The sequence below is a fragment of the Polyangium jinanense genome, assembly GCF_028435365.1.
Genome location: NZ_JAGTJJ010000063.1, coordinates 1 through 57,671, shown reverse-complemented (window position 1 = coordinate 57,671; position 57,671 = coordinate 1). Strand labels below are relative to the sequence as shown.

The 57,671-nt window shown below is 68.0% G+C and carries 45 protein-coding genes (1 of these 45 running past the window's edge); 20 read left to right on the top strand and 25 right to left on the bottom strand.

From position 1 onward, the window contains the following. Both KEG57_RS46755 and KEG57_RS46750 read left to right on the top strand, forming a co-directional pair. Nucleotides 1-910 carry the 3' portion of a WGR domain-containing protein gene (locus KEG57_RS46755; protein ID WP_272425860.1) on the top strand. It extends 731 nt beyond the left edge of the window, so only the last 910 of its 1,641 coding nucleotides appear in the window; the start codon falls outside the window, past its left edge; the stop codon is at nt 908-910. A gap of 79 nt (nt 911-989) precedes the next feature. Further along, nucleotides 990-1,574: a hypothetical protein gene (locus KEG57_RS46750; protein ID WP_272425861.1), complete on the top strand. Its 585-nt coding sequence runs from the start codon at nt 990-992 to the stop codon at nt 1,572-1,574. Nucleotides 1,575-1,610: 36 nt separating this feature from the next. Here KEG57_RS46750 and eutB read toward each other — a convergent pair whose 3' ends face one another. Together eutB and KEG57_RS46740 are read right to left on the bottom strand one after the other, a co-directional pair. Beyond that, a complete protein-coding gene (eutB, locus tag KEG57_RS46745; protein ID WP_272425862.1) occupies nt 1,611-3,809 on the bottom strand; it encodes an ethanolamine ammonia-lyase subunit EutB in 2,199 nt (732 codons plus the stop codon). Nucleotides 3,810-3,823: 14 nt separating this feature from the next. Beyond that, complete coding sequence (locus KEG57_RS46740; protein WP_272425928.1) at nt 3,824-5,413, bottom strand: ethanolamine ammonia-lyase reactivating factor EutA; 1,590 nt, start codon at nt 5,411-5,413, stop codon at nt 3,824-3,826. A 146-nt stretch (nt 5,414-5,559) separates the two neighbouring features. Here KEG57_RS46740 and KEG57_RS46735 point away from each other — a divergent pair, with 146 nt between their 5' ends. Genes KEG57_RS46735 through KEG57_RS46725 form a run of 3 tightly spaced genes read left to right on the top strand, consistent with a single transcriptional unit; the run spans nt 5,560 to nt 9,659 of the window. Further along, a complete protein-coding gene (locus KEG57_RS46735; RefSeq protein ID WP_272425863.1) occupies nt 5,560-6,957 on the top strand; it encodes a ferritin-like domain-containing protein in 1,398 nt (465 codons plus the stop codon). Between the two features lie 52 nt (nt 6,958-7,009). Beyond that, nucleotides 7,010-8,488, top strand: coding sequence for a LodA/GoxA family CTQ-dependent oxidase (locus tag KEG57_RS46730; RefSeq protein WP_272425864.1), 1,479 nt, complete (start codon nt 7,010-7,012; stop codon nt 8,486-8,488). Nucleotides 8,489-8,516: 28 nt separating this feature from the next. Further along, nucleotides 8,517-9,659, top strand: a complete 1,143-nt coding sequence (locus tag KEG57_RS46725; protein WP_272425865.1) for an FAD-dependent oxidoreductase — start codon at nt 8,517-8,519, stop codon at nt 9,657-9,659. A gap of 7 nt (nt 9,660-9,666) precedes the next feature. Here the strand turns inward: KEG57_RS46725 and KEG57_RS46720 are convergent, their stop codons facing one another. Further along, nucleotides 9,667-10,902 (bottom strand): CehA/McbA family metallohydrolase domain-containing protein, encoded by a 1,236-nt coding sequence (locus KEG57_RS46720; RefSeq protein WP_272425866.1) that lies wholly within the window; start codon nt 10,900-10,902, stop codon nt 9,667-9,669. Between the two features lie 280 nt (nt 10,903-11,182). Here KEG57_RS46720 and KEG57_RS46715 point away from each other — a divergent pair, with 280 nt between their 5' ends. Continuing rightward, the gene (locus KEG57_RS46715) at nt 11,183-12,229 is read left to right on the top strand and encodes a hypothetical protein (protein WP_272425867.1); all 1,047 of its coding nucleotides are present in this window, start codon (nt 11,183-11,185) and stop codon (nt 12,227-12,229) included. 3 nt (nt 12,230-12,232) lie between these two features. Here the strand turns inward: KEG57_RS46715 and KEG57_RS46710 are convergent, their stop codons facing one another. The 5 genes from KEG57_RS46710 to KEG57_RS46690 all read right to left on the bottom strand — a co-directional run bounded on the left by KEG57_RS46710 (nt 12,233) and on the right by KEG57_RS46690 (nt 18,151). After that, nucleotides 12,233-13,774: a TolC family protein gene (locus tag KEG57_RS46710; RefSeq protein ID WP_272425868.1), complete on the bottom strand. Its 1,542-nt coding sequence runs from the start codon at nt 13,772-13,774 to the stop codon at nt 12,233-12,235. Then, nucleotides 13,767-14,972: an ABC transporter permease gene (locus tag KEG57_RS46705; protein ID WP_272425869.1), complete on the bottom strand. Its 1,206-nt coding sequence runs from the start codon at nt 14,970-14,972 to the stop codon at nt 13,767-13,769. Before KEG57_RS46705 ends, KEG57_RS46710 begins: the two co-directional genes overlap by 8 nt. Continuing rightward, nucleotides 14,972-15,745, bottom strand: a complete 774-nt coding sequence (locus KEG57_RS46700; protein ID WP_272425870.1) for an ABC transporter ATP-binding protein — start codon at nt 15,743-15,745, stop codon at nt 14,972-14,974. The genes KEG57_RS46705 and KEG57_RS46700 overlap by 1 nt, the downstream gene beginning before the upstream one ends. Next, complete coding sequence (locus KEG57_RS46695; protein ID WP_272425871.1) at nt 15,738-17,042, bottom strand: efflux RND transporter periplasmic adaptor subunit; 1,305 nt, start codon at nt 17,040-17,042, stop codon at nt 15,738-15,740. Before KEG57_RS46695 ends, KEG57_RS46700 begins: the two co-directional genes overlap by 8 nt. Before the next feature lie 95 nt (nt 17,043-17,137). After that, complete coding sequence (locus KEG57_RS46690; RefSeq protein WP_272425872.1) at nt 17,138-18,151, bottom strand: NADP-dependent oxidoreductase; 1,014 nt, start codon at nt 18,149-18,151, stop codon at nt 17,138-17,140. A 102-nt stretch (nt 18,152-18,253) separates the two neighbouring features. Between KEG57_RS46690 and KEG57_RS46685 the strand changes: the two genes are divergently transcribed. Next, nucleotides 18,254-19,618, top strand: coding sequence for a cytochrome P450 (locus KEG57_RS46685; RefSeq protein WP_272425873.1), 1,365 nt, complete (start codon nt 18,254-18,256; stop codon nt 19,616-19,618). Here KEG57_RS46685 and KEG57_RS46680 read toward each other — a convergent pair. The 3 genes from KEG57_RS46680 to KEG57_RS55965 are packed head-to-tail and all read right to left on the bottom strand — an operon-like array spanning nt 19,583 to nt 21,664. Next, nucleotides 19,583-20,263 (bottom strand): hypothetical protein, encoded by a 681-nt coding sequence (locus KEG57_RS46680; RefSeq protein WP_272425874.1) that lies wholly within the window; start codon nt 20,261-20,263, stop codon nt 19,583-19,585. The genes KEG57_RS46685 and KEG57_RS46680 overlap by 36 nt on opposite strands. Nucleotides 20,264-20,279: 16 nt before the next feature. Beyond that, nucleotides 20,280-20,831 (bottom strand): hypothetical protein, encoded by a 552-nt coding sequence (locus KEG57_RS46675; RefSeq protein ID WP_272425875.1) that lies wholly within the window; start codon nt 20,829-20,831, stop codon nt 20,280-20,282. Further along, nucleotides 20,828-21,664: a hypothetical protein gene (locus tag KEG57_RS55965; RefSeq protein WP_272459715.1), complete on the bottom strand. Its 837-nt coding sequence runs from the start codon at nt 21,662-21,664 to the stop codon at nt 20,828-20,830. Before KEG57_RS55965 ends, KEG57_RS46675 begins: the two co-directional genes overlap by 4 nt. Before the next feature lie 1,190 nt (nt 21,665-22,854). On the opposite strand from KEG57_RS55965, the gene KEG57_RS46665 reads away from it, so the two are divergent. Further along, nucleotides 22,855-23,742 (top strand): hypothetical protein, encoded by an 888-nt coding sequence (locus KEG57_RS46665; RefSeq protein WP_272425877.1) that lies wholly within the window; start codon nt 22,855-22,857, stop codon nt 23,740-23,742. A gap of 91 nt (nt 23,743-23,833) precedes the next feature. Further along, nucleotides 23,834-26,071 (top strand): DUF3160 domain-containing protein, encoded by a 2,238-nt coding sequence (locus KEG57_RS46660; RefSeq protein WP_272425879.1) that lies wholly within the window; start codon nt 23,834-23,836, stop codon nt 26,069-26,071. 72 nt (nt 26,072-26,143) lie between these two features. On the opposite strand, the gene KEG57_RS46655 is transcribed toward KEG57_RS46660, so the two are convergent. Continuing rightward, complete coding sequence (locus KEG57_RS46655; RefSeq protein ID WP_272425881.1) at nt 26,144-26,623, bottom strand: hypothetical protein; 480 nt, start codon at nt 26,621-26,623, stop codon at nt 26,144-26,146. A 513-nt stretch (nt 26,624-27,136) separates the two neighbouring features. Between KEG57_RS46655 and KEG57_RS46650 the strand changes: the two genes are divergently transcribed. The 4 genes from KEG57_RS46650 to KEG57_RS46635 are packed head-to-tail and all read left to right on the top strand — an operon-like array spanning nt 27,137 to nt 31,140. Next, nucleotides 27,137-28,114: a fumarylacetoacetate hydrolase family protein gene (locus KEG57_RS46650; RefSeq protein ID WP_272425883.1), complete on the top strand. Its 978-nt coding sequence runs from the start codon at nt 27,137-27,139 to the stop codon at nt 28,112-28,114. Next, entirely contained in the window at nt 28,111-28,770 is a 660-nt protein-coding gene (gene maiA, locus KEG57_RS46645; protein ID WP_272425885.1) for a maleylacetoacetate isomerase, read from the top strand. Before KEG57_RS46650 ends, maiA begins: the two co-directional genes overlap by 4 nt. Nucleotides 28,771-28,828: 58 nt before the next feature. After that, nucleotides 28,829-29,983 carry a 4-hydroxyphenylpyruvate dioxygenase family protein gene (locus tag KEG57_RS46640; RefSeq protein ID WP_272425887.1) on the top strand — a complete coding sequence of 385 codons (1,155 nt, stop codon included), beginning with the start codon at nt 28,829-28,831 and terminating at the stop codon, nt 29,981-29,983. Further along, complete coding sequence (locus KEG57_RS46635; protein ID WP_272425889.1) at nt 29,980-31,140, top strand: homogentisate 1,2-dioxygenase; 1,161 nt, start codon at nt 29,980-29,982, stop codon at nt 31,138-31,140. Before KEG57_RS46640 ends, KEG57_RS46635 begins: the two co-directional genes overlap by 4 nt. Here the strand turns inward: KEG57_RS46635 and KEG57_RS46630 are convergent. After that, nucleotides 31,116-31,748: a Uma2 family endonuclease gene (locus KEG57_RS46630; protein ID WP_272425891.1), complete on the bottom strand. Its 633-nt coding sequence runs from the start codon at nt 31,746-31,748 to the stop codon at nt 31,116-31,118. The two genes, KEG57_RS46635 and KEG57_RS46630, sit on opposite strands and share 25 nt — an antisense overlap. Nucleotides 31,749-31,889: 141 nt before the next feature. Here KEG57_RS46630 and msrB point away from each other — a divergent pair, with 141 nt between their 5' ends. Further along, a complete protein-coding gene (msrB, locus tag KEG57_RS46625) occupies nt 31,890-32,282 on the top strand; it encodes a peptide-methionine (R)-S-oxide reductase MsrB (protein WP_272425893.1) in 393 nt (130 codons plus the stop codon). 11 nt (nt 32,283-32,293) lie between these two features. Here the strand turns inward: msrB and KEG57_RS46620 are convergent, their stop codons facing one another. Next, nucleotides 32,294-33,364, bottom strand: coding sequence for a hypothetical protein (locus KEG57_RS46620; RefSeq protein WP_272425894.1), 1,071 nt, complete (start codon nt 33,362-33,364; stop codon nt 32,294-32,296). Nucleotides 33,365-33,521: 157 nt separating this feature from the next. Here KEG57_RS46620 and KEG57_RS46615 point away from each other — a divergent pair, with 157 nt between their 5' ends. The 3 genes from KEG57_RS46615 (at nt 33,522) to KEG57_RS46605 (ending at nt 36,833) form a co-directional block, all read left to right on the top strand. Next, nucleotides 33,522-34,175 (top strand): hypothetical protein, encoded by a 654-nt coding sequence (locus KEG57_RS46615; protein ID WP_272425895.1) that lies wholly within the window; start codon nt 33,522-33,524, stop codon nt 34,173-34,175. Nucleotides 34,176-34,243: 68 nt separating this feature from the next. After that, the gene (locus KEG57_RS46610) at nt 34,244-36,079 is read left to right on the top strand and encodes a hypothetical protein (protein ID WP_272425897.1); all 1,836 of its coding nucleotides are present in this window, start codon (nt 34,244-34,246) and stop codon (nt 36,077-36,079) included. 61 nt (nt 36,080-36,140) lie between these two features. Next, nucleotides 36,141-36,833, top strand: a complete 693-nt coding sequence (locus KEG57_RS46605) for a DNA-binding protein (RefSeq protein ID WP_272425899.1) — start codon at nt 36,141-36,143, stop codon at nt 36,831-36,833. A 361-nt stretch (nt 36,834-37,194) separates the two neighbouring features. Here KEG57_RS46605 and KEG57_RS46600 read toward each other — a convergent pair whose 3' ends face one another. Further along, on the bottom strand, nt 37,195-37,557 hold the full coding sequence (locus KEG57_RS46600; protein ID WP_272425901.1) for a cupin domain-containing protein: 363 nt from the start codon (nt 37,555-37,557) through the stop codon (nt 37,195-37,197). Between the two features lie 238 nt (nt 37,558-37,795). On the opposite strand from KEG57_RS46600, the gene KEG57_RS46595 reads away from it, so the two are divergent. Next, nucleotides 37,796-39,268: a flavin monoamine oxidase family protein gene (locus KEG57_RS46595; protein WP_272425903.1), complete on the top strand. Its 1,473-nt coding sequence runs from the start codon at nt 37,796-37,798 to the stop codon at nt 39,266-39,268. Nucleotides 39,269-39,345: 77 nt separating this feature from the next. On the opposite strand, the gene KEG57_RS46590 is transcribed toward KEG57_RS46595, so the two are convergent. Beyond that, nucleotides 39,346-39,690, bottom strand: coding sequence for a BPSL0067 family protein (locus tag KEG57_RS46590; protein WP_272425905.1), 345 nt, complete (start codon nt 39,688-39,690; stop codon nt 39,346-39,348). Between the two features lie 219 nt (nt 39,691-39,909). Between KEG57_RS46590 and KEG57_RS46585 the strand changes: the two genes are divergently transcribed. Beyond that, nucleotides 39,910-40,884 carry a hypothetical protein gene (locus KEG57_RS46585; protein ID WP_272425906.1) on the top strand — a complete coding sequence of 325 codons (975 nt, stop codon included), beginning with the start codon at nt 39,910-39,912 and terminating at the stop codon, nt 40,882-40,884. Next, on the top strand, nt 40,884-41,990 hold the full coding sequence (locus KEG57_RS46580) for an acyltransferase family protein (RefSeq protein ID WP_272425908.1): 1,107 nt from the start codon (nt 40,884-40,886) through the stop codon (nt 41,988-41,990). The genes KEG57_RS46585 and KEG57_RS46580 overlap by 1 nt, the downstream gene beginning before the upstream one ends. Here the strand turns inward: KEG57_RS46580 and KEG57_RS46575 are convergent. From KEG57_RS46575 to KEG57_RS46540, 9 genes are all read right to left on the bottom strand, one after another. Beyond that, complete coding sequence (locus KEG57_RS46575; RefSeq protein ID WP_272425910.1) at nt 41,923-42,576, bottom strand: ABC transporter ATP-binding protein; 654 nt, start codon at nt 42,574-42,576, stop codon at nt 41,923-41,925. The genes KEG57_RS46580 and KEG57_RS46575 overlap by 68 nt on opposite strands. Beyond that, nucleotides 42,576-43,796, bottom strand: a complete 1,221-nt coding sequence (locus tag KEG57_RS46570; protein WP_272459714.1) for an ABC transporter permease — start codon at nt 43,794-43,796, stop codon at nt 42,576-42,578. The genes KEG57_RS46575 and KEG57_RS46570 overlap by 1 nt, the downstream gene beginning before the upstream one ends. A gap of 5 nt (nt 43,797-43,801) precedes the next feature. Then, nucleotides 43,802-45,490, bottom strand: a complete 1,689-nt coding sequence (locus tag KEG57_RS46565) for an amidase (RefSeq protein ID WP_272459713.1) — start codon at nt 45,488-45,490, stop codon at nt 43,802-43,804. A gap of 82 nt (nt 45,491-45,572) precedes the next feature. Beyond that, the gene (locus KEG57_RS56330) at nt 45,573-45,875 is read right to left on the bottom strand and encodes an MYXO-CTERM sorting domain-containing protein (protein ID WP_372518225.1); all 303 of its coding nucleotides are present in this window, start codon (nt 45,873-45,875) and stop codon (nt 45,573-45,575) included. Further along, entirely contained in the window at nt 45,811-46,989 is a 1,179-nt protein-coding gene (locus tag KEG57_RS46560) for a hypothetical protein (protein ID WP_272425916.1), read from the bottom strand. Before KEG57_RS46560 ends, KEG57_RS56330 begins: the two co-directional genes overlap by 65 nt. Nucleotides 46,990-47,319: 330 nt before the next feature. Next, on the bottom strand, nt 47,320-49,242 hold the full coding sequence (locus KEG57_RS46555) for a hypothetical protein (protein ID WP_272459712.1): 1,923 nt from the start codon (nt 49,240-49,242) through the stop codon (nt 47,320-47,322). A 123-nt stretch (nt 49,243-49,365) separates the two neighbouring features. Further along, nucleotides 49,366-50,154 carry a hypothetical protein gene (locus tag KEG57_RS46550; RefSeq protein WP_272459711.1) on the bottom strand — a complete coding sequence of 263 codons (789 nt, stop codon included), beginning with the start codon at nt 50,152-50,154 and terminating at the stop codon, nt 49,366-49,368. Between the two features lie 452 nt (nt 50,155-50,606). Beyond that, nucleotides 50,607-54,455 carry a serine/threonine-protein kinase gene (locus tag KEG57_RS46545; protein ID WP_272459710.1) on the bottom strand — a complete coding sequence of 1,283 codons (3,849 nt, stop codon included), beginning with the start codon at nt 54,453-54,455 and terminating at the stop codon, nt 50,607-50,609. Between the two features lie 98 nt (nt 54,456-54,553). Next, the coding region (locus KEG57_RS46540) for an ATP-binding protein (protein ID WP_272459709.1) at nt 54,554-57,671 on the bottom strand (3,118 nt) is incomplete at its 5' end.

The window sequence follows — 57,671 nt, the reverse complement described above, 5'->3', positions numbered from 1 at the left end:
CCATGTCCCGCGCCTCGCGTACGAGGTCGAGGAGAACGTCGACATCTTCTGGCTCGACATCTACCGCGGCAAGCTCTGCGTCTCCGACGCCGACGGCAACATTGCGATCTTCGATCACGAAAACGAGACGAACTGGCGCAAGAAGAGCAAGGGTTCTAGCGGCTGGATGGTGCGCGCCGACGAGAAGGGCGTCTATCACGGCCATTCCGCGGGCGTGACGAAGTACGCCTGGAAGGACGGCAAGGCGGTCTGGGAGGCGAAGACGCGCGGCTCGGTGCTCTTCGGCTGGCAGGAGGCCTCGGACGTTTATGCCGGCACGATGGACGACAAGGTGTACGTCTTCTCGAAGGACGGCAAACCCGGCGTCGTCTGCGATTGCGACGACACGGTCTACTCCTGCGCGGCCTCGCCCGGCGGCAAGTACATCTTCGGCGGCGACTCGAGCTCCACCATTTATTGCTTCGACGCGGCCGGCAAGCGCCTGTGGAAGCTCGCGACGGGGTGCGGCTCGGCGTACTCGATGCAATACCGCGACGAGCGGCTCTACATCGTCACGACCGACGGCTCGCTCGCTTGCATCGACGCGAGCGAGGAGGCGATCCAGAAGGCGCAGGCGGGCGAGGTTCCGGTCGCGCGCGACATCAAGGCTCCGGCGAAGGTCGAGGAGATCCCCTCGACGCAGCTCGAGACCACGCGCGATACGACGAAGGGCGTGATCGTCGAATGCGTCAAGCAAGGCGGCAAGCTCCGCGTGCATGTCGTCTCGCCGGGCTTCAAGTCGTCGTACAACTGCCAGTTCCCGCGCAACATCCGCGTCGAGGGCGCGCGTTACGTCGTCGACGAGGTGCGGGAGGCCGCGGGCGGCGGGTTCTACCGCGTGCTCGGCGAGATTCGTCGCCTCGCGCAGTAAACGAAAAGCCCCTTCCCCTCCCGCGCAAGAGCAGTTTTGTGGCCTGGCGAGGTCCGCTCACGGCGGCTATCCTCGGCCCATGCGACCTTCTCTTGCGTTCTCTTCAGCATTCCTTGCAGCGACCCTCGCGCTTTCCGTGTTCCCTGCCTGCAGTGACGGTGGCGGCAGCGCCGGCAATGGCGGCGCGGGTGGCTCCGGCGGCTCCGGCGGCTCGGGTGGGACCGGCGGAACCGGCGGCTCGGGCGGCGGAAATCCCGATGCCTGCTCCGCCGCGGGCAAGTGGCAGATCACCTACGAGCAAGACGCGGACGGCTGCGTCCCCGCGGGCGATCTCTTGACGGTCACGCCAAACGCGTCCGACGTCTCGATCAGCGTCACCTTCGAGGGCGATGACACGGCGCCCATGCATAGCTGCAACCCTGAGCCTCCGATGCCCGCCTCGTATACGGCGACCGGATCGGTCTCGGCGGACGGATGTACACTCACCCTGAAGAGCGACACGTCGTATTGCTTCTCGGGCGAGGATCAATGCGAGAAGCGCGAGATCACGCTCGTGCTCGCGGGCGACGACGCGACGGGCACGCTCGTGTACTCGAAGTGCGGGTGCCCCACGCCTGGCGCCGGCCCGATCACGGCGAAGGCCACGGCGAAGCGCGTGCCCTGACGGGACGAACCCCCCCGCGAGCCCCTCTTTCCTGCCTCAAGACGAGAGCAACGCCTCCAGGCGATTGCCGGCCGCCCGGCGCTCCAGCACCTCGAACACCTTCTCGGCAATGACGCCGCCCGCTTCGAGCGGCGGCAGCCCACCGGCATAGATGTTCGAGAGCACCGTATACTCGAAACGTGCCTCGGGATTGCCGCTGAACGCAGCGGCTTTCCGCCTCGTTTCGTCGTCGCGCAGGCAATACACCAGGTAGGCCGAGAGGCTACGCGACGCGAGGGCGTCGCCGCCGGGGCGCTCGCCGATCAAGCAGATCACGAGATCACATTGCACGAGCTCCGCGACATCCTCGGAGAGCTTCACCCGCCCGTTCGGGGCCAGGATGGGTTTGCCCATGGTGATGCCGCGAGCATTCAAGCCGTCGAGGAGGACGGGGAGCAGCTCGCTGGCATTGTGGTGGACGGCCTCGGCGCTGAGCCCGTCGGAGACGAGGATCTGCACCTGGCGGCGCTCGGGAAGGAGCGCGGCGCGGTGGTTTGCGGCGACCCGCGCACCCAGGGAGGGTGAATGGAGGTGCGCTTCCTTGGAATGGGCGTCCGTGGCGACCACCCGGAAATCGACGACCTCTTGCAACGCATCGACGCAGAGCACGCTCTGCGTCGCCTCGCGGCCGACGGCCTGATGAAGCCGAACGCGGCGGCTGACCTCGTCGGCGGGCCGCGGACCGGCGGATTCGAATCCATGCAGGGCCGGCGTGGTCGCGAGCAGCCCCGAAAGCTCCGCGTCCGACGAAAGGAACCGGCGCAAATCTCCCCAGTGCGGGCCGCGGGCGAGGCTACCGTCCTCCTCTTTGCGGAAAATCCCCCGCTCGATCGCCCACGCCTCGTACTCGGGCGTCACCCGCTTCCCGTACAGCTCGCGCAAGGTCTGGTCGTCGTGGCCGCTGGTATCGAAATACGCGAGCATTCGATCCGTATTCAGCGCGACATCCATGTAGTAATTCGCGCCCGCCGCGGTCAGCATCTGCGTGGCCATCTGCTGGCCTTCGAGCGTGATGTGCGAGTGGAGCGTGAAGCACGGCGCCATGCCCATGGGCAAACCGAGCAGCTTGCCCATGAAGTGGTCCTGCAGGTTCGACACGATCATCTCGAAATTGTCGAGGTGCGTCTCCGGCCCGATGAAGCCCGTGACGTTGTTCACCATGAAGGGATCGTAGCGGCGGGCGAGGCCGTAACAGAGGGCCTCCGTCGTCGTCATGTCGATGCCGTGGTGCTTGCCGTAGGTGAATTCGCTCCCCTGACCGGTCTCGAAATACATGAATTGACGCGCGTCCGGCCCGAGCGCTCCCTTTTCGCGCATGGTCCGATAGCCCTGGTCGAGCAACTCGACGGTCACGTCGAACTCGGCCGTGAGCGTCTTCTCGGTGCCGGCCAGGCTCTGAAAGAGGATCTCGACCGGCGCACCTCGTTCGAGGCAAGCGAGCTGCGTTTTGATGTGCCCGAGGACGCAGATCTGCGTGGGCACGCCCGTCTGCCGGCGGACTTTGTCGAGGTGACGGAGAAGCCCGGAAATGTTCTCGACGGTATCGATGGCAGGATTGATGCCCAGCAGCGCATCCCCCGCGCCCATCGAGAGCCCCCAATACAAGAGCAGCGTGATCCCACGCAGATCATCGGTGGGATGGTTCGGCTGCAGGCGCGAAGACAAGGTCCCGGGCAAACCGAGGGTCGTCCGCGCTTTCGTGGGTCGCGGGATGCGTCGAGCGAGAAAGATGAGCTCGTGCACGTCGCAGATCTTGGCCAGCGCGGCCGCCATCACGCCAGTCAAGGCCTTGCCCACGCGCGCGCTCTCCGCGCCCGGCGAGCGCAGGAGATGGTTTTTCAGCCCGCCCACGGTCATCGATTCGATCTCGGCAAAGACGGCGTGATCGATCGTGTAATTGACCCGCATGACGGAATCGACGTTCCCGTCGTCGTCGGTGAGCGGATGGTCGTAGAGGTGCCGCAGCGTGAGCGATGACAGAATCGTCCGAGCGGCCTCGCGGTGCCGGGCGCTCTTTGCCGCGAGCCCCGCGTTTCGATCGCCCGCCTTGTTCTCGTCGGCAGCGCCGAGGAGCGCTTTCAGGCCGAGGAACGAGATCTCCTCGTCGAGGACGGTCGTCCGATAGAACTCAGGCGGCCGCGGCCGCGGGACGACGATGTCGGACAATGGCACGAGCGCCTCTGGAACCTGCTGCATCGTTTCCTCGTTTCTCAATCCAGCCCGTAATACCAGACAGGAACGACGTGATCCTTCATGCGCCCGATCTGCGCGAAGCGGGCGTCCTTGACGACGACCTCGTCGATGACGACGAGGCGGACCGGGCTTTGGCCCCAGTCGCTGACGTACTGGCCGAGGGTTTTGCCCACGTTTTCAGCCACGAACAAGACGAGCGCCTGGTCGGGCCCGAGGGGACGCGCCTTCAATTCGTCGCCGAGCAAAGCGCCGAGCCGGCGGATGGCCACGAGCGGAGGACCGTGCCATTCGACCCGCAAACAGCCGCCGGACGGGCTCTCGCGCACGAGGCGAAGCAGCGCGTGCACGCGCGCGGCATCCGCATCGCTTCCCAGGCGGCCGAGGATGGGCAAGTCGCGCAGGGGTAGGACGCCGGGCGACGAGAGAAAAACGGTCGCGCCGGAGATGTCCATACTGTGCCGCATCATTCCGAAGACCGTCGTGCGGCCGAAATGGTCGGGGATCCATGCCGCGAGGTCACGCGCGAGGACCTCGGACGCGAGGATACGCTGGGCGAGATCAATGCCGAGATCCCCGAAACACGTCGTCTGCGGCCACGGCGCGCCCTGTAGTTTGTCGTAGACGAGCGCGCCTACGCCACCCGAGAGCGTGACGACGCGGGGCACGTGCGGCGCGGGTGGTTCGAGCCCGAGGTCCGTGTGCAAATGCAGGCGCGCGACGGGCGTCGTGAACGGCTCAGCGCGCCCGGTGACCGCGGATTCGAGGAGCGCGACGTAAAACGAGAGCACCGCGTCGACGTCGCCGGGAGACAACGTATCCCCGGGCCCGCGTGCAATTCCCAGGTGATCGAAGAGCGCCCGGGCATACCTCGACATCGCGACGATCCGATGACTCCCAGGCTCGACCTGGAGATGCCTCGCCCCCACGAACAGACAGCCCGTGCGGCGGACCTCTCCGTCGATTCCGAGCGCGAGGTTCGTCGTCCCGCCGCCGATGTCGAGGTTCACGATCTCGACCTCGGGATGGTGTCGCGAGAGCCGCGCCGCGCTCCCGAGAAACGCCATCCAGGACTCGAGGTTCGCGTCGCCGGAGGCCACGAGGATGGCGTCACCGAGGCGCGCACGGAGCAGCGACGAGAGCGCCGCCGCATTGTCCCGCTGGGCCGAAAGCCCCGTGATGAGCGCGCCGCCGCCGAAGATCTCTTTCCCCTGCAAATCCCCTTCGGCGAGCCAACGATCGAGGAGCGCCACGACCGCGCCCTCATCGATACGTCCCTCACGGAGGGGCGTGAAGACCGGGACGGACCGATATTCCTCGGTGAGCCGGCGGAGCTCCACCCGACCGGTGACGCAATTGCGTACCATCGTGGCGGACGCGACCATCGCACTGCTGGTCGTGCTGCCGAAGTCGAGACCCAACAGGCTGACCGTGCCGCTCAACGTGCCCCCCCAGGCTCCTCTCCCCCGCAAGTAGACCACGGATCTCGGCCCGGGGATAGCGTCCTTTCGCCTCGGAAGTTCGCCCCTCCGATGTTGGGGAGCCTGGGCTCGCGCGCTCCGCGACGGATGAGCCGGGCTGCAAGATATTGCGCGACCACGCAAGGGCATGCTGCGGCGCGCCCCCCCTTCGGCGCCACGTCTGCCCTGACGCACGTATTTCCTCCTCGTAAGGCAAGGGAATCATCGTGGCATGCGCCGTGCAAACAGGTGCCCGCGGAGGCTCGATCTCCATCGAGCACACGCAAGGAGCCAGCATGACCCTAATCAAACGGTTGTCCTGGGTGGGTGCGAAACGGCTATCGATCCAGGGCCTCGCGGCCGTGCGAACGCCGCGCGGCCTCCGCGAGGAGGCCATGAATCGCGTCCTCCAGGCCACGGGGATCCCCACCATCGAGAATGTCGCGACCCCGGAGGAAGAAGCCATCGAGCTCTTACGAATCGCGGCTGGCGTCGAGCACGCGCTGATGGTCCAGTACCTCTACGCCGCGTTTTCGTTCGACGATATACGAAATCCTCTCGCGAAGACGATTCGCACCATCGCCGAACAGGAGATGGCGCATTTCGCCACGGTGCAGAACCTGCTGCGTGTCCTCGGGGCCGAGCCGTTCCTTGGGCGCCGCGACGATGGGCCCCCGAGCGAGCTCGATCCCATCCCGTTCCGCCTCGAGCCCGCGAGCCGCGTCGCCCTCGCCAAATACGTCGCGCTCGAGATGCCTACGCTCGATCTGGTCCCGCCCGAGCTGCGCAGCGAGGTGCAGGCGATCCTCGCCGAGGCAAACGGCGCCGTCCCCGGAGACGTGCAACGGGTGGGCGCCATTTATATGAAGATCTACTGGCTCTTCCAGGAGGGGGATGGTCCCGAGGGCCCGCTCACGCTCACGCCGGAGACGGGCATGCCGGCTGGCTGGCACATCCGCGCGCTCAGGCCCAGGGACGAGGTCCTGCCCTTCCAGACGAACGCGGCCGAGTGGAGCGGCAGCGTGCCCCATTTCTACGTCGACCCCGTCGGCGACCGCGCGGATGCGTTCAAGGCGCTCTACCGAATCATGGCCCAAGGGGAGGGCTTGCTCGACGACGACGACTCGCATTTCCACGCCTTCCTCGAGGGGTATCGCAGCCTCGTCGGACCCCCCCCGCGGATTCTCCCGGTCCCGACGAATCCAAGCCTCTCGACGGAGCCGCACACCGACGCCGAGCGCGAGCAGAACCGTATCACCAACCCCCTCGCGCGCATGTGGGCGGAGCTATTCGATGTCCGCTATCACCTGCTTTTGCTCCTCATCGACCTTGCACTCTCCACGCCTGCGTCGGACGAGGCGCGCGCGAGGTACGTGGATGGGTCGCTGGACGAGATGAAGACGGGCATAACGCGCGTGACCCGGCGCCTCTTGCAGCTCCCGCGCAAAGAAGGCGGTGCGCTGGACGGCGACCGCGCAGCCCCCGCGTGGAGCGCGCCCGCCGCCCTGCCCTCCGGGAGAAACGAAGGCTTGCAACTTTTGAGGGAGCTCACCGCGCGCTCGGAGCGCCTGCTCGCGCGGCTCAACGAAATCGACCCAAGCCCCTCGGCCAGGGCACTGATCGCGAGCCTTCAAATGCTCGACTCCGCGCGCCGCGAAGACCGCCCCCTCCTTTCCATTTTACCCGTCGCTTGATGATCCATGGCCATTTGAACTCACGATATCGAGAAGACGAAGGAACGAACCCATGGCGAAGGTTTACAAGATTCACCCAGGAATCGGCGTCGCGCGCGTCGGCGACAGCAGCGACGCATTCTTCATCGGTCCGGAGATCCCCGGCGAGCGGGGCGTCGTGCCTACGCCGAAAGGTGAGCAGCCCGTGGAGCGATACAAGGACGCGTCGGGCCGGATTCTGCGGCAGGCCGCACGGTTCCGCGTCTACGAATACGAGAGGACCGACAAGGGAGCGCTGCGGCTCCTGCGGGAGATCACCGCGGCCGACGCGGAGATCACCTGGCACGTTCGTCTCGCCAACCGCAAGGCAGCCTCGAAGGGTTTCGCCTCGGAGATGCCTCGAAACCCGGACGTGCCCGAGGAAGAGCTCGTGATCGCGCCCGTCTTCGACCCGATCGTCGGCGCAAACCAGACGGCCGTGGCCAGCCGAGCGGCGCGCTTCATGGGGACCGAGGTCTATCTGGGCGAGCTGCGCACGGACGCAGCAGGCCGGCTGCTCGTCCTCGGCGGGCACGGCCATTCGGCCTCCGTGCCGACAGGAAAGCCCATCAACAGTTTCGCCAACAACCCGGGCTGGCACGACGACGTATCGGACGGCCCGGTGACGGCGACGATCCGGCTGCCGAACGGCGAGACACGGGAGGTCGACGCGCCGAGCTGGGTCATCGTGGCGCCGCCCGATTACGCGCCCGCCATCGGTGGGATCACCACCCTCTACGATATCGCGGTCCAGGCGTCGGTCACGCGTGGCTTCGAGGCGCCGCCGGCGACGCCCTCGTTCAAGCGGGACATCCTGCCCATCCTGAATCGCGCGAGCCGCCTGCGCTGGGTGGAGCAATGGGCCCAGTGGAACAGCATCCCGCGCGATTGGACGACGCTGTCTCGAAAAGGCGACCCCGCGGCCAGCGCCCTACGCCAGACGGCATATGCGCTCGTCAAGGATGCGCAAGATTCGGGCATCCTGAACGATTTCATGTTCACCGAGGTCCAGCTCGCGGCGCTCGACGCGTGGCTGGCGGAGAACTTCGTCGACGATGCATCCGCGCCCGAGGAGCCCATCGGCGTAACCCCGGGCGGCCTCGACCGCGCGGCGCTCGACGCCTGTGTGGGCGGCGGTTTCTACCCGGGTATCGAGGCCGGCGAGAAGATGAAAACCGCGGCGATGTACGCCGAGCGCTGCCGCCTCACGACCGCCCCGTTCGTGAACGCCGAAGGCGAACAAGAGACGCTCGTGCCCGGCGCGCTCACCGCGCGCATGGCCGTGCCGTGGCAGGCCGATTTTCTCAAGTGCGGCGTCGGGTGGTGGCCGTCGCAGCGGCCCTCGATGGTGATGCGCCGGCCGGACGACGCCACGCCGAGCGCAGGCTGGACGCGCGACATCGATGATCACACGGAGCTGGTCGAGAAGTTCGGGCGGCTCGGAATCATCGTGCCGCGCCGCAATGCGGCAGGCGAGGAGGTCCTCCTCGAGGCCGAGCGCAGCGAGATCTGAGGCGGAAAAACGCATCAGGAAAACGCCAATGGTTCCCTTCTTCGACGTGGCCGTCATCGGCGGCGGGCCGGCCGGGTGCTCCGCTGCCATCACGCTCTCGCGCGCAGGCCAGAGAGTGCTCGTGCTGGAGCGCGGGCGATACGAACGCCTGCGCGCAGGCGAAACCCTGTCCCCCGAGGCGCTCTTGCCCTTGCAGCAACTGGGGATATGGGAGAGGTTCGTCGAAGAAGGGCACCTTCCCTCGCCGGGCACCGTGTCCGCGTGGGGGAGCGAAGAGCTGCACGAGAACGAGTTCATCTGGAGCCCCTACGGGCACGGATGGCACCTCGATCGATTGCGGTTCGATCGATTCCTCGCCGCGGAAGCCATACGGTCGGGCGCGACGCTGCGCACCGGCGCCCATGTCCAGGCCTGCGAGCCGTCCCGGGGAGGCTGTCGACTCACCGTCGACGTGGACGGTCGCGTTGAGGTATTATACGCGGAGGCCGTGATCGAGGCCGCGGGCAGGGCTGGGCGCCGCCTCGCCGCGCCCAGCGCGCGCCGGATCAGGTTCGATCGCCTGGTCGCCCTGGTGGGCTACGTCGAGGGCACGAACGAAGAGGACGCGCGCACGTTGATCGAAGCGACTCCTTCCGGCTTCTGGTATTCGGCGCGATTGCCTGGACGAACCCTCGTTGCCGCCTTCATGACCGACGCCGACCTCCTGCCGCGGGGGGGACGCGGGGTCGCAGAAGCGTGGCAAGGAGCGCTCGCGGATGCGCCGCGGACGCGCCTGCGGGCGGGCAGAGGCCGTCTCACCGGCTCGCCGAAGGCGGCCCCTGCGGAGAGCGCATGCTGGGACGAGGTGACGGGCGACGGCTGGATCGCCGTGGGCGACGCTGCGTGCGCGCTCGACCCCTTGAGCGGCAGAGGTCTCCTCGAGGGGCTCTCGGCGGGCCTCTCCGCGGCGAACGCGCTCCTGTCAGGGAGAGAGGCGATGGCCGCCCATGCGCGCGCGGCGCACGTTCATTTTGCAGAATACTTGCGAACGCGGGGAAAAACCTACGATGCGGAGCGACGCTGGCCCGAGGCGCCTTTCTGGCGGCGACGACACGAAGCGTTTCGCGCGGCCGCCCACGAGCTTTCGCCGAAACTCGTGCCCGATCGGCACGTGCCGCGCGAGCGAGCGTGAAGGACGTCTAGAAGGGGCAATTCACGTACACCGGCCCCGAATACCCCGCGTCGACCCGCGCCCGGAGGACGCTGCATTTCCCCGGCGCGACCGGGACGAACACGCTGTGTCCGGGCTCCTCCGGCGCGAGGACCGTGCCATTCGCCCAGAAACGGACCTCCTCGCCCCGGGCCCGCACCTCCACCATCGTCGCATCACGAATCACGCTCCCGGGCGGCAACCACGTTCCGCCCGAAGCGCGCACCTCGAACGAGCACGCCGCCGGATCCCGCACGCAAACGCGCCCCGCGACGATGCCGTCCCGCACGCCCTTCGCCGAGCGCTCCTCCGCGAGCACGAACGTCGTCGCCCGCAGATGGCCACTATGGCTGTCCGACCCCCCGACCGGCACGAGCGGCCGCGCGCGCAGCGGGACCTCCCGATCGAGCCGCGCGAGCGTCGCCTCCAGCGTGGAAGCCGTGTCGCCGAGCAGAAAGCGATCCCGGAGCTCCGTCACCGCGAGGTTGTACACCTCGAACGCCTGCGCGATCCGATCGGCCGCGACGATCTCCTCCGGATAGGGCCCCGGCGCCGTGAACGGGCGCCACGAGAGGTTCGCCCGTGCCATGGGGATGATCGAATCGATTGGCGTGAGCAGCGGATGATTGATCACGAGCAGCCCCCCATGCTGCACGAATGCATGGAAAAACTTCGCCGGATCGGTGAGGGCCGCGCGCGCCGAGACGTCCGCGTACACGGCGCCGAGATCCGCGAACGCCGCCCCGACGTGGCCGTAATGGTAATCGGTGTACTCGAACCCCACGACGAAGATCGGCTCCCCCTCCCCTCGCGGCACGGCCCGTTCGAGCGCCGCGAGCTCGGCCTGCACCCTCTGCCGCATGGACTCGCTCTGGAAAAACTGTGACGGCACGTGCGGCGTGAGGACGACGAAGTCGAGCCCCTCCGCGCGCACGAGCTCCACGGTCTCCTCCATGCCGCGGCTCACGTGCCGGGGCGAGTCGGGCGGGCTCACGTGGCAATGCATGTCCCCGCCGAGGAGCTGATACGGGCTCGTCGCCTCCGGGAGGACCGCCGCGGGAGCGACGGGCGGCGCCGGCCGGTGCGCGCTCGACATGCTGGCGTCGAGCAGGTGATGCGAGATCGAACGGCTGCAGCCGGCGAGCAGCATCAAGGCGAGGAGGAGGGCCGTCTCGGGCGCGCGCTTCACGTGGTTCCTCTTGTCATGGCCGGGCTTGGACGGCATGGCAAGCGCGGAGCTTGGGCGCCGGATCGGCAAACGAGGATCCTGGAGCGGGGGCGAACCTTGGAGAGATGGGAAGATGCCGAAACGGCATTTCCCTGTCGAATGCCCGCCATTTGCCGAAATCCTGCCTGCTCGCCGGAGCCCGCAATGCTGCAGGCTCGGGCCCGCACCCGAGCACGTTTCCCGCGCCGAAAATCATGACGCCCGGCGGATCCGCGGAAAAAACGACGCGCCGGCGAGCCCAGCGGGACTGGCCCGCCGCGTGCTTTGAACAATCGGCATGATCGCGCTCCTCCTCAGCTTTGCATGGGACGTCCTTCCCCGTCGGCCCGTTCTCCAGGAATCCCCGCGCCTCGTCGAGGCGGGCGTCCGCATCGAGCGCCGCGTGACGGAGGACTACATCGCGCGGGTCGTGGCGATGAAGGACGCCGCTGCGCGCAACCTGCTCATCACCCAGGCCTACGGGGATCTTTCGCTCGAAGTCGCGGATCTCCTCGGCAGCGGCGCCGGCATCAATTGGTGCACGATGGCCGCCTGGGCCTCGCGCCGCGCCGGACAATCCATTCGTGGCGAGGATCTGCCGGGACAACAATACGTCGCCCGCGCCGCGGCGCGTGTCCCGGGCGCGCGGTTTTTGCTCGATACCCTGCGCGACGTCTCGCGGGAGGTCGGCGAGGGCAATCGCGAGGTCTTCATGGAAGTCGCCCCGGCCTTCGCCGGATTCGCGCGCGCCTACCGCGAAGGCGACGAGGCCCTCGCCGCGTTCTTCGCCTCGTTCACGAAAGGCTCGCCCGATCGAGGCGGACAGGACATCCTGCGCCGCGCCTTCGAATGCTACCTCGAAGCGGCCCGGACGCACGCGGGCAAACGCAAAGCGGAGCTGCTTTACGCGGCGAACCTGTACGTCGCGCTGCAGGAGCAGACGCGCCTGCAAGGCCGGATCGCGGCCGCGATGCCCGGCGGCCCGACCACGCGCGCGCTCGTCACGAAGGCGATGCTGGAGCTCGAGCTCGGCGGCGGTACGGCCATCCACAAACTCGGCGCGGATCTGCCCGATGGGCCCTTCGGCGAGTACCTCGAAGCGCTCGAAGATCCGGAGCTCGTCACGTTCGTCCTGCGCTTCGACGCCGACATCCAGTCGACCTGCGGCAGCCGCGCCGAGCGCTGGGATTCGCTCGCCGATCGCATGCGCTTCATCGTGGAGCTCTTCCGGCTGCATGGGAGCGACGCCTCGCTCTTCGAAGAGCCCATCAGCGCCGCCGAGTGGCTCGCGCTCACCGGCCGCGTGCGGCCGCGGCGCCCGTTCGCATCGCGGCCGCTCGGCTGACCCTCATTTCTCCGGCGTGGATCCGCCGCCGACGCGCGCCGCGATGCGGCCCATCGAGTGATCCAGCTGGAGCATCGCCTGGATCCGATCCACCGTCGCCCGCGCGACGCGCAGGCGCGAGGTGCGCACGGTGTCCTCGGCTTGCTGCACCTGGAGCGGCGTCGACGTGCCAAGCGCGAAACGCGCGCGCTCGGCTTCGAGCTGCTTCTCGGCAATGGCCACGGTCTGCGCCGCCGCCCTGCGCCGCGCCTCCGCGGATTCGAGCTGCGCGACGAGACGAAGCGCGACGATGCGGATCCGGCTGCGCGCGGCTTCGAGCTGGTTTTTCGAGATCTGCGCGTTGATGCGCGCATTCTCGACCTCGGCCGACTCCCGCGCCGTCGTGAGCGGCGCCTCGAAGAGAAACCCCACATATCCGTTGACGGCGCCGAACGTCCCGATCTGCGCGAACGCCGGCGCGATGCTGCCATTGCCGAGGCCGCGGAGCTCCACGTACCCTTCCACGTCGAAGCGCGGTCGATACTGATCCCCCGCCACCTGCGCGCGGGATTCGGCCGAGGCGACGCGCGCCTCGAGCTCCTTGAGCTCCGGCGAAAGCGAGGCGAGCGCCTTCTCGACCTCCGCCACGGTCGGCACGGGCGGGTCCACGGGATCCCCCGACGCGCGCAGGCGCGCGTTCGGATCGATGACGGCGAGGAGCTGGGCGAGCTCGAGACCACGCTGGATCTCGGTGAGCTCGGCCGACGTGACCGACTCGCCGAGCGTCGCGATGCGCGTCTCGTACGAAAGGACATCCACGGCCGCGGCCGCGCCCTTCTCGCGCCGTTGATCGGCCGCGTCGCGCTCGACCTTCGCGAGAGCATTCGCAGCCTGCTCGATCGCGAGCGCGCGCGACGCGTACCAGAGCTCCCAGTACGACGTGAGCGCGTCGCGCACGACCTCGCTCGCCACCCGCTCGCGCCCCTCGTGCGCGGCCGTCCGATCGAGCTCCGCGGCCCGCAGCCCCGCCTCGCCCATACGTGTCCCCGCGCCGCGGAGAATCGGCTGCGTAAGCGAGAGCCGCGTCGACACCGAATACCCCGTGCCCGCCGCGCCCGCCGTGACGAGCTCACCGACGGGGTTCGACGTCGAGCTGCGGCTGCTCTGCACGGAGAACGACACCACCGTGCCGGTCGCGAAATCCTTCCGCAGCGCAGCGTTCAGCGCGAAGACGTCGCGCTCACCGACGCTCACCGAACCATCGCGCTGGAGCGTGGGCGACGCGCTGTGCGTATATCCCCCGTTCGCCGTGAGCACGAATGGATACCGCACCTCCTGCGCCCGCACCAAGGCCGCCGCCTGCTTCTCCGAGAGAATCGCCGAAGCGACGTCGGGGTTGTGACGGAGCACGAGCGTGACCACGTCGTTCTCCGTGATCTCGTGGACCACGGGCGAGGAGCCTCGCGTGGCCCCGCTCGCCGGGACCTGCTGAGCGGACGCGTCCGCGGAGGAGAGGGCGAGCGCGAGCGAACACACGGCGACGCACCATTTCGACGTTCTATTCATGACGCAATGCCTCGATGGGGTTGAGGCGCGCCGCCTTGCGCGCCGGCAGATACCCGAAGATGACCCCGACGGCCGCGGAGAACGCGAAGGCCCCGGCCACCGTGCCCGGCGAGATGACGAATGGCAGCGACAAACTCTGCGTCGCCGCGTACGAGAGCGAGAGCCCGAACAGGATCCCGAGGATCCCGCCGAGAAGCGCGAGCACCACCGCCTCCACGAGGAACTGCAGGAGCACCTCGCTCGCGAGCGCCCCGATCGCGAGCCGCGTCCCGACCTCGCGCGTCCGCTCGGTGACGCTGACGAGCATGATGTTCATGATGCCGATGCCGCCGACGAGCAGGCTCACGGCCGCGATGCCGCCGAGCAGGCCCGTCATCGACGCGGTGACGCTGCTCATCGTGTCGGCGATCTCCTGCATGTTACGCACGTTGAAATCGTCGACCGCGCCGGGCTGGATGCGGCGCCGCTCGCGCAAGAGGTCCTCCACCTGCGCCTGCACCGACGACGTCAGCTCCGCCTGCTCGACCTGCAAATACACCGAGCTGATGTTGTTGTTGCCCGCGATGCGCCGCTGGAAGGCGCGGAGCGGCATCAAAACCACGTCGTCCTGATCGCCGCCCATCGCGGCCTGGCCCTTCGAGGCGAGCAAGCCGACGATGAGGCAGGATACCTGCTTCACGCGAATGCGCTGGCCCATCGGCATCGCCCCGGGAAACAGGTTGTCCCGCACGGTCTTGCCGATGATGCACACGGGGGTGCCGGAAGCCGCCTCGGCCTCCGAGAAACTGCGGCCCATTTCGACCTTGTAGCCGCGGACCTCGAAATATCCCTCGTCGACGCCGATCACGCTCGTCGGCCAGTTCTGGTTGCCGACGACCACCGTCGTGTTCGATTGCGCCGTCGGCGACAGGGCCTTGATCCCGGTCACCTCGCGCTCGATCGCCTCGACGTCGTCCTTCTGGAACGGATTGCCCGCCGTACGCTCCGGCCCGCGCCGCGCCGCGCCGGGCGAGACGACGAGCATGTTCTCGCCGAGCGCGCCGACGTCGCTGCGCACTTTCTGCGTCGCGCCCTCGCCGATCGTCACCATCGCGATGACCGCGCCGACGCCAATCATGATGCCGAGCATCGTCAAGAACGAACGAAGCGCGTTTTTCCGCACCTCGCGTAACGACATGATCAAGGTGGCCCAGAGCATCAGCGATTCCCCGAGATGATTTTGCCGTCGCGAAACACGATGGTCCGCGTCCCGTACTCGGCCATGTCCGGCTCGTGCGTGACCATCACGACGGTAATGCCGTGCTCGCGGTTCAGCTGCACCATGAGCTCCATGATCTCGGCCTTCCGCGCGGTATCGAGATTACCGGTCGGCTCGTCCGCGAGGAGGAGCGACGGCTCCGTCACGAGCGCCCGCGCAATGGCGACGCGCTGCTGCTGGCCGCCCGAGAGCTTGGCGCTCGTGTGCCCCGCGCGCGACGAGAGGCCCACGAGATCGAGCGCCTTGAGCGCGCGCTGACGCCGCTCCTCGGCCGGCACGCGCCGGTAGATGAGCGGCAATTCCACGTTCTCGAGCGCCGTCGTCCGCGCGAGCAGATTGAACCCCTGGAAGACGAACCCGATGAAATGGCGCCGGAGCAGCGCGCGCTGGTCCTGATCGAGATTGCAGACGTTGACGCCACGAAAGAGGTAAGCGCCGGACGTGGGAACGTCGAGACAACCGATCATGTTCATGGCGGTCGACTTGCCCGAGCCGCTCGACCCCATGATGCTGACAAACTCCCCCGGATCGATGCGCATGTCGACGCCGTCGAGCGCGCGCACCTCCGACTCGCCCTCGCCGTAGATCTTCTCGACGCGCCGGAACTCGACGATGGGGGTTTGGGGGCGTAGCTCGGCTTGTCCGAGCGCAGCCCCCAAGGGATGACCCGGGGCCACCGTGGCGCCGCCGTCCGGGCGAGGCAGCTCAGCCACGCGGCGCCTCGATCATGCTGACCACGACGTCGGTCCCCTCGGTGATCTCCTCCGAGCGAATCTCCGTGCGAATGCCGTCCGTCGCGCCGACCTCCACCTTCACGCGGCGGGGCTCGCCGCCCGTCGGCAGCCAAAGGACGGGCTCGCGCGGCGCGCCCGTGCCACCCGGACGCTTTTGCTGCTGCCCCATCCCCCCCGGCCGGCCCATGGGCAAGAACTGGTTCACCGAAATGCCCTGCTGCTGCTGCGAGCTCGACTTCCGGTTCGGGTTGAACCGCAATGCCGCATTCGACACGAGCAGCACGTTCTTCCGCTCGTCGACCACGACCGTCGCCGTCGCCGTCATGCCCGGCCGGAGCAATCCCTTCGAATTGTCGACCGAGAGCCATGCCTCGTACGTGACGACCGTCGTCCCCGTCGTCGGCATGTTCTTCACGGCCAGCACCTTCGACGCGAACGATTGCTGCGCATACGCGTCGACCGTGAAGCTCGCCTCCTGCGCCTCCTTCACCGCGCCCACGTCGGCCTCGTCGACCTGCACGTTGAGCTGGAGCTGACCGAGATCCGCGGCGAGCACGAAGAGCACCGGCGTCTGCATGCCCGAGGTCACCGTCTGGCCCGGCTCGACCGCGCGGTTCAGCACGATTCCATCGATCGGCGAACGAATGACCGCCTTCGAAAGGTTCGTCTTCGCGACCTTGAGCGACGCCTGCGCGAGCGTCACCTGCGAGGAGGCCGACGACACCTGCGCCTCGGAGCGCTTGTAGTTCGCCTGCGCGGTCTCGACGTCCTGCGCCGGCGCGAGCCCCTGCGCCAGCATGGCCTCGGCCCGCGTGAGCTTTTGCTTGTTCTCGCTCGCCGTGGTGCGCGCGTTCACGAGCGAGGCGCTCGCCGAGGCGAGCTGCGCCGTCGCCTCCTCGATCCGGGCCGTGTATTGCTCGGTGTCGATCTCGGCGAGGATCTGGCCCTTCGTGACCTTGTCGTTGAAGTTGACGTGGACCTCGAGGACCCGGCCCGTGATCTCGGCGCCGACCTCGACGGTGTTGCGCGCCTTCAAGGTGCCGGTGGCCGTGACGGTCACCCGGAGGTCGCCGCGCTCGACCTTCTGCGACTGGTACTTCGTGCTCTCCGCGGCGGCGGTGGTCTTCTTCTTCCAGGCGTAGAAGCCGCCGCCGCCGCCGGCGACGAGGACAGCGGCGAGCAGCACCCACGGCAGCCGCCGCCGTTTGCCCCGCGCGACGACCCGGAGGACCTCGGGATCCCCGGCGGTCGGCTCGATGGTTCGAGGAGATGTCATGATCGTTCCCCTTGGACGGTTGCCGAGGCGGGCTCCCTACGCGGGGACGTGGCCGATCGTCGGAGGTCGACGCGCGCCCCCCCGCGGGAGAGGCGTCAGCCCGCCGCCACCTTGACGAGCTGCTTGCCGGTGTTCGCCCCGGTGAAGAGCCGCCGGAGCGCGGCGGGCGCGTTCGAAAGGCCCTCCACGACGTCGACGCGATCCTTGATGCGCCCCTCGGCCGCCCACCGCGCGAGGTCGCCGATGGCGTCGCCGAAACGAGCCGCGTAGTCGGTCACGATGAACCCCTCCATGCGGCCGCGCTTGAGCACCAGGTTCATGAGGTTGTTCGGCCCGTACGCAGCCTCGGCGTTATTGTAATCGCCGATCGAGCCGCAAAGCACGACGCGTCCACGCAAGGCGATGTACGAGAGCGCGGCCTCGAGGATCAAGCCGCCGACGTTGTCGAAATACACGTCGATCCCGTTCGGGCAGAGCTCGCCCAGCCGCTTGTAGACGTCCTCGGCCTTGTAATCGATCGCCGCGTCGAACCCGAGCTCGTCCTTGATCCACGCGCATTTCTCTGGGCCGCCCGCGATACCCACGACCCGACAACCCTTGATCTTGGCGATCTGCCCGACCGCATTGCCCGTCGCGCCCGCGGCGCCCGAGACCACGACCGTCTCCCCGTCCTTCAAGCTCCCCACGTCGAGCAGCCCGAAATACGCGGTGAGCCCCGTGAGCCCGAGGAGCGAAACCGCCATCGTCGGCGGCACGCCGTCCGGCAGCTTCCGCGGCCCGCGGATCGAGGGCTCGATCACGGCGTGTGTTTGCCACCCCGTCATCCCGTACACGAGGTCCCCCGGCGAGAAACCCGGGAGACTCGAACGGACCACACGCCCGACGCCGCCCGCCCGCATGACCTCGCCGATCCCGACGGCCGGCAGGTACGAGTCGCGCTCCATCCAGATCCGCTGCGTCGGATCCACCGAGAGATACAGCGTCTCGACGAGGATCTGCCCCGGCCCGAGCTCCGCCGGCAAGGGCTCCTCGTGCCACGTGAAATCGCTGTCCTTGATCATGCCCTGGGGCCGCGCGGCGAGACGCCAGGAACGGTTCACTTCGGTCATCGTCTGCTCCTCTCGCGGCGCACCCTATCCGTCCGGCGCGCCCCGAGCAACGGCCCGCGCGCCCCCCCTTCCCTCCGCCGCGATCCCCCCTATGCTGCGCCCATGTCCCGCGTCCCCGGACTCCCCCTGCACCCGGCCGTCACCCTCCTGCCTTTTCTATACCGCCCGTTCCCCTTCCTCGACGCCATGGCGAAGCGGTACCCGGACGCCTTCACCATGCGCTTTCCGGCCATGCCCAAGCCGGCCGTGATCTTCCACCACCCCGACGCCGCCAAGGAGATTTTTGCCCTCGGCCCGGACGACGCCCACGCCGGCCAGGCCAACGCCGTGCTCAGGCCACTGCTCGGCAATGCCTCGCTCCTCCTGCTCGACGGAAAAGAGCACCTGCGCCAGCGAAAGCTGCTCATGCCGCCGCTGCACGGCGAGCGCATGTCCTCGTACGGCGCCCGCATGGTCGCCCTCACCGAGGCCTCGATCGCCGCCTGGCCCGAGCGCGAGCGCTTCCCGGTGCACGAGCGCCTGCAGGCGATCACGCTCGACGTCATTCTGCGGGTCGTCTTCGGCATCGGCGAGGGCGAGCTCTTCGATCGATTGCGCGAGCGGCTCGTGGGCATCCTCGATCTCGCGACGAGCCCGCTCTTCCTCTTGCCGTGGTTCCAGAAGGACCGCGGCCCGCTCACGCGCTGGAACCGCCTGGCCCGGGCGCTCCACGAGGCCGACGAGATGCTTTACGCGGAGATCCGGCGCCGAAGGGCCTCGGGCGAGCGCGGGGACGATATTCTCTCGCTCCTGCTCGACGCGCGCGACGAGCAAGGCGAGCCCATGACCGACGGCGAATTGCGCGACGAGCTCGTGACCCTGCTCGCCGCGGGCCACGAGACCACCGCGACCGCGCTCTCCTGGGGGCTCCGATGGATCCTCGCCTCGACGAGCCTGCGGGCGCGCCTCCTCCGCGAGCTCGAAACGGAGGGCGCGCTGCCGGCTCTCGCGCCGGAGCGTATCGCCCGCTGCGCGCTGCTCGACGCGACGACGCGGGAGATCTTGCGCCTGCAGCCCGTGGTCATGATGGTCGGCCGCGTCCTCCAGCGGCCGATGCGGATCGGCGGCTACGACCTCGACCAGGGCACGCCCGCCCTCGTCTCGATTTACCTCATTCACAGGAGGCCCGATCTCTACCCGGATCCGACGCGTTTCGATCCGGACCGCTTCTTGCGCCAGCGATTCGCGCCCCACGAGTGGCTCCCCTTCGGCGGCGGCATCCGGCGCTGCATCGGGCTGGCCTTCGCGCTCTACGAGATGAAGATGATCCTCGCCACGATCCTCGCGCGCGCGGAGCTACGTCTGCCGCTCTTCGGCAAGGTGCACGAGGTTCGTCGCGGGGTGACGATCGCGCCTTCCCGCGGAATGCCGGTCGTCATGGAGCGGCGCGACTCAAACCGGATCCACGATCGAGAAGATCGCTCGTAGCAAAGCATTGGGTATGGCGAGCGCGGCGTACGCGACGAAGAGCTTCAGGGCGAGGCCGTGCTTCTTCGTGGTGAGCCAGTTTGCCCCGATGCGGAGCAGGCACGTGAGCCAAAGCCCGACGAGCGCGCCATTGGCCGGGAGGTACTTGAAATCGGCCCGTCTCACGAAATCGGACAGGGATGCCAAAAACTCGCTCGTCGTCCCCGCGGGTTCTGCCAGCCACAGAAGCAGGGCGCCGAGGAGGCAGAACGGAGCCGTGAAGACGCTGAGGAGGGGGAGCGTCGCCAGGACGAGGTACACGCGCGCGTGATCGACCTTGATGGGTCCGCTCGCCCTGCGCCCCGCGCGATGGAGGAGGATGACCGCCGTGAGGGATGCGGCGAGCACGGCGCAGGCGGCGCCCCACCCGCGGAGCAGGGCGACGCACAGGATTCCCGGGGTGGACTTCTGCGCATGGAAGAAGCTCAGCGCGTAGGCGCTCCGGAGATAGTCCACACTGCCCATGACCAACCCGACCGCGGCGCCGACCGGGAAAGAGAACCTCACGATCTTGTCGTAGGGCGAGACCACGCCGGGGAGGGGCGCGGCGGGCGGCGACGCGACGGGCGGCGCGTACGCTTGGCCGAGGTCGAGTTTGTCGTCCATGTCCCTGCCCGGCATCCTACGCGAACGGTTTGTCGGGGTCAACAATCACCGCCCCCGTCCTCTGGAGCGACGACTCGCTGGGCTTGGCCTCCTCCCACTGTGCGATGATTTCCTCCAGCGCGGATTCGATGGGACCGAGCTCGTCGAGCTCGTCGAACGGAGCATCGTAGACGAACAACTTTCCCTGTTTGTGCCCGAAGTACCACACGTTGGATGCATCCATGAAGAACGAAAGCTCTGGGTCCAGCTCCAGGGCACGCTTGACCTCCACCTGCTCTCCCAATCCGTGGAGACCATAGAGGTAAAACGGCGTCTCCCACGCCGGCATGGCTACTTTCAGGGAGCTATCCACGAGCGTTCCCCCACGACACGCGCCGTAAATCTGCTGATGCATGCGAAACTCCGACGCGGGCGGTCTCGTCCAATCGGTCGAATAGTACAGTACCGAGACGAATGCCGTGCCGCTTGCCCATATCTTTGCACGCATGCCCTCCTTGTACGTCTCGTCTGGCTGTCCGTAGCGGCGGATGAGCACTCGCTCTAGAATTCCGAGGTCGTTGTTACTCATGGTTTTCTGAAATCTCCGCCATGCGCTTTGAGATGTCCCTGCGTTCCTCCTCGTACCGGTCGCACGACAGAGGGGTCGGCCGCAAGGTCAGGCCGGTTGGCGACGGTAGGGTCATGGTGCCAGCGGGCATCCAACGGAAACTCGCCAGTCTTACGGATATCTTCCAGCTCCTTGTCCGTCCATACACCACTCCCTCGGCCTCCCTTTCGAATATCTGCAAGCTCTTGGGCCTTCTTGGCATCTACACCCTTGCTGCGTGCCGTCTCAATCGCCCGCCTCTCCGGCGTGCCCTTGGGTGGAAGCCGCGCCTTTCTCCCCGCCTGCCCCGCCCCGCCGTTTGGACTTGACACGGGCTTCGTCGTCGTGGTGACCGTCGTCCCGCTGGGCGGCTTCGGCTGCGCCGCAGGCGGCGGGCTCGGAGCCGGCGCGCTCGGCAGCTTCGGCCGCCGCAAGAACCCGCCCGGTCCGCCCGCCGCGCTCGGCAGGAACACCGGCATACTTCGTAGCCTCTGCTGGGCGACCCGCAGCACCCTCGCCCCCACGGTCTCCAGGGCCGCCGCTCCCCCGGAGGCGACCATCAACAAGGTGTCCGCCAGGGCGTTCACGATCGCGAATTTCAGCTCGGCGTCCGCCCAGCCTCGCCCATACCCCTTGAGGAAGCCCTCCCAGGCGATCGTGGCGAGCCGCTCGTCGTCGTATGTCGGCAGGTCAGGGATTGCATCGAGTTGTTTGGCAAGATTGGTCCGGATGACTTCGAAGACTTCGGCATCAGGTTTGTCCCGAATGTCATAATCGAAGTTTCCTAGATACGTGACGTCGATGGAGTCCTTCACTCCAGCCGCCTTGCCGAGCGTCGCTCCCCACTCGCGCCCGATCCGCTCACCCGTGCGCCTCGCCTCCTCCTCGGCCTCCCTCCGCGCCAGGTTGACTTTCTGTTCCTCATATGTATTCCCGGGAGGAGGCGGCGGACACGGCACGCTCGTCCCAGGCGCGGGGGCCGGCGTGGGAGCCGTCTGCCCGAGGAAACGCTGATCCGGTGGCCTGTTTCGCGGCCTGTCGCAGGGCTTTATCGCCGACGTCCGCGTCTCGGTTCGGACCGTGGTGCCCTTGGCCGGCCCGGCTTCCGGCTCCTTCGCCGCCATCTTCTCCGGCGGAGGCGGCGGCGGAGGCGGCGGCGGCTTGTCGCAGGGCAAATCCTGATACGCGAGCCCCAGGAGCTTCCGGCTCTCGGACGGCGCGTGGGGGTCATGAACGAAAACGGCCTTGACCGAAGGGTTTTCCAGGAGCTTTTCGAGCGGTTCGAACGCCGGTCGATGCACTCCGTCCCCGAGCTCGTACCAGTAGCGCGCATGCGGGCCGACGCGGGGATGACGTCGGCAGACGCGAAACACGCTCTTTCCGTGCAGCTCCTGCGCCCATCCCACCGCGGGCACGCCCGCAGCGCCGCACCCGAGGAGCCATACCGAGACGCAAAAAGCGAAGAGCACCGGCATCCCAAGCCGAAGAAACCGCAGAGCAGCACCCACGAGCATCAGGGCGGCACCGGTGACCCAAAGGCGAGGGTTCCACGAGGGTGAGAGCACGCGATGAGAGGTCATGACCAGGCCCACGATGACAGGTCACAGCGGCGACCCCTGTCAACGGCCACCCCTCCGCACCAGACTGAACCCGAACGCGCCCACCCCGGGGAAGCCTCCCCGCGACCATTTCCCGCTCCTCGCTCACACCGGCGACCCCTCCCCGCCAAAAATCCGCGCTGCAATTCTCCGCGGGGACCCCTCCCCCGCCCGCCCCTCGGCGGCAAAATCTCGCGGGGAGGGCCTCTCCCCCCGACCTCCCCGCCGGGAAATTCCCGCGGAGACCCCTCCCCGCGCGGCAAGCCTCGCCAAAAACCTCCCGTCGAACCCTCCCCGCGCCCTTCCGGGCGAAGACGCGCTCCTCTCCGAAGCCTCCCGCCACGATTCTGCGCGCTCCGACGTTTCCCTTTACACCTTCCCCGCTCACCTTGTAGGGTCGCGAACCCATGACAGGCCCCCACACCATCGCCATCGACGAGCCCTTCGACGACGTCGACGAGGAGCTTCGCCACACCGAGTTGACCGCGAAGGCGTACCCGGAGACCGCTCCGCTCGCCGAGCCCTTCGCGGTCCTGCGCGCCGAGCTCCGCAAGCGCAAGGCCGAGGAAGACGCCCTCCTCGATGCAATCGCCTTCGCCAAGGCACTCATGGTCGCCGCCGACGATGTCCTCAATGTCCTCGTCGACGAGACGAAGAAGGCCGTGCTCGCGGCGTACAATCAGGACTTCAAGGCCCCGCTTTATCGGCAGCTCTTCGAGGGGCAGAGCCCGAGTGACCTCAAGCGGCCCATTCTCGGAGCCCAGCTCGAGACCATGCGCGCATGGGTGGGACCGCTCGGCGCCGCGAACGTGCCCACGCTCGGGGCCATCGCGCAAAAGCTCTCGCACGCCATCGTCAAGGCCGACGACGCCGTCACCAAGACCTCGCTCGCGGAGCAGGCCATGGACACCTTCGTCGCCGGCCCGCGGACGGAGCTGATCAACGGCGTGAACGCCCTCCGCAAGCTCACGGCCGGTCAGATCGGCGAGCTCGTGCACGCGAGCCTCGAAGGCAAGGTGCCGCGCGATTTCGTCGACCGATTCTTCCTGTCGAGCGGCGGCTCGAGGACCCCGACCCTCGCCGAGCTCTCCCAATCGATCACGCGCCTCGAAGCCAAGCTGGAGCGGCAGAAGGCGCTCCTCGCATCCATGAAGGAGAAGGAGGCCAAGCTGCGGAAGGCCAAGCAGGAGGCCGAGCTCACCGAGAAACAGGCGAAGCTCGCCGCCGCCGAGAAACGAGCCGCCGAGGCGGCGCAGGAGATCGCGCGGCTCAAGGCGGAGATGGGCTCGACCTGAACGTAGCGCCGGCCGACCGCACGGGGCACGCACCTTGCTAAGCGCAATCGCGCGCGCGGCGATTCGAGCCGCCGCGGAAGGGGAATCCAACATGCGCACACCGCTGCTTCGCTTGTGCTCCGTCCCGCTCCTCGCGGTCCTCGCCACCGCCTGTTTCACGACATTGGAAGATCAGCCCAAAAAGCCTGATGGAACGGCCCTGCCGCCCACCCCCATGGCGCCGGATCAACAGGCCGAGCTCGACTCGCTTCTCGCCGAGGCGCAAAAATCGGCGAACATGACCGCCGGCGATTTCGCGAACCAGTATCAGGTCTCCTTCGCGAACGGCCTCTCCTACGATCCCGCGCAGGCCGACGGCCTCCCGCTGATCCAGGCCTCCTCGCTCGGCCTCGACGCCGACGAGATGGACAAGCTCCAGAAAAATGGCTTCGTCATCTCGGAGAAGAAACGTTTCCCGACGTTCGTGTACGGCTACGAGAGCATTTATGCCCTCGATCTACCGCTCTACGTGTCGGCCGACTCGATCCTCTACGCCGTCCACCGCTCCTACGACTCCATCCTCAAAGCCGTCGAGATCGCGTCCCTCGCGCCCGAGCTCGAAACGTTGCTCCAATCCATGCGCGCCGAGCTCGCGGCCGGCGGCGGCTCCGCGCTCGGCGCCGAGGCACGCGCGGACGCGGATCTCTTCACGGCCGTCGCGCTCTCGCTGCTCAAAGACCAGGCGGTCTCACCCGTCGCGGGCGCGCAGGAGGCCGACATCGTCGCGCTCGTCGACGGCGCCAAGGCCCACCAGGGAACGGGTGAGACGCGCCTCTTCGGCAGCGATCGTATCGTCGACTTCTCGCAGTTCGAGCCGCGCGGCCACTACACCGACTCACCCGAGCTCGAGCGTTACTTCCGCTCGATGATGTGGCTCGGCCGCATCGATTTCCGCATCATCGAGACGCAAAGCGACGGCGGGCAGGTCTTCCAGCGCAGGCAACTCGAAGGCGCCTACGTCCTCCACGCCCTCGCGCAAGGCGAGCAGCAGAAGCGGTACACCCGCATCGACAACGCGATCCGCGGATTCGTGGGCGAAAGCGATTACATGACCCTGCCCGAGCTCGACGGCCTGCTCGGAGACCTCGGCGTCGCCGATGCCTCGGGGCTCGCGGGGCTCGCGGACGAGAAGATCGCCGAGGTCGTGCTGCAAAAGGGCTACGGCACACAGCGGATCTCGAGCCACATCATGATCAACGGCCTCGGGCGGGGCACGCTGCCGCTCTCGTCGAGCTTCGCGCTCTTCGGCCAGCGGTACGTCGTCGACTCGCACGTCTTCTCGAACGTGGTCTACGACCGCGTGAAGAAGGGCGAGGTCTATCGCATGATGCCGAATCCGCTCGATGTCGGCTTCGCCGCGCTCGGAAACGATCAGGCCGGGCAGCTCATGCTCCCCGAGCTCGAACAGTTCCAGTACGCGCCGGACCTGCACATGATGCGCGTCCTCGTCGACGCGCACCCCGAATCGTTCTGGAACGACAACCTCTACAACCGCTGGCTCGTCTCGCTGCGCGAGCTCTCGCCAAGCAAGACGCTCGCCGGCGACCTCGCGAGCCTGCCCGGCGTCGCGAAGACGGAAGCCTGGGGCCGCAGGCTCATGAACACGCAGCTCGCGTCCTGGGCCGAGCTCCGGCACGATACGCTGCTCTACGCGAAGCAATCGTACACGGGCGGCGCGTCGTGCCAGTTCCCGGACGCGTTCGTGGACCCGTACCCGGCCTTCTATACCCGCGTCGCCGAGCTCGCCGAGCACGGCTCCACCCTGGTCGGGACCCTCGATCTCTCGGGCAACGCGTCCCTCGCAGCGCAGATCCCGGCCTACTTCGCCACGCTGCGCGACGTGGCCCAGAAGCTCGGCGAGATGGCGAAGAACGAGCGCGAAGGCATCCCGCTCACGCAGGAGCACCTCGATTTCATCAACCAGGCCGTGAAGGTGCAGATGGGCTGTGGCGATCCGGAGGGCGCGACGGGCTGGTACGCGAACCTGTTCTTCGACAACTACCAGAGCGTCCAGGAGGATCCGACGATCGCCGACGTGCACACGCAGCCGACCGACGAGGTCGGCAACATGGTCGGCCGCGTCCTGCACGTGGGGACGGGCCTGCCGCGCCTCATGGTCGTGACGGCGGATCCGTGCGGCACGCCGCGGGCCTTCGTGGGCCTGGCCTCGTCCTATTTCGAGCAGATCACGTCGAACTTCGAGCGAATGACCGACGAGGAATGGGCGCAGGACCTCACGGCCGCGACGCCCGCCGACGTGCCGTGGATGACGGATCTTGTGTCCCGCTGAGAGACCCGCCGCCCCCGAGCCCTGACGTGGCCGCCCGAAGGAGGCTTCGGGCGGCTCACGTCGGCACAGCTTTCACTCGATGAACTTGCCGCGGCCCTTCGTGCAGTCCGCCTGGGCCGACTCCTTCGTGTACTTCGGCCCGCTGTAATTCACGAGCATCCCCATCGCGTCGCACACGCCCACGACGCCCTCGCTCGGGCAGGACTTGACGGCGTCGAGCTTGAGCATCTTGGCGAGGTCGGCGATCTTGGCTTCGTCGAACTTCGCCTTCTCGGCCTCGGGCGCCACGAGGGCGGCACACTGCCCCTCGTCCTTCGGGTTGCGGAGGTAGCCGATGATGACGTTCCCCGCCTCGAGGCCCTTCTGCGCGGCGGGCTTCGCCTCGGCCTTGGCTTCGGGCTTGGCTTCGGGCTTCGCCTCCGCCGTCGCGGGCACCGTGGAGCCAGCGGGGGCGGCCTTCGCGGACGAACCGCCGGCGGGGCTCGGGGCCGCCTCCTCCTTGGCACAACCAAAAAGCGCGATCGCCGCGAATACGAAAACGAGCTTCTTCATGTCCGTAGGTCTTTCCTGATCCCTCACCTCGGGGACCTCCCCTCGGGCGGATGCGGCCGACGCCTACCGGACACAGTCGGAAAAGGCAAATGGCTTGTCTTGGGCCGTTGCGCTGGGGCGTTGCCCCAGGCCCCACCAGGGGTTGTCCACCCCTGGACCCGGACCAGCGCAAGCGCTGGACCCGGGGTCGATGAACTGCGCGATGCGCAGTTCATCGAACAGGCCGAGGCAAGACCAGCGAAGGCCCTGCCAATCAAGACAGCCGCGCTGCCCTTTCGATCGGCAAAGCAGTCTCACGGGCCCGTTGGAAGAACTGCGCATCGCGCAGTTCTTCCACCTCGAGTCCAGCGCTTGCGCTGGTTCGGGTCGAGGGGCGAATAGCCCCCGCGGGGTCCGGGGCGGCGCCCCGGCGCGGCGGCGGCCCCAACCGTGCCTGCGCTGCCTCTGGGGTTGAACCTCCCTGCCGCTTCGTGCTACCGGACGCCACGCCAAGCACGGCGCGGAGAGGCACGTATGAAGCTCGCGAGCTTACGAGGACCGGGAAGGGACGGCACGCTCGTCGTCGTCCGGCGCGACGGCGCGGTGTTCACCCCGGCGCCGGCCGACATCCCCACGATGCAGGCCGCGCTCGATCGCTGGGACGAAGTCGTGGGGCGCCTCTGCGACCTCGCTGCCCGCCTCGAGCGTGGCGAGATCCCGGGCGAGCCCCTCGATCCCACGAAGCTCGCGCCGCCCTTGCCGCGCGCGTACGAGTGGGTCGACGGCTCGGCGTACATCAATCACATCGTCCTCGTCCGCAAGGCCCGCGGCGCCGAGCCGCCCGAGACGCTGCGCACCGATCCGCTCGTCTACCAGGGCGGTTCGTCCGTGCTCCTCGGCCCGCGCGAGGACATCGTCCTCCACGACGCGCGCTGGGGCCTCGATTTCGAGGCCGAAGTTTGCGTCCTCCTCGGCGACGTCCCCCTCGGCACCAAAAAGGAAGACGCGCACCGCTACGTGCGCCTCCTTTGCCTTGCGAACGACATCACCCTGCGCAATCTCGTCCCTGCCGAGCTCGCCAAGGGATTCGGCTTCTTCCAATCGAAGCCGGCGACCGCGTTTTCGCCCTTCGCGATCACGCCCGACGAGCTCGGCGGCGCGTTCCGGGACGGCCGCGTCCATCTCCGCCTCGTCTCGACCTACAATGGCGCGCTCATCGGGGATCCCGAGGCCGGGCCGGAGATGCACTTTTCGTTCTTCGATCTCCTCGAGCACATCTCGAAGACCCGCGCCTTCGGCGCCGGGACGATCCTCGGCAGCGGCACCGTCTCCAACGTCGATCGCGCGCGCGGCGTGAGTTGTCTCGCCGAGCGCCGCATGATCGAGACCATTGACGAGGGCGCGCCGAAGACGCCTTTCATGAAGCCCGGCGACACCATCGCCATCGAGATGCGGGGCGAGGACGGGCAGGATCTTTTCGGGCGCATCGAGCAAAAGGTGGTCTCTCCATGAAGCTTTACGGATACTGGCGCAGCTCGTGCAGCTATCGCGTGCGGATCGCGCTGCACCTCAAAGGCATTCCCTTCGAGAACATCCCCGTCCACCTCGTCAAGGACGGCGGCGAGCAGTTCCGGGACGATTACCGCGAAAAGAACCCGATGGCCCAGGTGCCGACGCTCGAGGTCGAGGAGGGCGGCGTCGTCCACGAGCTCGGGCAATCGGTCGCGATCATCGAATGGCTGGAGGAGCGATATCCGGAGCGGCCGCTTCTGCCGGCCGATTCGTTCCTCCGGGCGCGGACGCGGCAGCTCGCCGAGACGATCAACGCCGGCATCCAGCCCTTCCAGAACCTTTCGGTGCTCAAGCTCGTGAAGACCGAGCTCGGCGGCGACGAGCAGGCGTTCGCGCGCCGCTTCATCGAGAAGGGCCTTTCCGCGTACCAGACGCTCGCCGGACCCGTCCAGGGTCGATTCTCCGTGGGCGACGCGCCCACGGTGGCCGACGTGTTCCTCGTGCCCCAGCTTTATGCTGCACGGCGCTTCGGCGTGGACCTCGGCCCGTTCCCCTCGCTCGTGCGCATCGAAGAGCAATGCGCGTCGCTACCGGCCTTCCAGGCCGCTCATCCGGATCGGCAAATCGACGCCGTGGCCGGGGGTTCGGGGGTGTAGCTCGGCTCGTCCGAGCGTAACCCCCGAGCGTTGAAAGATTGAAGGAGTGATCGAGATCATGTCGAAGGTGGAATCCATCGGGATCAAGCGCATCGAGGCGCTTCACTACTACGTCCGCGACCTCGAGCGGAGCCGCAAGTTCTACACGGAGAAGCTCGATTTCGAGGAGATCGCCCATTCGAGCCCCGAGCTCGAGGAGGCGGCCAAGCAGCGCTCGGTCGTCTTCCGCGCCGGCGAATGCATCGTCATGTGCTCGCAGCCGCTCGGCGAGGGCGGGCGGGCATGGCGGTACCTCCGCAAGCACCCGGACGGCGTCGGCACGCTGATCTTCGAGGTCGAGGACATCGAGCGCGCGTTCCGTCTGCTCGACGGGCGTGGCGGCACCCCGATCGACGAGATCACGCGCGTGAAGGAGGACGGCGGTGAGTTCGCCTCGTTCTCGGTCACGTCGCCTTTCGGCGACACGACGTTCCGCTTCGTCGAGCGCAAGGGCTATCGCAAGCTCTTCCCGGGCGCGGTGCATTACGACATCCCGCGCGGCGGCAAGAACTCGCTCGGCTTCACGCATTTCGATCACATCACGACGAACTTCCAGACGATGGCGCCCGCGCTGCTCTGGATGGAGCACGTGCTCGGCTTCGAGCGGTTCTGGGAGATCCAGTTCCACACCGAGGACGTCAAGAAGGGCGGCGATCACGGCTCGGGGCTGCGTTCGGCCGTCATGTGGGATCCGGGCTCGGGCGTGAAGTTCGCGAACAACGAGCCGTACCGACCGTATTTCAAGAGCTCGCAGATCAACATCTTCAACGAGGAGCACCGCGGCGACGGCGTGCAGCACGCGGCGATCGCGGTGAAGGACATCCTCACCTCCGTGAAGCACATGCGCGAGCGTGGCATCCAGTTCATGCCCACGCCGGGCTCGTATTACGACGCGCTCCCGGCGCGCCTGAAGTCGCTCGGCGTCCAGCAGATCGACGAGGATCAGAACGTGCTGCGCGACCTCGAAATCCTCGTCGACGGCGAGGCCGAGGGCAAATACCTGCTCCAGATCTTCCTCAAGGAGTCGGCCGGGACGCACGGGGATCCGAACGCCGGGCCGTTCTTCTACGAGATCATCCAGCGCAAGGGCGATCGGGGCTTCGGCGGCGGCAATTTCCGCGCGCTCTTCGAGAGCATCGAGCGGCAGCAGAAGACGGAAGGCAAGGTCGCATGATCGAGCGCCTCGCCTTCGGGGAGCTCGCGCCGAAGCACCATACGGTGCTCCGCGACGCGAAGGGCAACCTCCGCTGGGAGGAGTGCCTGACGCGTCGCGGGTTCGACGGGCCTTACACCATCGCGTATCACGAGCGGCGCCCGCACGAGCACCGCGTCGCGTCCGCCGAGCACGGGTTTGCGCTCCCGACGCCCGCTCCGCAGCGCCCCCTGGCGAAGCGCCATTATCGATCGACCTCGGTCCCGACCCCGAGCGGCCCGCAGATCGATGGGCGCGTCCCCTTGCTCTACAACGGCGACGTCGTCCTCGGCATCGCCCGCCCGGACGCGCCCGATCCCGTCTATTTCTCGAACGCCGACGCCGACGAGCTCTTCTACGTGTTCGAGGGCAGCGGCCTTTTGCGCACGATGCTCGGCGATCTGCGGTACGAGAAGGACGATTACATCTACGTGCCGCGGGGTCTCTTCTATCGCTTCATCCCCGACGCGGGGCTGCAATCGTGGCTCTGCATCGAGGCGATGGGCGGGATCCACATCCCTCGCCAGTGGCGCAACGACGTCGGGCAGCTCCGCATGGACGCGCCGTACAGTCACCGCGATTTCAAGAAGCCGACGTTCGTCGGGCCCATGGACGAGGGGATCCGCAAGCTCGTCGTCAAGCGTGACGGCGGCTTCCACGGCTTCTCGATGGAGCATTCGCCGCTCGACGTGGTCGGCTGGGACGGCACGGTCTATCCGTTCGTTTTCCCGATCCTGAACTTCCAGCCGCGCGCGGGCCTCGTGCACCTCCCGCCCGACTGGCACGGCACCTTCGCGGCGCGCGGCGCGCTCGTCTGCAGCTTCGTCCCGCGCGTGGTCGATTTCCACCCGCAAGCGATTCCCTGCCCGTACCCGCATTCGTCGTACGACTGCGACGAGTTCATCTTTTATTGCCGCGGCAACTTCACGTCGCGTCGCGGCGTCGGTCCGGGCAGCATCTCCCACCACCCGGCGGGCATCCCGCACGGCCCGCACCCGGGCTCCTACGAGGCCAGCATCGGCACGAAGGAGACGAGCGAGCTCGCAGTCATGCTCGACACGTTCGATCCCCTCCTCCCGACCGAGGCCGCGCTCGGCGCCGAGGATCCGGGCTATCAGGACAGCTTTATCGGGGGCTGAGCCGCTTCGGGCTCGCTTCCCTGCCCCTCCGGCTCCGGCGCGAACCGATCGACGCCTTCATACACGTCGGCGAGCCGGATCGTGCAGCCGAGCGCGGGCAGCTCCACGCTCCCCTCGTCCCCCGTGCACTCGGTGAGCAACCATTGCCCCGTGGGCAGCTTCCTGTAGTGCTCGATCCGCCGTTCGTCCTGGTACACGAGCACGTACTCGTCGAGCGAGGGGATCATGCGGTAATGGGCGAACTTGGACGTCTGGTCGTGCCGCGCCGTCGTTGGCGAAAGGACCTCCACGATGACCCGAGGGTTCAGGAGGTTCTCGCGGTACTTCGGGTGAAACTGCGGCGCGCCGCAGACGACGACCACGTCGGGGTAGGTGTAGAGGCCCGTCGCCTCGACGTAGACGCGTTGATCACTGGTCAGGACGGCGCACGGACCTCCACGAAGGGCGACGCCGAGTGAAACGATCATGTTCGCACAGAGCGCGTTGTGCCGCGCCGATGCGCCGGCCATCGCCGTGATCACGCCGCGGCAGAATTCGTGCTTGTCCAGGCTCTTGCGCTCGAGCTCGATGTACTCGTCCTCGGTCACGAGGGGCATCTTGGCAGCCACGACGTCGCTCCTCCATCGGTAGGGGCCTCCTAGCCGCTACAGCCTCCCCCGAGGCCCGTCAAGCGCCCGACCGCCGCGCTTGTGCGCCGGGGCTCGAAAGGCGCCGCGCGGCGCGCTAGGATGCGCGGCGGAGGACCTTTCATGTCGAGTCAACCCGAACGCGAGGATCCCTACCGCGAGCGCCTCTCCCCCGAGCAATACCGCGTCAGCCGATGCGGCGGCACCGAGCGGGCCTTCACGGGCAAGTACTGGAACCACAAGGCCGACGGGCGCTACACCTGCGTCTGCTGCGGCGAGCCGCTCTTCGATTCGTCCACGAAGTACGACTCCGGCAGCGGCTGGCCGAGCTACTGGGCCCCGCTCTCGAAGGACATCGTCAAGGAGATCGAGGACACGAGCCACGGCATGCACCGCACCGAGGTCCGCTGTGGAAAATGCGACGCCCACCTCGGCCACGTCTTCCCGGACGGCCCACCCCCGACCGGCATGCGGTATTGCATCAACTCGGCCTCGCTCGATTTCGTGCCCCGGTAAAAGGTAGGTCGCTAAGGCTCCCACAAAAGCGCTCGCCGCGACCCGAGCGCCTCCTTGCAGGCCTCCCGCCACGCCGGCGTGAGCCCATGGCCGAGATTCTCCGCGATCACGAGCAGTCGCGGCAGCTCCAGGTAATGCATGATCGCGAGCAGCCGCTTCTCGCCGAAGGAAAGCGCCTCGTGCCCCACGGACGCGCTTCCCCGCCGGAACCGGAAGGCGAGCGGGCCGAACGTTCGCTCGTTCGTCGGATCGCGCCGGACCAGCATGGCCGCCTCGTCGAAGCCGGTGAGCGCGACGAACCTGCGCAGGAACAGCGGGATCGAGCCGCGCTCGATCCACAAGCCTTCGTCGTTGAAATAGGTCTCCTTGCGCGCGAGGTCCAAGAGCGCCTCGCTCACGGGGTGGCTCGTGATCGGCAGGCCGCGGAGGCGAAAGGCGCGGGAGCCGTCCGGGCGTTCGTCGAAGGCGAGGCGCGGCGGCTCCATTGCATCGCCGGTGCGCGGGGACCGAGCGGCGCCGGTCAGGACGTCGAACGCGCCGAGCCCCTCGTCGAGCCAGCCCACGCCGCCGTACAAGGGGAAGTTGAGGAGCGTGATCATCCCGCCGAGGACACGGCCGTCTTGCGCCGCGGGCGTCCCTCGCCCCCGGAGCGCGCGGACGAGCGGCTCGAGGAAGCTCCCTTCGAAAGGTGAAAAGGGCGGGGATTTGCTCGAATAGAAGACGCCCTCGGCGCCGAAGGCGCGAGCGCCGCGCGGGTCGGCGATGCATTCGAGTCGATACACGAGCGCGTCGGTGCGCAGCTCGGTCGTCACCTCGCAGCACCAATCGGCGCTCGTGCCGGGCGCATTCTGGAGCCGCACCCGCATGTCCGCGCGACCGAGTGTGAGCTCGTAACCGAGCTCGAACGCCTCGCCCTCGAGGCCGGTGAAATCGAAGGCCGTCGCCATCGCCGCGAGGCGCAGGAGCGCCCTCGTCTCCGCGGTGCGAGGTCCACGCAGCACGGTCTTCGGGTCGACGAGGCGGAGCTCGGTCCCGGGCGCGAGGCCGGGAAAACGAGCGATGTGGAGCCGCGTCAGCGACATGGCAAAGCCGAGCTTATCACAGGCTCGCCCTTGTGTGCCTTCCCCTCGCATCCGGCACACGCAGGCACACCTTGCCGGCACATCTGGCACAATTTTCAATAAACCCACGAAATCGCGGGCTCTTCCGCTTGGCACGGAACGTGTTTCAAGGATAGGCATGAACCTCAAGCGCCTTTCTTTCCTGGTCCTCCCCGTCCTCCTCGCCGCCTGCGGCAACTACGTCGTCGAGGGGGGCAGCGACGACAACGCCAAAAACCAGAACGCCAACGGCACCAGTGGCAGCGGCGGCAATGGCGGCACCGGTGGCAATGGCACCGGCGGCGACAGCGACGGCCCGGATTCCCTCGCCGTCGCGCTCACCCGCGCGCAGCTCGACGTCCTCTGGGACGAATACTGGGCCAACCACGATCCGAGCGGCAGCAGCAGCAGCGCGGGCGGCGTCCCGGAGCTGAACCCGGACGACCTCTTCCTTCGCATCTCGGACCTCGGCGCCTCCTGCAATTCGCCCACCACGGACCTCGGCTGCGGTCATTGGCAGCTCAGCATCGCGCTTCCCCCGGCACTGCAACAGGTGGGCGTCTACAACCTCGACAGCCCGGAGCTGCTCGCGTACAGCCACTTCTCCGAGACCGGTGAGCCCTATTCGCCGGCGCCCGATGATTGCTCCTTTGGCGGCGGCACGATCGGCGCGGGCACGCTGGAGATCCTCTCGATCGACGAGAACGAGGTTCATTTCCGGATCGACGCCGAATACTGGGGCGAGAAGGCCAACGGCGAATACATCGCGCCGCGTTGCCCCGTCGCTCCCTGAATCGGTCGGTCCTGGAACGAAATCCGCCAGAACGTGAATGACGCAGCGGACCTCACAACCAAGAGGTCATGCGACGAACCATCGTTCTGGCGGGACTCATGGTCTGGGTAGGATGCCACGGAGGATCCGAGGGTAGCGGCGGCGCCGGCGGCGTCGGTGGCACAGGTGGTACCGGCGCCGGAGGCATCGGTGGTGCTGGCGGCGGCTCGGGCGGCATCGGTGGCACAGGTGGTGCTGGAGGCGGCTCGGGCGGCATCGGTGGCACAGGTGGTGCCGGCGGCGGCTCGGGCGGCATCGGTGGCACAGGTGGTGCCGGCGGCGGCGCGGGTGGTGCCGGCGGCGTGGGCGGCGGGAGCAACGGTGACGGCTACGTATGTTGCCCCGCCGGAACGTTCCTCTACTTCGGCCGCTGCCTCGGCCTCGACGAGCCGCTCTACCAGTGCGGCACCTCCTCTTCGGCCACGCCGTGCAGCGCAGCCCCGAACGCCCATTCGGCGTGCGTGGGCGGCGCCTGCCAGCCGCTCGGGAGCTGCCACGAAGGCTTCGCCGATTGCACCGCGCAGGCCGGCTGCGAGACCTCGCTCCTCACCCCCGCAAACTGCGGCGCCTGCGGCAATGCCTGCGCCCCCGGCGAGGTCTGCACGAGCGCGGGCTGCGCGCCCTCCTGCGCCCCGCCGGCGACGAACTGCAACGGCGCCTGCGTGGACCTGTTCTCCTCGCCCCAGCATTGCGGCGGCTGCTCCAAACCATGCATCACCCCGCTCCACGGCAAGGCCACCTGCACGGCCGCGACCTGCGACTTCGAGTGCCTCCCCGGCTTCACGAAATGCGGCAACAAATGCGTCGACGCGAATACGGACGCGAGCGCCTGCGGCGCCTCGTGCACCACCTGCGTCGTGCCCAAGGGCGGCTTTACGCACTGCGACGGCGGCCAATGCGTCCCCTCCTGCCCGGGGGGGTTCACGCTTTGCAACGACGTCTGCGCCGATCTCCAGACCTCGACCCAGCATTGCGGCGCGTGCGGCGTGACGTGCGCCGGGACGTGTATCGCGGGCACCTGCAATCCGGGGATGAGCTCGATCCTCGCAAACGCGGACAAACCCACGGACATCCAGATCGACGCGACGAGCGTCTATTTCATCGAATCCGGCACGAACTCGATCATCAAGGCGAACAAGTGGGGCGGGCCCAAGGAGACCCTCGCCGCAGCCCAGCCGAAACCATATCGCCTCGCGGTGGACGACACCCACGTCTACTGGACCAACGAGCTCGGCGGCAGCGTCGTGCGGATTCCCAGCGGCGGCGGCGCGATCGAGCTCGTCAGCGCCGCGTCCGAGCCGCAGTCGATCGCCGTCTCCGGGAGCGAGGTCTTCTGGGTGAACAAGTCGAACAAGGCCGTCATGAAGGCGCCCAAGGACGGCTCCGGTCCTGCGGTCACGCTCTGGATCGACGACGATCGGATCATCGGCCTCCGCGTGGACGAGACCCACGTGTACGCCGCGGCGCCGTCCCTCTCTTCGGGGCCGAGTTTCCAGACCTGGGTGAAGCGCGCACCGCGCGACGGCTCCGGGCCCGTCGAAAAGCTCACCACGGGCGAAGGCGGGATCGCCCTCGACGCGAAGCGCGTCTATTTCGACGGAATGTACGACATGGGCATCAACGTCGTCGCGTTCGACAAGGCGTCGCTGTCGATGAAGGAGCTCTCGTACTACGTCGGGGATCTGAACGGCGTCTACGACGACCTCGAGGTGGACGACGCCTATTCTTATTACGGCGGCCGCAAATCCCTCAAGTGTGGGTCGAGCGAGCCCGTGGCCGCCGCCGGGGGCATGTTCTTCGTGATCGACGGAGGTTACATCTACGGAACGTACTCCGACGGCACCGTGCGCCGGGTCCCGCGTTGACCTGATATCCCGCCCCGCCTCCGCCTTGCGCGGCCCGACCCCAGCGCGGTACAGAAAGCGCATGGATCACCGCGCACTCTTCCTCGTGTTACCTCTCGCCGCGCTCCTCACCGGCTGCTCCGACGAGCTCCCGCAACCACAGGAGCTCCCCCCTCCGGACGTCGTCAGCATCGCCGAAGCGCGCGCCCTGACCACCAACGAATACACGCAGATCGAGGGCTTCGTCTCCGTCACGCCGGGCACCTTCGTCACCGCCACCGGCGATTTCGGATTCGCGGTCCAGGACGACACCGGCGGCATTTATGTCAGCCTCTACGACGAACTCAAGATCCTCATCGGCGCCAAGGTCCGCGTCATCGGACAAATCCAGCAGGTCTCCAAGCAGACCGTGCTCGTCACGAACGCCTCCGGCCCCGAGATCCTGCAAGGCGTCGAGGCGGTCACGCCGAAAGACGTCGCGACCGGCGACGTCGACGAGTCGACCGAAGGGCAGCTCGTCCGCGTCAAGGGCCTCGTTTCGAAGGCCATCGTCGAGGACAAACCTTATGGCATCAAAGCGTACGTGGACGACGGCTCCGGCGAGGTCGAGATTTACGTGTGCTTTAAAGGCGACAAGCCCCTCATCGACACGACGAAGCTCACGAAGGGCACCGCCGTGGAGATCACGGGGTTCGCGCAGCAATACCTCGATCGGTACGAGATTGCCCCGCGCGGGACGGCGGATCTCGTGCTGACTCCGCCGCCCTCCCCCTGAGCGTCAGGTCTGAGCATTGGTCTCATGTGGGAGCCGCTGCGCTGGGGCGTTGCCCCAGGCCCCACCAGGGGCTATCCGCCCCTGGACCTGGACCAGCGCAAGCGCTGGACCCGGGGTCGAAGAACTGCGCGATGCGCAGTTCATCGAACAGGCCGAGGAACGACCCCTGCCAACCAAGACAGCCGCGCTGACATTTCGACAGGCAACGTTGGCCATGGTCTTGCCACCGGCCGTTGGAAGAACTGCGCATCGCGCAGTTCTTCCACCCTCGGTCCAGGCCGTGCCTGGTTCGGGTCGAGGGGCGAACAGCCCCCGCGGGGTCCGGGGCGGCGCCCCGGCGTGGCGGCCCCAAGGTGGAGCGTCAGGCGTCGCGGTTCACCGTCGCGGGTGAGAACGCCGGCAGGCAGACCGCAATGTACTCCGCGCCCTCCTCGCCGGGCGTGCTGTAGCGGACCCATTCTCCCTTGTGCGTGATGATCGCCTGACCTGCGCGCACGTCGACCGCTCCCCCCTCGTATTCGACGTGCAGCGTCCCGCGCAGCACGACCGTGAACTCGTCGAACGCCGGCCGCTGGCCCGGCTCGACCCAGCCTCCGGGGCTCCGCATGTGCGCCACGCTCGCGCTCTCGGTGCCCGTGTTGACGCGCCCCACGTACTCGTCGATGAGCTTCGGCTTGTTCCCGGCCGCCTCGATGCGGCTCGGCTTCTCGATGAAGGTCGGCATACGAAGGGCGTAGGCCGAGACGCACGTCCGCGTCAATCTTTTCGCAACGACGTGAGAGGGAGAACCATTCTCGCGTCATTCGTTTGGCGCAGTACAATAACCTAGTAAATTTGAACACATAGGGGAGAGGAAGGATACGCGGATACCGTGCGAGCCCGATTGCCGCAGGGACGGGATTGGGGCATGGGGGGGGAGCGCTGCTCCCGGCGCGGATGAGGCGCAGCGCAAAGAGGTCCTCATGAAAAGCAAGACCAGGTTCGATCGCCGTCGCTTCCTCGAGCTCCTATCTGTCGCCGGCGTCGCCGTGTACCTGCCGGGCTGCGGGCCGGATGATGGGAACCCGCCGACGAATCCGCCTGCATCGACGAAAAAGGTGCTCGTTCTCGGCGGAGGTCTCGCCGGGCTCTCGGCGGCCTACGAGCTCATGAAGAAGGGGTGGGACGTCACCGTGCTCGAGGCGCAGACGCGCGTCGGCGGCCGGGTCCACACCCAGCACGAGGGCTTCGAGAACGGCCAGTATGCCGAGCTCGGGGCGACGCGCATCCCCGACGTGCACGACCACACGATCGGCTACGTCGAGGAGCTCGGCCTGAAGCTCGAAGAGTTCCCGGACGGGACGCCGCTCTATTACCTGGGGGGCAATCGATTCGTCCACACGGAGGGCACGCCGTGGCCGATCCCGGGCCTGTCGCCCGAGGAGGCCACGGAAGGCCTCGGCATGTGGTCGACGTACATCGCGGCCAATTTCGCGGAATTCGGCAATCCCCGGGACGGGAGCTTCCCGCTCCCGGGCATCGTCGAGAAATACGACGGAATGGTCTGGACCGATTACCTCAAGAGCAAGGGCGCGACGGATGCGTGGCTCCCGCTCTATGCGTCGGACAACGGCACGGAGATCTACAAGATCGGCGTCCTCGCGTGGATGGCGCTCGAGACCGCGGACCAGGACTGGAGCCTCACCTACCACGTCCAGGGCGGCAACGACCTCATCGCACAGAAGCTCGCGGAGAAGCTCGACGGCAAGGTGTTCTTCGAGCGGGTTGTGAAATCGATCACGCAGGACGAGACGAAGGTCACGGTCACCGTCGACGCGAAGGGCACGTCGGAGACCTACGAGGCCGATTACCTCGTCTGCACGATCCCGCTCAAGCCGCTGCGCGACGTCGCGTTCTCGCCCGCGCTGCCGGACGACAAGCAGAAGGCGATGGACGAGGTCCACATGATGACCTCGTCGCGCGCCATGTTCCAGACGAAGACGCGATTCTGGAAGAACGATCCGCTCGGCGAGCTCGGCGGGCTCAAGCTCGCGAAGACCGACACGAAGGCCGAGCGCGTCTGGGATCTGACCGCGACCCAGACCGGCGACACGGGCATCCTGCTCGCGTACCTGCAGGACAAGAATGCCGACGACTTCGCGGCCATCGCCGCGCCCGAGCGCGAGGCGTACATCCAGGCCGAGTTGGCGAAGTTCTTCCCGGACATCGAGGCCGAGAAGCTCTCGTTCCACATGAAGGTCTGGGCCGAGGATCCGTGGGCGCAGGGCGCGTGGACGGAGATCCTGCCGAATCAGTGGTGGATGCTGGCCGTCCTCCCGCGGCCCGAGGGCCGGATCCATTTCGCCGGCGAGCACACCTCGATCTGGGCTGGCTGGATGCAGGGCGCCATCGAGAGCGCCAAGCGCGCCGTGGACGAGATCGTGAAGAAGAGCTGATCGTTCGGCCAGAAAACAGAAAGCCCGCTCGCGCCAGGAGGCACGGGCGGGCTTTCGTGTCCGAGAGGGCTCGGGGATCAGCCTTCGATGACGTAGTAGGCCTTCTCGGGCTTGTGCGTCTTGTAGCGGCGCCCGGCCGGCGTACCCGACCACTGATCCACCACCTCGATCTGATTGCCGAACTGGCCGAGGTAGATCGCCGCGTGGTTGCCGCGGGCGCGGCTCATGTACCGCTCGCCCTCCCAGCCGCACGCGATCGCCGTGCCCGCCGTGATCGCCGCGTTGCCGATCACTTGGGCGCCCTTCTTCCACGCCGACGTATGCGGCGCGCCGCAGGCGTACTTGACGAGCGCGACGCACTGCTCGCTCTCGCCGTAATGCCTGCCTTCGTAAAGCTCCGGGGTGTTCGTGCGATACGCCATGAAGGGCTCCTCTCTCGAGTTTGTGGTGGCGCTACATGGCGCCACGGAACGGAACCGGAAAAGGGTACAAGCGATCTTAGCCGGCCCACAAGCCGCTCGCGTTCTTCTTCCTCTCATTTCTTCGTTGGTTGACTTACACAACGCCGTTTCGACAAGGTGCGTTATGCTTTTCGACCCGCTCATCCACCACGCTCGCGGCATGATTCCAGCCGGACCATCGTGATGTTTCCTGACATCGAGACCCATCGGAAACGCGGCGTACGATATTTTCCCGGCCGCATCGTTTGCCCGCTCGCCGGCGTCGGCCGCCGCGGCGCGAACGAGAGCAACCGGCTCGCGCTGGAGAACGACGACACCGAAGTGACGATCGATCGGCGCGCGCGGCGGATCACGGTGACGAACACGCGCTGCTACCCGGAAAAGACGCTCATCGCGGATCTCGAGTTCCTCGCCGACGGGACGACGATGACGGGCGCGCGAACGCCGATCGCGATCCACCTCGAGATCTTCAAGAAAGGCGACGCGCTCTCGCTCGATCTGCACCGGCACCTGCGCACGCAGGAGCCGCTCGCGACCGCCGATTTCGAGCCGTTCGACGTGATCGTCGAAGGAGGGCCGCGGCCCGAGACGGTCTACACGAAAGAACGCGCGCTCGCGCTCGTGCAAGAGCCGTCGTTCATGCACCGCGTGGTGAAGGCGTTCATGGCCATGCGCGACAACACGCGCGGCTCGTTTCGGGATCCCTTTCGGAAAGGCTATCGCGTGGCGGATCTCTCGCTCGGCTTCGGCGCGCTCGGGCTCGCGTGGATGCTCGTGCGCGCGGAGCTGCGATCGCTCGACGGGGCGAACGCCGAGCTCATCCGTCAAGGATCCGTCGCCGCGATGCTGCGCGAGGGTGCGTGGGAGCTCTCGCTCACGGCGCTCTCGGACAAACTCTCGTCGATCGTGCAGCGGGATCTGTTCTTGTTCGGGCTCGATCGGGAGCCGCTGCTCGAACCCGTGATGACGCGCGGGCTCGGCGCGGGCGAGACGCTCGCGTTTCGCTTCCAGAAGGGCGAGGGCGAGATCGGGCTCGGCGAGAAGAGCGCGCGGATGGATGGCGCGATCGACGTCGCGCGGGCCTACCTCGAGTTCCACCTGCTCGGAGGGCTGCTCTGCGAGCACGCCGAGCGGCCCGCGGGGACACACGGCTGATGGAGATGGAGCGCGAGGGGACGCGCATCCACGCGCTCGACGGCGCGCGGGCCTTCGCCACGGCGCTCGTCCTCCTCTTGCACGGCCTGCTTTCGTTCCTGGAGACGCCGATCGGATGGGCGATCAAGGATCGCGCGACGCATCTCGCCGCGGACTTCGTGGTGTGGGTGGGCCGCGCGTTCCTGATGCCCGTATTTTTCCTGCTCTCCGGGATCGTCTCGCATGGCATCGTCCTGCGCCGGGGCCTTCGAGGCTTTGCACGCGAGCGGGCCACGCGTGTGCTCGTGCCGCTGCTCGTGGCGCTCGTACCCGTCTCCGCAGCCATGAACGCGCTCTGGGACCACGGGCGCACGCTCGAAGGTCGCGCCGCGGTGGGCAGCCAGGTCCCCGCGCTGCGCGCATCCGAGCTCCCCGTCACGCTCGCGCATCTCTGGTTCCTTTACTACCTGCTCCTGCTCTCGACGCTCGCCGCCGTCCTGCCGCGGCGACCTTTCCGTTCGCCCCTCGCCTTGCCCGCGATCGCGATCGCCCCGGTGTCGGCGCTGCTCCTCGTCGCGGGAAAACTCCAGCTCGACACGCCGCTCTCGTTCCTCGTCGAACCCCTCATCGCAGCCTACTTCGCGGTATTTTTCGCGTGGGGGTGGCTGCTCGATCCCGCGGACCTCGCGGCGTATGCGCGGCGGCTCCCGTGGCTCGCGGGGCTCGCGCTCGTGCTGCTCGCCGCGCTCGTCCCCGCGCTCGTCGCGAGCACGGCGGCGGGCGCACCGGCGCGCGCGCCCGCGTGGGCGCTCGTCACGAGCGCGGCGTTCTCGTGCCTCGCCGTCGCGGTTTTTCTGGGCACGTGCGGGCGGCTCGTGACCCGCGAGCGGCCGCTCGTCCGCTTGCTCGCCGACGCGTCGTACTTCGTGTACGTCACACACCTGCCGATCGTGGTCTTCCTCCAGCTCACCGCGTCGCGCCTCGCGTGGCCGGGGCCCTTGAAGTACGCGGGCGTCGTCTCGATCGCGGCGGTCGTTTGTCTCGGCGTGTTCCTGCTCCTCAGAGCCGCCCGTCGTGGATCGAAACGGTCCTCCCCGCTCGCGCCGCGATCCGCGGATCGTGCGTGACCACGAGCAGCGCCGCGCCGAGCGCCGCAGCCGCGGTGAGCGCCTCCATCACGACGTCCGCCGAGGCGCTGTCGAGGCTGCCCGTCGGCTCGTCGGCGAGCACGAGGCGCGGGCGGTTCACGAGCGCGCGGGCGATGGCCACGCGTTGCGCCTCGCCCACGGAGAGCTCGGCAGCCGGCGCGTCACGGCGCGCGGTGAGGCCGAACCGGTCGAGGAGCGCATCCGCCGAGCGCTCGGCTTCCCGGCGCGAGGCCCCGAGACGCCATGCCGGCAGCGCCACGTTCTCCCGCGCGCTCAGCGTCTCGACGAGGTTGTTCTGTTGAAACACGAAGCCAATCCAGGCGAGGCGCAGCTCGGCGCGCACGGCATCGGAGAGTGACCAGGCGTCGTGACCAGCGAGCACGACGCGGCCCGCGGTGGGACGGTCGAGCAGACCGATCATCTGGAGCAGCGTGGTCTTGCCGCAGCCGCTCGGGCCCACGAGCGCGATGGACTCGGCCTCGTCGAGGTCGAGCGAGGCGCCGCGCACGACGTCACGCTCGCCGAGGCGGCGCACGAGGCTCTCGCAGCGGAGCACCGTCGGCATCAGTCGATCCTGCGCAGGACCCGCGCCGGGTCGGTTCGGGCCGCGCGCCAGGCGGGGACGCTGCCGGCGAGCAGGGTGGTGGCGAGGACGGCGAGGCACGGCCCCGCGAGGACCGCGGCCGTGATGACGGGACGAACCACGAGCGCCTCCCACGAAAAGATGGGGTGAGCCTGGAAGTAGAGCAGCATCCCGTAGCCAAGCGCCGCGCCGGCGACGAGCCCGACGAGCGCGACGACGAGGGTCTGGAGCAAGAAGAGGCCGAAGATCTCGCGGCGTGAGAAGCCGAGCGCGGCGAGGATGCCGATCTCGCGGCGGCGGCCGAGGACGTGGATGTGGAAGAGGGCCCAGACGGGGATGCTGATCGCCGCGACGACCATCGCGTAGGAGACGGCGTTCACGGTGCGGTTCGCGGCGAGATAGTTCGTCACGTACGGGTCGTCCTCGCGCCAGCCGACGGCGCGGGCCTCGGGGAGGCGGGCTTCGAGGCGCGTGGCGAGGGCCGAGGCGGCGAAGTGGTCGTCGAGGTGGACGTGGATAGCGGAGGCGGCGGCCGGGGCGCCGGTCTTCTCGGCGAGGGAAGCGCGGTCGAGGAAGACGCTGCGATAAGCGCCGGCGCTGCCCGCGACGAGGCCACGCACGGTCATGACGGACGCGCCCACGGGCTCGCCGGCGGCGCCGGGCGGCGCGCCGAGGATGACCCGCAGATCGACGACGTCGCCGACCTTCACGCCGATTCGATTCGCGAGCGAGGTGCCGATGAGCACGCCGTTCGAATCGCCGCGCGCGGGGAGCGCGCCGTCCGTGAGGTGGAACGGCCGGAGCGCGGGATCGCCGGAAAAATCGTAGCCGTAGACGAGCGCATTCTGGAATCGCCCGCCTTTGCCGACGGCGCCGGGCAGGACGAGGACGGGGACGGCGGCGCGGACGGGCGTGTCCGCGGCCTCGGAGACCTTCGCGGCTGCGGCAGCGCCGTCGTCGAAGTGCCGTTTATCCCGCGGCTCGACGCGCACGTCGCCGGCCCCGTGGCGCAGCTCCTCTTCGAGCAGGGCCTCGGAGAAGCCGGCGAGGTTCGCGGTATTGGGGATCTGGAAACCCGCGCCCGCGGCGACCGAAAGGACGAGCAACGCGAACGTGAAGCGGCTCCCGAGCAGGCTCTTTCGGGCGAGCAAGAGGAGCGGCCCGAGGCGGGGGCGCGAACGCGGGAGCGGGGCGGGCTCCATCCGCGTCAGGCCCCGTCGAGCAGACGCACGTGAATCGCCGGCGCCTTCCGCGGGACCTCGCGCTCCAGCACCTCGCCCATGCGCAAAAGGAGGTGCTCTTCCCAGGGACGCCCGAGGATCTGAATGCCGATCGGATGCCCGCTCGTGTCGTATCCGCCGGGCACGGAAAGCGCGGGGTTGCCCGTGAGGTTCGCCGGATAAACGAACCGCATGAGCCCGCTCGTGACCTCCAGGTTGCTCTCGCCACGCGGAAACACGTCGTCCGCGATGCGCGGCGCCGTGAGCGCGGTCGTCGGCGTGACGATCACGTCGACCGCTTGGAACACCCGGGCGAGATGCTCGGAAAAACGCGTGCGCACCTTCTGGGCCTGCACGTAATCGATACCGGCCAGCGCCCGCCCCATCGCCAGGTTGATCCTCACGCCGAGCCCGAACGCTCGCCGGTGCTCGGCATCGTGCCGCGCCATGCACGAGGCCATTTCGCAGAGAATCGTCACGCCCTGCGCCACACGCGCACGCTCGAGCTCGGGAATCTCGATCTCGACGATCCGCGCGCCCCGGGCGCGGAAGATGTCGAGCGCCCCCTCCGCGGCGCGGACGATCTCGGGCGTCGCGTGCTCGAACCAGGGCCGGTACACGCCGATGCGCACGCCTTCGAGATCCTCCCGGCCGAGGCCGTCGAGGTGGTGCGGCGGCTGGTGGATCGAATTCGGATCTTTCGCATCGGGGCCGGCCATGAGGGCATAGGCGAGCGCGACGTCCCGGATCGTCGCGCCGAGCGGGCCGACGTGGCCGACGCTCGCGCAGAGCGGAAAGGCGCCGTGCTCGCTGATGCGGCTCCACGTCGCCTTGAGCCCGACGATGCCGCAGAGCGCGGCGGGAATGCGGATCGAGCCGCCGCCGTCCGCGCCGATCGAGATCGGGCAGAACCCGGCCGCGACGCTGGCGGCCGATCCGCTCGACGAGCCGCCCGTGTAATGCCCCGGCGCATACGGGTTCGTCGGGGTGCCGTGGTGGGCATTGAACCCCGAGGTATCGATGCCGATCTCGTGCATGTTGACCTTGCCGAGGATCAAGGCGCCGGCAGAGCGCAAACGGCGGACCGTGGTGGCGTCCTCGGAGGGACGGAGCTTCAAGAATCGCGTCCCGACGGTGGTGTGATACCCTTCCACGTCGAGCTCGTCCTTGACCGACACGGGCACGCCGTCGAGCGGGCCTTTGGGCGCGCCTTTGCGATATCGCTCGCGGCTCTCGCGGGCCGCGGCGAGCAGGCGATCGGTGTTTCGCTCGATGAACACCCGGAGCGGGCGCTCGCCCGTGTCGAGGCGCTGCGCGGCCTCCAGGAATCGCTCGGCGACCTTCACCGGGTCCGCGCGCCCCTCGCGGTACGCGGCGACGAAGTCCGCGGCCGACTCGAAGGCAAATCCTTTGGTTTTTTGGGCCGAACGCGCGAGGCCTTCGAGGTCGACGGGCGGCGCGGCCGAGGCCGTGAAGCTCGCGGGACGCGGCAGGCTCGGGACGACGGAGGGCGCGTCGCGGAGGTCCGAGTACCGGAGATCCAGAATACCGAGGTCCTTCAGGAGCTTCTGCCCGATGAGATGCCCCGTGGCCGGATTTTCGAGGGCGAGCGCCGCGGCTTCGAGCGCGAGGCCGGTCATCCGGGGGGCATTGGCGGTCTTGAGATCGTACGTCATGGGAAACGCTCCAGGGCGAGGACGGCGAATCCTAGGCCATGGGACGCGGGTTTGCAGCAAAGAACCATTGTCCCGAGGGCGTTCACGCGCGCCTGCGCCGCCGAGATGCAAGGAGCGGCACGAGCCCGAGCAGGACGAGCCCACGCGGCGCCTCGGAGAAGGCTCCGACGTGACACGCGCATCCGCCGCCGGTGGATCGGTATGTCGTGCCGAAGGGGCCGCCCCCCACACCCCACGACGAGGAGCACGGCGAGGGACCAGTCGACGGTGCAGCAGGTGGAATCGAATGTGCGGCGCATGCGGGTCTCCGGCCCAATCGCTCAAGAAATCTGCCACCATTTCTTCGCCCCGAGCCGTCGGAACGATCGCACCACGGCCTCCGCATCGTCCGCGAGCTCGTCCACGGGCACGCACATCGCCGCGCCAAACGCGACCATCACGACCTCCCCGTCCGGCTCCGTGAACCAGCGAAAGAGCGATTGCTGCCGCGACGCGCCCTTCGCGTAGGCATGATACGTCTCCGCATGCGAGCGTCCGCGTTCGTCCGGCAGCGCGACGGCACTCACGCGCACGCCCTCGGCGCCCGCAGGCACGGACGCGCGGGTCAGATCCTCCGCAATCCGCGCGAGCTTTCGCCCATTGCGCTCCGCGAGGCGCGTCCCCGTCCGCGAGACCGTGAGGAGCTGGATCCCATCGGTCCCCGAGAAAGAAACCCGGCTCCACGACGCAAGCTTCGGCGAAGGCGGATTCTTCTCCACGAGCCGATACCGCGGCGGCGGAGTGACGGCAAACCCGGCAGCCGTAATCTCGACCTCGCCGGGCCGCGTCTCCACGTCGGGATCGAGGACCTCGAGGCCAGCATCTTCCAGCAGAAATCGAAGTCCTTTCCGGGCCACGCTGAGCGGATGCCGCGGGAACGAGGCGTCGAGCGCGGGATCGTCGGACGCGCGTTGATCGATACCCCGCAAAAAAGCCGCGGGATCCGTGCCAGCAAGGGCGGCAGTCGCGCGATCCGCCACAGCCGCCTCGCGCACGCCCGAAAGCCGCGACGTCGGCGGAAGAACCCGCACTTCGAAGAGCCCCTGCGCAAGCGGCACGAGGAGATGGCCCATCAAGGTCTCGCGGCCCGGCTCGTACCAAAGGCGATGCACGACGCGGAGCACGCGCGCCGCGCCCAGGTTCACGGGAGCGACCTCGACGACCGGCGACCAGGCCTTATCATCCGTACGCGGGCGCATCTTCGAATCCGCAGGCGAGGTCGACCGGAAGCACGTCTCGAAGAGGTCACGCGCATGCCGCTCGACATCGCGGCGGAGGAGCGCATCGTGCGCAGGCAAGAGGTCGAGCCGATGCGTGAAAGCCCCGAGCGAAAGAGAAAAGCCGCGGGCCTTGTCGACGAGCATCGCGGAGCGCTCAGTCTCCTCCGAAACCTCGAACCCCCGCGGGACGGCAAACCGAACGCCGCGCCGTCCCTGTTTCAGCTCCTCGACGAATGCCATGTGGGTCATTTTGAGTTGAAGGCGCTGCGCTGGGGCGTTGCCCCAGGCCCCACCAGGGGCTGTCCGCCCCTGGACCCGGACCAGCCAGGGGCTGGACCCAGGACGATGAACTGCGCGAAGCGCAGTTCATCGCACAGGCCGGGTCAAGACCGCAAGCGACCTAGCCAACCAGGACAGCAGCACGGACCCCTCAACGGGCAACGTGATCCTGCTGGAAGAACTGCGCATCGCGCAGTTCTTCCACCAAAGGTCCAGCGCTTGCGCTGGTCCGGGTCCAGGGGTGGACAACCCCTGGTCGGGCCCGGGGTGAAACCCCGGCGCGGCGCTTCCTCAGGGCGCGATGACCACGCAGCCCAGGCGGGCTGATTCGTTCCGCGGCAGCTCCTGCGAATCCGTGGTGGCCCAGTGATAATAGACGTCGTAGGTCCCGGGCACGATCTGCTTCGCCACGTAGGTTGCGTCCCCAGGCCTCCCCAGGAGCAAGCTGTCTCCTGTCTCCAGGTTCCGGAACCGCACCGCGCTGCTCTTGTCGCCCGCCGCCGGCACGCTGCCGTTGATCGTGATGGCCCCGCTCAGCGTGACCGCGGGGACGTCGACGTTGAACGTTTGCGAGCTCGTCAGCGCGACACCGCTCTTGAGCCGGACACCCTCGTTTCGCGGCAGCTCCTGCGAATCTGTCGTGTCCCAGTGATAATAGACGTCGTAGGTCCCGGCCACGATCAGCTTCGCCACGTAGCTTGCGTCCCCGGGCCTCCCCAGAAGCAAGCTGTCGCCGGTAGCCACGTTCCGGAGCCGCACCGCGCTGCTCTTGTTCCCCGCCGCAGGCACGCTCCCGTTGATCGTGATGGCCCCGCTCAGCGAGATCGTGGAAATGTCGACATTGAACGTTTGCGAGCTCGTCAGCGCCACACCGCTCTTCAGCCGGACACCCTCGTTTCGCGGCAGCTCCTGCGAATCCGTGAGGTCCCAGTGATAATAGACGTCGTAGGTCCCGGCCACGATCTGCTTGGCCGTATAACTTGCGTCGCCAGGCCTCCCCAGCAGCACACTGTCGCCGGTCGCCACGTTCCGGAGCCGCACCGCGCTGGTCTTGTTCCCCGCCGCCGGCACGCTGCCGTTCACCGTGATGGCTCCGCTCAGCGTGATCGTGGGGATGTCGACGTTGAACGTTTGCGAGCTCGTCAGCGAGACACCGCTCTTGAGCCGGACGCCCTCGTTTCGCGGCAGCCCCTGCGAATCCGTGATGTCCCAGTGATAATAGACGTCGTAGGTCCCGGCCACGATCTGCTTGGCCGTATAACTTGCGTCGCCAGGCCTCCCCAGCAGCACGCTGTCTCCGGTCGAAAGGTTCCGGAGCCGCACCGCGCTGGTCTTGTTCCCCGCCGCCGGCACGCTGCCGTTCACCGTGATGGCCCCGCTCAGCGTGATCGTTTTGATGTCGACGTTGAACGTTTGCGAGCTCGTGAGCTCGACACCGCTCTTGAGCCGGACGCTCTCGTTCCGCGGCAGCCCCTGCGAATCCGTGATGTCCCAGTAATAATAGACGTCGTAGGTCCCGGGCACGATCGACTTGGCCGCATAACTTGCGTCGCCAGGCCTCCCCAGCAGCATGCTGTCTCCAGTCCCGAGGTTCCGGAGCCGCACCGCGCTGGTCTTGTTCCCCGCCACAGGCACGCTCCCGTTCACCGTGATGGCGCCGTTCAGCGTGATCGTGGAGATGTCGACGTTGAACGTTTGCGAGCTCGTGAGCTCGACACCGCTCTTGAGCCGGACGCCCTCGTTCCGCGGCAGCTCCTGCGAGTCCGTGATGTCCCAGTGATAATAGAGGTCGTAGGTCCCGGGCACGATCGACTTGGCCGTATAACTTGCGTCGCCAGGCCTCCCCAGCAGCAAGCTGTCTCCGGTCTTCAGGTCGCGGAGCCGCACGGCGCTGGTCTGGTTCCCCGCCGCCGGCACGCTGCCGTTCACCGTGATGGCGCCGTTCAGCGTGATCGCGGGGACGTCGATATTCGCGTTGCCGAGATCTTCCAGCTTGGTGCAGATGGGCTCTGTCCCACCGCCGGCACCAGCCTCGCCGCCGCCGGCACCAGCGTCTCCGCCGCCGCCGCCGCCGCCGCCGCTGCCGCCGCCGCTGCCGCCGCTGCCGCTGCCGCCAGGCGTCCCACTCGATGGCGGGTCCGAGCAGGCCGTGCAGAGCACGGCGAAACATAGAAGAAAGCGCACCACCCAGACACTTCCGACGAGCTTGTTCATTCGCGGTCCTCGTGATCCGAAGGCGTAAGAAGATGGGGAGCGGGGCTTTGCCCCAGAGCTTTGCCCAAGACGGCGGATCGCCCCACAAGTTTTGTCATTTCGTGCCAGCCGCCGCCGCGTGCACTACCCCTGCACCGGTCCGCCGCCCGACGGATCCTCGCTCGTCGTCGTCTCGGCGGACGGCGTGATCTCCTCGCCAGCGAGCGCGCGGTTCGTCGGGCGCACCCGCTCGGAGAGGTCTTTACGACCGGCCAGGCGGAAAAGACCGACGAGGGTGTCGGCGGTGCCCTGGTGGTCCTCGATCCACGCGAGCACCTGGCGATCGCGACGGCCGAGCTGATCGGCGAGCTCCTGCTCCTCGCGCAGCATGGTCGCGAGGGCTTGATCGAGGACATTGGCCTTGGCGTCCAGCGTCGCGGCCATGGCGGCGCTGTCGAAGGTCACGCCCTCGACGGTGACCAGAAAGGGCTTGTTCGTCATCAGGTCCGACACGCTCCGCGCGTGGCTCGCGAGCTCGCGGGGCGCGCGCGGCGTCTCTCCCGCGAGACCATAGGTGTGGAGCCCGCCGGTGCCGAGCGCGTCCGAGACCATCGATTTGACGCGCACGGCGGCGCGCAGAAGGTCCGCGGCGGCCGTGTCGCGCCCCTCGCGCACGCCGACGTCGTCGGCGCGCTCCGCGAGGACACGCAGCTCCGCTTGATCGAGGGACCGGGCCGAGGCGCCGAGGGTATCCGTCAAGAACGCGAGGAGGATGTGAAACACCTCCTTCGTTGCTTTCGTATTCGCCCCTTGCACGGAAATCGCGCGCGCCGCGAGCTTCTCGGCGGCCTGCTCGGCGTGCGTCTTTGCCGCGTTGATGACGTGCCCGCTCGATTGAATGCGGTTATCGACCTGCCTCGACTTCTTCGCCACGAACAACCTCCCTCACGGAACGCGCCCGAGCTTCCAGAGCCGGGCTTCGAGGGGGGCAGCTTACGAGTCCAGGTCCCAAACTGTCCAGCTCGGACGCCTCGCGAAGGTGTTCCGCGGGATGGGAGGCACGATCCCGACGCTCGCGGAGGCGTTCCGTCAACGGAAAGTCGGCTTCGCGGGGGTCGATCAGGGGTTCCGTCGGCGAAAAATCGGCTTCGCGGGGGTCGATCGGGTGTTCCGTCGGCGAAACGGCGGCTGCGCGGGGGTCGATCGGGCGTTCCGTTCCGGCACGGCGGGGGCGCGGGGGTCGATCGGGCGTTCCGTTCGGGAGAGGGCGGCGGCGCGGGGGGCGGGAGGCGGATTTTTGGGCGCGGGACGGCTTCGCGGGGGTCGCGGATGGGAAATTTGGTGATGCGGCTCGCTCTCACCCGCGGATGTCTTCCGCGGACGAGCTAAGCGGCGTCTTTCTCCCAGGCGGCAGCGAGGGCGAGGATGCGCGCGTTCTCGGGGACGTTTTCGAGGAAGCTCCGGCGCAGCTCGGGGTCGTCGATCGTCGCCGCGCGTGATAGCAAGAGGTCTCGGGTGTCGAGTAGCAGGGCCCGCGCGCGGGCGTGGTTGCCTGTCGCGTGCAGCGCCTCGGCGCGGGTGAGGCACAGGGCCATTTCAAAAGGTCTTCCCCCGCCGCTCGCGTCGTACTTCTCGGCCGCATCCTCGAAGAGGCGCAACGCTTCGTCCGCGCGCTGCTGCCTGACGAGGACGGCCGCGAGCGTCGCCCTCGTCTCGAAGTACCACCGAGAAGTACCCAAGCGCGAGAGGATCTCCATGCCCGCGCGCACCTCGCGCTCCGCCGCGTCGAGCTCACCGGACCCACGGAGAACGCTGGCCAGTGTCACTCTGGTGATGCCTTCATAATAGGGATTGTTGCGCACGAGATCGAGTCCCCCGACATCGGCCAGCGTCGCGCGTGCCTCCTCCAGGGCCCCCTGCGCCGCGAGCGCCAGGGCCAGAGAACACCTCCCCTCGAAAGCAACGGCCCCCTCGTTGTCCACCAGCACGCTACGCAACTCCTCTTCAGCGCGGGCGTACGCCCCCATGCACAACAAATTTCTCGCGACGCGCAGACGGGTCCTCGCCGCGTGCCGCCGGTCGCCGGCCTCTTCGTAGCTCGCAATGGCAGCTCGTGCAGCTTCCAGGCTTCCCCAGGAATTCCCCTCGAAGAAAAGCTCCGAGCTGCGCACCTCGTAGAGCCTGCCCCGAACCACGGGATCGTGCACCGCGATGGGGCTACCGAGCTGCTCCATCCGCGCCGCGCAGAGCCTTGCGTGGTCATGCCTGCTGCTGACGATCATCAAGGCTTCATGGACATACGCGATGGCGTCCACGAGGGTGCGCACGCTCTCAGGGCTCGCCTCCACCTCGAGGAGGGCTCGGATGTCCTCGGAGAGCTCCCTGGATCTCCCGCTCACCACGGCCCAAATGACCTTTCCTGCGATTGCCAGGGCCCAGAGCGAATCGCCTGGAGCAATCTCGCACAGGTCGAGCGCGGCCATGCTCGACCCTAACGCCGCCCAATCGCCGCTCGTCCCTTGAGCTTCGCCCCGGACGAGAAAGAGCTCCGTGCGCAGCCTCCCAGATGCGCCGCAGCCGAGGCCACGCTCGGTGCAGGTAACCGCTCCATGCAGGTCATTGGCCTGGAGCATCTGCCTGGCCGCCGCGAGATACCACTCCGCCGCGCGCTCCTGACTCTTTCCCCGCTCGAAATGCTCCGCCAGGCGCAACGCGTCGCCCTCGCCCCATTGCACGAGCCACTCCCCCACGAGCCGATGTCCGAGGGTTCGATCGGGCTCCGTCAGCATACCATAGGCGCCCTCCCGCAAGAGCGAATGCCGGAACGAATACTCTTCCTCCCCCGGAAACCTGCTCGCCTCGCTCCGCTGCAACACCTCGCGCGTGGCCAGCATCTCGAGCCAATCGTGCGCGCACCGCGCCTCGTCCCCCCCGCCGAGCAGGTGCTCCACGCCGCCGCACCAGAAGACATCTCCGAATACGCTGGCCGCGCGCAGCACACGCCGCGCATCGGAGGAGAGGGCGGCAAGGCGCGCCTCGACCATCGCCAGCACGGTCTCCGGCAATTGCTCTCCGCGCCCCTCGGCCACCGCTCGGATGAGCTCCTCCAGGAAAAACGGATGGCCCGCGGCGCGCTTCACGATCCGCGCGATCGTCCGAGGCTCGGCCGTCGTCCCGAGCGCACTTCGAGCGAGCTCCTCCGCGGCACGTGGGGTCAGCTCGCCCAGGCGAATCTCGGACAACCCCCGCTCGGCCCATACCTTGGGAAACACGTCGTGCACCTCGGGCCGACCGAACGCTGCCACGACGAGCGGCTTGCCTGCGAGGTCCCGCAACGCCGCGTCGACGAGCTTCACCGAGGGAAGATCGCCCCAGTGCAGATCCTCGAGGACGAGCAACACCGGGTGCGCACGGCACTCGGCCGCCATGAACTGCCGAAAGGAGTTTTGAATCTGATCGGCCATGAGCCGCGCGTCGAGACGCGCGGCGCGGAGCTTGGCGCTGTCGTCGTCGGGGAAGGGCGTGCCCGTCATCTCACCGAGAAACGCAGCCACGTGGCGGACCTCGGGCTCGGCCACGTGGCGCGCGACCCGCTCGGCAAGCTTGCGCCTGCGCTCGTCGATGGACTCGTGGCCCGCGACCGCGAACGCATGACGCAACGCCGAGCCAGCGAGGGCAAACGCCGATCCTTTGCTCATCGCGTCGCCGCGCCCGATCCACACATTGACCTCTGGATGGTGCTGGAAGGCCGCGTAAACGAATTCCTGGCGAAGACGGGACTTTCCGATTCCAGGCGGCCCGGTCACGAGTACCGCGCGCGCGACGCTCTCGCCGACGGATTCGTCGAGGAGATCGAGCAGAATGCGCAGTTCTCGCGTGCGCCCCACGAACGGGCTCGGTTTGCCGAGCAGCGTGCGTGCCGCCGCGCTGATCTCCTCCTCGCGGTGAAGCTCGATCCCGCTCGGCCCACGCACCACCACGAAACGCGCGTCGAAGAGCCCCGCGGTCACCTCGTCGACGAGCACCCAGCGCCCCGCCGCGCGCAGGAGCACGGCGGCCCGATCGAGGACCTGTCCGATCGGCAAAGCCTCCGCGACCTCGCCGAGGCCGGTCGCGATCGCAACGGGCGCGTCCGGCACGCGCAGGCGCATCTGGAGCGCGCATCGTGCCGCCCGCGCCGCCACATCCGACGCGCTCGCAGCATTCATGAAGACCGCCAGCATCGAGCCGTCCGCCAGCCATTCGACACGCGCGCCGAACGTCTTCGCGGCCGACTCCAACGCCTCTCGGCGGGTGCGCGTGGATTCGACGTCCTCCTCGGCCAGCGCGCCGACGGCGACGATACTCAGCAATCGTTGCTCGCTCCTCGTCAGCGCCTCCGCGGGCGGCACCTCGGAGAGCCACGACCAAGCATGACGCGCATCGAGACAGGCAAGCGCCTCCGCGACCTCCCCCGCATCGGCGAGCCGATCGGCCGGATCTTTCGCGAGCATACACGCGACCAGCGCTTCGAGCCGCACCGATGCCTCGGGCCGGAGCTTTCGCAAGGGCGGTGGATCCTCGAGCAAGACCTTCGCCAGGATGGCCATGACGTGCTCGCCCTGAAATGCGGGCTGCCCGGTCAAGCACTCGAACAGCACAGCGCCGAGCGCGAACACATCGACGCGCGCGTCGAGCGACGGCGCGCCTCGCGCCTGCTCGGGCGCCATGTAGCTCGGCGTCCCCAGCACGACGCCCGTCCGCGTGAACCGTGGCGAAAGCGGGAAACGCGCGAGACCAAAATCGAGCAACTTCACCCGATCCAGCGCGCCATCCACGAGGAAGACGTTGCTCGGCTTGATATCGCGGTGTACCACGCCACGCGAATGCGCCGTCGCGAGGGCCGAGGCCGCCGCGCCGAGGACGGCGACGCTCTCCTCGATCGTGAGCCTCCCGCGCGAGAGTCGCGCGCCGAGCTCCTCTCCCGCGAGCCATTCCATGGCGAGGAAGGGCTCGCCCGCACGGGTCACACCGTGCGTGACATACCGGACGATGCCCGGATGATCGAGCCCGGCGAGCACACGCGCCTCCATATCGAAACGCGCGATATCGCGGGGCTCCCGGTCATGGAGCACCTTGACGGCCACCGGCCCGCCGGACAGGCGGTCGTGCGCCCGGAACACCGAGCCCATTCCCCCCGAGCCGGCGACCCGCTCGATGACGAATCGATCGTCGATGACGTCCCCCGCCTGCATGCGCTCTCCTGTGCGGAGCAACCTAAGGTCACGCGCGGGAGATGGCATACGAAGAGGCGCTTGCACTCCTTCGCAGCTCGCTTCTTCAGGTCCCAAAGCTAAGCGGCGTCTCGCTCCCAGGCGGCAGCCAGGGCGAGGATGCGGGCGTTCTTGGTGACATTTTCGAGGAAGCTCCGGCGTAGCTCGGGGTCCTCGATCTTTGCCGCGCGCGAGAACAAAAGGTCGCGGGTCTCGAGCAGCAGGGCCCGTGCGCGGGCGTGGTCGCCCGTCGCGTGCAGCGCCTCGGCGTGGGCGAGGCGCAATGCCACTTCAAAAGGTCCGCCGCCGCTCGCGTCATGCTGCACGGCCGCCTCGAGGAGGTGCAGTGCCTCGTCTGCGCGTCGCTGCAGGAGGAGAATGGCCGCGAGCGTCGCGTCCACCGCCGTGCGCCAGGGAGCGGTGCTCGAGAGAACCTCGGCGGCCGCGCGCGCCTCGCGCTCCGCCGCGTCGAGATCACCGGAGCGAAGAAGCACGACGGCCAGCGTCACCCGGGCGACGCATTCGTAATGGCTGCTGCCCCGCGTGACCAGGGAATCCCGGACGCTCTCTGCCAGCTGGCGCGCCTCCTCCAGGGCCCCGCGCTCCGCGAGCGCACTGGCCAAGACACACCGCCCGTTTACCGCATAGATCGTGGACGCCTCGCCCATCTGGAGCAGGTCGCGTGCTTCCTGCTCCGCGCGCGCGTACGCCCCGAGGTACAGGTAATCCAGGGCGAGGAGCGCGCGGACCCCCGCCACATGCTGCCGCTCGCCGGCCTCCTCGGAACTCGCGATGGCGGTTCTTGCAGCCTCCAAGCTTCCCCAGAAATCACCCTCCTGGAAAAGTGTCACGCTTCGCGACGCGTACAGCCTGCCCCGGACCGCGGGATCGTCCGCCGAGATGGGGCTTCCGATCTGCTCCATTCGCGCCGCGCAAAGCTGGGCCAGGTCACGCCTGCCTTGCTGCATCAAGGTTTCCCAGGCGAGCCCGAGGACGAAGACGAATTGCCGCACGCTCTCCGGACCCGGCTCGAGGTCGACGAGCGCCTGCACGTCGTCTCTGCGCACGATGGACGCTGGGAGCATCAGCGCGCTCGCGAGCTTGCCTGCCATGGCCATCATCCAGAGCGGCGTGCGTGGCGTGGCCAAGCGCAGGATCTCCGCCATACTCGTCGCGACATACGTCCAGTCCCATCTCCACGCATACGCCCCGCTGCGGACGTACAAGAGCCATGCGCGCAGCTCCCCTGAGGCTCCGCAGCCGAGGCCTCGCTCTGCGCAATCGATGGCACCACGCAGATCCGCCCCCTGAAGCATCTGCCTTGCCGCCGCGAGATACCACTCCGCCGCGCGCTCGGGCCTCTTGCCCCGCTCGAAATGCTCGGCCAGGCGCAACGCGTCGCTTTCGCCCCATTGCACGAGCCACTCCCCGGCGAGCCGATGCCCGAGGACGCGGTCGGGCTCCGTCAGCATCGCATACGCGCCCTCCCGCAGGAGCGAATGCCGGAACGAATACTGCTCCTCTCCCGGAAACCGGCTCGTCTCGCTGCGCTGCAGGACCTCGCGCGCGGCCAGCAGGTCCAGCCAATCGTGCGCACGCAGCGCCTCGTCCCTACCACCGAGCAGGTGCCCCACGCCGCCGCACCAGAAGACATCCCCGAAGACGCTGGCCGCCCGCAGCACGCGCCGCGCACCTGCGGGGAGGGCGGCGAGGCGCGCCTCGACCATCGCCAGCACCGTCTCCGGCAATTGCTCCCCGCGCCCCTCGGCCACCGCCCGGATGAGCTCCTCCAGGAAAAATGGATGCCCCGCGGCGCGCTTCACGATTTGCGCGATCGTACGAGGTTCCGTATCTCCGAGCGCGCTCCGGGCGAGCTCCGCCGCGGCCCGTGGGGTCAGCTCGCCCAGGCGAATCTCGGACAACCCACGCTCGGCCCATACCTTCGGAAAAACGTCGTGCACCTCGGGCCGACCGAACGCCGCCACGACGAGCGGCTTGCCGGCGATGTCCCGCAACGCCGCATCGACGAGCTTCACCGAGGGAAGATCGCCCCAGTGCAGGTCTTCGAGGACGAGCAAGACCGGATGCGCGCCACACGCGGCGGCCATGAATTGCCGGAAGGAGAATTGGATCTGGTCGGCCATGAGCCGCGCATCGAGGCGCGCGGCGCGGAGTTTGGCGCTCTCCTCGTCGGGGAAGGGCGTGCCCGTCATTTCGCCGAGAAACCCGGCCACGTGGCGGACCTCGGGCTCGGCCACGTGACGCGCGACCCGCTCGGTGAGCTTCCGCCTTCGCTCCTCGATCGGCTCGTGGCCCACGATCGCGAATGCATGACGCAGCGCCGAACCAGCGAGGGAAAACGCCGATCCTTTGCTGATCGCGTCGCCGCGCCCGATCCACACCTCGACCTTTGGATGGCGCTGGAAGGCCGCGTGAACGAACTCCTGGCGAAGACGGGACTTTCCAATTCCAGGCGGCCCGGTCACGAGCACGGCGCGCGCGATGCCCTCGCCGACGGATTCGTCGAGCAGGTCGAGCAGGATGCGCTTTTCTCGTCCGCGCCCCACGAACGGACTCGGTTTGCCGAGCAGCGTGCGCGCCGCCCTGCTGACCTCCTCCTCGCGGTGAAGCTCGATCCCGCTCGGCCTACGCACCACCACGAAACGCGCGTCGAAGAGCCCCGCGGTCACCTCGTCGACGCGCACCCAGCGCCCCGCCGCGCGCAGGAGCGCGGCGGCCCGCTCGAGGACCTGTCCGACCGGCAGCGCCTCCTCGACCTCGCCGAGCCCTGTCGCGACCGCGATGGCCGCTTCCGGGGCGCAGAGGCGCAGCCGGAGGGCACAACGAGCGGCGCGCGCCGCCACATCGGAGGCGCTTGCTGCATGCATGAAGACGGCCAGCATCGAGCCGTCCGCCAGCCATTCGACACGCGCGCCGAACGGATCCGCGGCCGATTCCAGGACCTCTTGGCGCGCGATCGTGTGCTCGGCGTCAATGTCTTCGACCGGCGCGCCCACGGCGACGATACTCAGCAATCGCAGCTCGCTCCTCGTCATGGCCTCCGCGGGCGGCGCGTCGGAGAGCGACGAGCAAGCATCACGCGCATCGAGACAGGCAAGCGCCTCGGCGACCTCCCCCGCATCGACGAGCCGATCGGCCGGATCCTTCGCGAGCATACACGCGACCAGCGCTTCGAGC

Excerpts from the sequence above, each read along its gene's own strand:
- KEG57_RS46750 (WP_272425861.1), top strand. The coding sequence starts at position 990 with ATGCGACCTTCTCTTGCGTTCTCTTCAGCATTCCTTGCAGCGACCCTC.
- eutB (WP_272425862.1), bottom strand. The coding sequence starts at position 3,809 with ATGCAGCAGGTTCCAGAGGCGCTCGTGCCATTGTCCGACATCGTCGTC.
- KEG57_RS46740 (WP_272425928.1), bottom strand. The coding sequence starts at position 5,413 with ATGCCCTTGCGTGGTCGCGCAATATCTTGCAGCCCGGCTCATCCGTCG.
- KEG57_RS46735 (WP_272425863.1), top strand. The coding sequence starts at position 5,560 with ATGACCCTAATCAAACGGTTGTCCTGGGTGGGTGCGAAACGGCTATCG.
- KEG57_RS46730 (WP_272425864.1), top strand. The coding sequence starts at position 7,010 with ATGGCGAAGGTTTACAAGATTCACCCAGGAATCGGCGTCGCGCGCGTC.
- KEG57_RS46725 (WP_272425865.1), top strand. The coding sequence starts at position 8,517 with ATGGTTCCCTTCTTCGACGTGGCCGTCATCGGCGGCGGGCCGGCCGGG.
- KEG57_RS46720 (WP_272425866.1), bottom strand. The coding sequence starts at position 10,902 with ATGCCGTCCAAGCCCGGCCATGACAAGAGGAACCACGTGAAGCGCGCG.
- KEG57_RS46715 (WP_272425867.1), top strand. The coding sequence starts at position 11,183 with ATGATCGCGCTCCTCCTCAGCTTTGCATGGGACGTCCTTCCCCGTCGG.
- KEG57_RS46710 (WP_272425868.1), bottom strand. The coding sequence starts at position 13,774 with ATGAATAGAACGTCGAAATGGTGCGTCGCCGTGTGTTCGCTCGCGCTC.
- KEG57_RS46705 (WP_272425869.1), bottom strand. The coding sequence starts at position 14,972 with ATGCTCTGGGCCACCTTGATCATGTCGTTACGCGAGGTGCGGAAAAAC.
- KEG57_RS46695 (WP_272425871.1), bottom strand. The coding sequence starts at position 17,042 with ATGACATCTCCTCGAACCATCGAGCCGACCGCCGGGGATCCCGAGGTC.
- KEG57_RS46690 (WP_272425872.1), bottom strand. The coding sequence starts at position 18,151 with ATGACCGAAGTGAACCGTTCCTGGCGTCTCGCCGCGCGGCCCCAGGGC.
- KEG57_RS46685 (WP_272425873.1), top strand. The coding sequence starts at position 18,254 with ATGTCCCGCGTCCCCGGACTCCCCCTGCACCCGGCCGTCACCCTCCTG.
- KEG57_RS46680 (WP_272425874.1), bottom strand. The coding sequence starts at position 20,263 with ATGGACGACAAACTCGACCTCGGCCAAGCGTACGCGCCGCCCGTCGCG.
- KEG57_RS46675 (WP_272425875.1), bottom strand. The coding sequence starts at position 20,831 with ATGAGTAACAACGACCTCGGAATTCTAGAGCGAGTGCTCATCCGCCGC.
- KEG57_RS46665 (WP_272425877.1), top strand. The coding sequence starts at position 22,855 with ATGACAGGCCCCCACACCATCGCCATCGACGAGCCCTTCGACGACGTC.
- KEG57_RS46660 (WP_272425879.1), top strand. The coding sequence starts at position 23,834 with ATGCGCACACCGCTGCTTCGCTTGTGCTCCGTCCCGCTCCTCGCGGTC.
- KEG57_RS46655 (WP_272425881.1), bottom strand. The coding sequence starts at position 26,623 with ATGAAGAAGCTCGTTTTCGTATTCGCGGCGATCGCGCTTTTTGGTTGT.
- KEG57_RS46650 (WP_272425883.1), top strand. The coding sequence starts at position 27,137 with ATGAAGCTCGCGAGCTTACGAGGACCGGGAAGGGACGGCACGCTCGTC.
- maiA (WP_272425885.1), top strand. The coding sequence starts at position 28,111 with ATGAAGCTTTACGGATACTGGCGCAGCTCGTGCAGCTATCGCGTGCGG.
- KEG57_RS46640 (WP_272425887.1), top strand. The coding sequence starts at position 28,829 with ATGTCGAAGGTGGAATCCATCGGGATCAAGCGCATCGAGGCGCTTCAC.
- KEG57_RS46635 (WP_272425889.1), top strand. The coding sequence starts at position 29,980 with ATGATCGAGCGCCTCGCCTTCGGGGAGCTCGCGCCGAAGCACCATACG.
- msrB (WP_272425893.1), top strand. The coding sequence starts at position 31,890 with ATGTCGAGTCAACCCGAACGCGAGGATCCCTACCGCGAGCGCCTCTCC.
- KEG57_RS46620 (WP_272425894.1), bottom strand. The coding sequence starts at position 33,364 with ATGTCGCTGACGCGGCTCCACATCGCTCGTTTTCCCGGCCTCGCGCCC.
- KEG57_RS46615 (WP_272425895.1), top strand. The coding sequence starts at position 33,522 with ATGAACCTCAAGCGCCTTTCTTTCCTGGTCCTCCCCGTCCTCCTCGCC.
- KEG57_RS46610 (WP_272425897.1), top strand. The coding sequence starts at position 34,244 with ATGCGACGAACCATCGTTCTGGCGGGACTCATGGTCTGGGTAGGATGC.
- KEG57_RS46605 (WP_272425899.1), top strand. The coding sequence starts at position 36,141 with ATGGATCACCGCGCACTCTTCCTCGTGTTACCTCTCGCCGCGCTCCTC.
- KEG57_RS46600 (WP_272425901.1), bottom strand. The coding sequence starts at position 37,557 with ATGCCGACCTTCATCGAGAAGCCGAGCCGCATCGAGGCGGCCGGGAAC.
- KEG57_RS46595 (WP_272425903.1), top strand. The coding sequence starts at position 37,796 with ATGAAAAGCAAGACCAGGTTCGATCGCCGTCGCTTCCTCGAGCTCCTA.
- KEG57_RS46590 (WP_272425905.1), bottom strand. The coding sequence starts at position 39,690 with ATGGCGTATCGCACGAACACCCCGGAGCTTTACGAAGGCAGGCATTAC.
- KEG57_RS46580 (WP_272425908.1), top strand. The coding sequence starts at position 40,884 with ATGGAGATGGAGCGCGAGGGGACGCGCATCCACGCGCTCGACGGCGCG.
- KEG57_RS46575 (WP_272425910.1), bottom strand. The coding sequence starts at position 42,576 with ATGCCGACGGTGCTCCGCTGCGAGAGCCTCGTGCGCCGCCTCGGCGAG.
- KEG57_RS46570 (WP_272459714.1), bottom strand. The coding sequence starts at position 43,796 with ATGGAGCCCGCCCCGCTCCCGCGTTCGCGCCCCCGCCTCGGGCCGCTC.
- KEG57_RS46565 (WP_272459713.1), bottom strand. The coding sequence starts at position 45,490 with ATGACGTACGATCTCAAGACCGCCAATGCCCCCCGGATGACCGGCCTC.
- KEG57_RS56330 (WP_372518225.1), bottom strand. The coding sequence starts at position 45,875 with ATGCGGAGGCCGTGGTGCGATCGTTCCGACGGCTCGGGGCGAAGAAAT.
- KEG57_RS46560 (WP_272425916.1), bottom strand. The coding sequence starts at position 46,989 with ATGGCATTCGTCGAGGAGCTGAAACAGGGACGGCGCGGCGTTCGGTTT.
- KEG57_RS46555 (WP_272459712.1), bottom strand. The coding sequence starts at position 49,242 with ATGAACAAGCTCGTCGGAAGTGTCTGGGTGGTGCGCTTTCTTCTATGT.
- KEG57_RS46545 (WP_272459710.1), bottom strand. The coding sequence starts at position 54,455 with ATGCAGGCGGGGGACGTCATCGACGATCGATTCGTCATCGAGCGGGTC.